Source organism: Phocaeicola sp., assembly GCF_057861905.1.
The window spans coordinates 57,672-104,586 of the sequence record NZ_DBMACV010000002.1 but is presented as its reverse complement, the minus strand read 5'-3'; the positions used below and the strand labels follow the sequence as shown (position 1 = coordinate 104,586).

Genomic DNA, 46,915 nt, shown 5'->3' with positions numbered 1-46,915 from the left:
TTGTTAATTTGTAATTAATTGTTTGTCAGACTTAAATATACAAAATAATTCGGTGATTACCAACTTTTAAAGATACTTTCTTATCCCGAACTCACGTAATACGAAAGTACCGTTCACGTCGTCGAAGAAGTTCAGACAGCAAAGAGTTACTTCTTTCGAAACCTTCTGCGTATCTTCTCCTGTGGCAGTAATCGTCAGTTTTACCTTCGAAGTAGCGCTGGCCGCTGCTTTTACGTTGATACATGATCCGCTTTCGTCTATTTCGGCAGTCCATCCTTCCGGCAGCGTGTTCGTTGCAACCGACTTGATGTTTTTCGCATTATATTCGATTATGAAATTTTTGTCGGGCGAGATAAAAACAGGATTCGTTGCATCTATTTCAGTTACCAGTTCAAATTCCGGAGCCGGTGCAACGGTTTCTTTATTATCATTGCTACAGCTGCCTGCAAACAGACTGATAGTGAGCAGAAGTAGCCCCCAGAGGAAGTGTGCCTTCATAAATTCGGTCTTTTTCATTTCTTAAAAGTTTTTAGTAGGTTGATTATTTGTTTTTGATGTTTTTGCTTTCTATGGTAACATTGGTCAGATGCAAGTCGACCACTCCCATGACTTCTGTAGAGCATTCGCCCAGCCATCCGTTTTCCTGATTTACTCCTGTATGAATACGGACGAAATCTATTCCGGGCAGATTGGCTGCCTTACCTTGGGAGTCGACAGCCCAGTCAATATCGACAGCCGATGCATCCTTATCGTTCAGTTCATTGTCTGCATAGCCGTAGGCAAAGCGGTAAAGAGCGAAATACGTACCCTTTCCACTCTGGTCTATTCCGTTCTGAGGAAGGCGTGTCCCCGTAAATGTTATTTTATCCTCTTTCACCCATTGTGGAAAATAAGATTGCAAGTGAGTAGCATTCATCGCCTTGTAGCCGCTTCCTCCCTGATTGTCTTCCCAGCGGATATACTGTTCGGTAGGCGCTCCCGGTTCCTTTGAGGGACGGTAATAGGTTATTTCATAGTTCAGTACGGTTTTCGTATCGTTGCCAGCCTGAGCCGACAGGTCAAGCCACGCTTCCTTTCCGTCGGGATAAGAGCTTCCGGCTATTTCGTACCATCCGTCGTCAGGCAGCCCGTTGCGGTTTTCGTCGTAGCATACCTGAATGACACCGGGTTCACAGCTTCCGTATTCCGATGCCCCGTTGGCATAAAACGCATTACCCAGTACACGGAAGTCACACAGTCCGGCCTTGTTTTCGATGGTATGGTCGAAGCACACCACGATGTATCCGCCGAAACCTCCCAGCGAAACCATTCCCATTTTATTATTTCCGATAGCTTCCAGTGCCTTACGGTTCATATCTTCCTGCGTATCTCCTTCCTTATATTCGGGGAGCTGATTGGTAAACTGCCCTACAGCCGGACGGTAGTCGAGGACACGCGTCACGTAAGGCGTTTTTTCGCCTGTGGTAACAGGCATTTCCGGTTCGTTTTTGTCACTGCTGCACGATGTGAAGCCACCGGCAGCCAGTGCGACAAGCAAGGCGCCCGTCAGTTGAACCTGATGTAATGTGAACTTTTTCATTTTTTGAAACGGTTTAAGTATTGGTTAATAAAATCTTTCTGTCGAAAAGGCAATATGCGCGGGAATATCGCCGGTACGGACTTTCCACTGGAGCTTGCCTGCCGGTGAAAAACAGTATAAATACCCCGGAGTGACATAGTTTGTGGCGTCGCATACATATATTTCCTTGGTTTCCGGATTAACGGCAATTCCGTAAGGTAATGTGATTTCCTTTTCCGTTCCGTCGGTTATGAAGTTGTGTGAAATAATTTCCTGCTTCTCCGTATCGTAAACGGCGTACGAAACCTGATTCTTTCCCGTATTGTAGTTCCATTCGGTACTGATGGTATACAGCAGATTCTCGTCCATGCACATTTCACTGGCGGCAATACCCAGTCTGCCGGTTACTTTTTCCGTGTGGGAGTCGACGACATAAATGTCGGAGCCGATACCGTAATAGTCTCCGCGCGAACTGACATAAATGCGTCCCTGCTTATCCATTTCCATACGGTGCAGGTTGATGGCCACATCAATCGTATTGACTACCTGAAACGACTGGAGGTCGACTACCGAAACGGTACGGTCGTAATTGGGAAAACGATACCCGCCGGAATTGGCCACATACAGTCGTCCGTTGTTGATAACCATTTCCTCCGGTTGATAACCTACTACCACCTCCCGCGTGATCTGGAGCGTTTCAAGATCGATTTCCACTACCTTTCCCGGACGCGCGTTCGGGTCAATCTGTACCGGACCGGCGTACGAACTGACATACGCCTTGTCGCTGTTGAAAACAATGTAGCGGCAGTTGGGAATACTCACGCTGCCGATATGCTCTGCCGTGTGCACATTCATCACCTCCACAAAGTTGGAACAGTTTACTACCACATACAACCGGTTGCCGTAAATGCCGATGTCGTTGCCCACATCTCCAAGCTCCTTCACTACATTGGGGTTCCGTTCCGGATAAATGTTGCGGAAATAGCTTCCTGTACGTGCGTCAAAATGATCGATCGTACACTTGTTGCTTCCCATATTCCCCTCATTGACGAGAAAGAATCCCTCGACAGACTGCGGGTCCGAAGGCAGGGTGACATATTCCACTTCCGAACGAATCATCGGAAGTTCCTGACGGCATCCGCTCAGGAAGCACAAAATCAGGCAGGCTGTCAGGTAAAAATAATATCTGTTCATGGTCCGAATGATTAAAAGTTATATTGGGCAATCAGCTTGAAGTTGGTACCGGGCATCGGATAGCAGGCTACCACCTCGTACTGCTGGTTCAATAAATTGTTTACTTCCAGCGTCAGCTTCAGGTCCCCCTTCCACACTTTTAGTCCTTTGGAAACCGAAAAGTCGCTGGTATACCACGGCAACTGGTAATTATAAGGGATATTGGCCTGCGAAGAATAACGTTCTCCGGTATAGATAAAGCTGTAATTAGCCTCCCATGAGCGCCATTGCAGGTTCACCACGGCCGAACCGCTGTGCCAGGGGATGTACGGAATCTGTCCTCCGTAAAACTCACTTTTGGGGTCGGTAAAGTCCTGTGCCCGCTGGTACGTATAATTGATTCGGTTGATTACCGTCAGGTCACGTCCGATCTTCCAGCCGGTCTGAAGCGCCACGTCCACCCCTCTGATTTCCACATTTCCCAGATTGACCATCGTCCAGCGGAAGAAATTCGACGTAGGAGTGGCCACGATTTTATTCTCCACCTCGTTGTAGTACACATCCGTTTGTACTTCCAGCGAGCGCAGCCACGTATTGTTGAAGGTACGGTTGTACGTAAATCCTAAGTCGTACTGCGTAGTGAACTCAGGTTCCAGGTTGATATTCCCTACAAACGTATAATACAGGTCGTTCAGCGTAGGCATCCGGAAGATCCGTTTATAGAAACCTCTCAGGTTAAGGCCACTTTGCGGAAAAGGCCTCCACGACACGAAAAACGAAGGAGTAAGCTTCTGCTTGTCGGGAGCAGGCGTGCCCGAGCTCGTATCGTGTACAAACGTTTCGAGCAGACTTGCCTGAAGTTCCACCTGCTTGAAGCGCATGGCCGTAGCGATGGATGCCAGCAGCGTATGCCGGCGCGGATAAACAAAGTCGCGCAAGTCGGCATTCAGCAGGTTAAACTGATAATCTGCCGAAAAGCTTGCCTCCCACCACGAAAACAGATTAAATCGGTTGGCTACCGATGTGTATACTTCCTGCTGGTAATAATGGTTGTTGACATACATCAGCGACTCGTCTTTGTTAGGATCGGCCAGGTAATGCAGGTAGTCGTATGCATATTTCGCATTGGCAAGCAGGCTGTACCACTGTGTAAAGTCCTTCTTGAATGTACCCTGAGTAAAGAAGTTCGTATCCCACTGGCGATCCTCGTGCGAGAACTTGTTGCGGACGATTGCCCCCGGATATCCACGTTCCGAGTTGTACAGGTAAGCCTTCGCCTTCCAGTATCCCTGCTTGAGCTGTCCGAACAGCCCTCCTTCCACACGCAAGGCATTCAGGTCGCCGTTCTGCCGCACCGCCGTCGTATCATATCCCTCCTGCATGCGGTAAGTAAACTTGTATTTTCCCGACGAGTGAAGATACTCGGCACTGAACGAACTGCTGATTCGTTGTCCGAGCTTTTGCTCCCACAAAACGGAAGGATTTGCCACACCAAACGAACCCGTCTTGAACGAAGCCCTTACGTTATACTTCTTTCCTTCCTCGAACTGAGGCGTCCGTGTCTGCAAATAGATGGAGCCCGACGAGCCGAAATCCTTTGCCGGCTGGAAAATGGCACTCTTCTGTCCGTTGTACAGCGTGACAGACTCTATGTTGTCGAGCGAGAATCTTCCCAGATCGACCGTACCGTTTTGTGCGTTTCCCAGCTCGATGCCGTCGTAGAACACACCTACATGGTTGGTTCCCATACTCCGGATATTCACCGTTTTCAGTCCCCCTACTCCTCCGTAGTCCTTGATCTGTATGCCGGAAAAATAGCGCAAGGCATCGGCCACGTTGTGCGAGCTGAGCTGATGGAGCTGCTTGCCCGATAATTCCTGTACCGGAAAAATCTCTTTCTGTACGGCACGCGCCGTCACAACAACCTCGTTCAGATGTTGAAGGCTGTCCAACTTGTTTTGTGCATGTACCGGTACACAAATGTTTATACCCCACACCAGCAGGGTAAACATTACCGCATAGTGAAGTCTATTAAGCATTATGTAAAACGTTCAACCGTCCTATCCCACGAGTTCGGTTAATTAATAAAAACGATGGCAGGTCTTCTGACTGACTCACACGCTTTGACACCTTCCCGGTTTTATCCAGTGGCAATGAGTAATTGTCAACGTGCTTGATGAGCTTCACAGCAGCGGGACTGTTCGGGACTTTCACCCGATTCCCTTTTAATCCGTCGGGTCGAACCAACCTTCCGGAACCAATCGGTGGTAAAGATAGTTTATTTTTTCTGAATTTTAATACAGTTTTGCTATTTAAGAAATGGTTTTTGTATACTCCTTTCGTTCAGGAGTTTCATGAAATATCAAAAAAAAGAAACAGGGAAAAGAGGAAGTTCGGGCAGGAAGATGCAGAGAGCCTGTCTGATTCGTGCTGACGTTTTTTTATTTTTTGTACAAAAAATATAAACGTTTGTACAAATTTTCAGTGACTTCTGAAAGCGTTTTTCTCAGGGTACCGATAATTTTAGTAGTTTTGCCTTGATGAACCATTAAATATATGCATGTATGAAAGAAATAAATGTATCGGAACTGAAAGATAACATGTTCGACGCTATCAGTAAGGAATGGATGCTGGTAACGGCCGGAACACAGGAAAAGTTTAACATGATGACGGCAAGCTGGGGCGGAACCGGTGTTTTGTGGGCAAAGCCCGTAGCCTTTATTTTCATCCGTCCCGAGCGTTATACCTACCAGTTTATTGAAGAGGGAGAAACGCTTACCCTGTCTTTCCTGGGCGAAGAGCATAAAGATATACATAAAATCTGTGGTTCCAAATCTGGGCGCGACATTGATAAGGTAGCGGCTACCGGACTGAAACCTTTTGCCACTCCCGAAGGAAACATTGCCTACGAGCAGGCACGTATGATCCTGGAATGCAGAAAACTGTATGCCGATATGATAAAGCCCGAGCAGTTTATCGATGCCTCACTGGTAAGCCGCTGGTACGGTGAAGGACATGGCGGATTCCATAAAATGTATGTCGTAGAGATAGAACATGTATGGGTGAAAGAGTGAGCATAATGCTTGTCAGAATTCCATGATAAACTCATCCAGGGAATCGTTTTCGTCCATACCCATCTTGTCGTGTTTGAGGCGGTTTTTCCGTTTCTTCAAGGCGACCTTGCTGGTGTCGAGCAGGTAAAGCATGTTGCTGTTTGAGATACCGATTTTGATAAGGCAGCAAAGCGAGATGTCCGCCTTTGTCAGTGTCGGGAACTTTTTCCAAAGCCGGTCGGTAAAGTTGTTGTAGCAGATGTTTATAACTTCCGCCAGATTGTCCTGTTCCTCGTCGGAGAGCACTACCGACCGGCTTTGTATTTTATCCTGCTGGCTCATTTTATTGAGCTGTTCCATTTTTCTGATGATTTCGCTGTGGCGCAGGATTTCCTTTCTCATGGCAGCCTCCTTTGAAGAGTATTCGCTTCTCATCTTTTCCCTTTGTGAAAGTTCTTTGTCCAGAGCTGTTTCCTTTTCGATGATTTTTTCCTGTGCAGCATGCAGGTCGATGGTCTTTTCTTGCAGTTGCAGCCTCATTTCCTTCATCAGGTCGTCTTTTGATCGCATCTGTTCTGCCAGTTTGCGTTTCTCTTCCCTGCGTTTATAGAAGAATATGACAGCTACGGTCAATACCGCCATGCAGATGGCTGTCAGTGATATATACAGTCTTTGCCGTTTGATTTTCAGCAGCTTGTTTTCACTCTGGATCAAGGAATAGTCGTATTTGTGTTGGAGTTCTATTATTTTAGAGGATAGTTCTTTTTGATAAATGGTATCCAGCAGTTCGGCATACCGCTTGCTGTATTCCAGCGCTTTGGGAAGGTTATTCATTTTTTCTTCGTACTGATACCATATTTTTTGTTTTCCTGCTTTTTGATAAAGTGTAGAATTTCTAATGTCTTTTTGTAAATAGGTACGTACTGAATCATATTGGTTCATGCTTAAAAAGATATTCGCTTTATTTGCCCATAAAGGATACAATTCAGTAGAATCTTTCTCAAGTGAAATGCTACGGTTTATTAAGTTTAGAGCAAGAAAATATTCCTTTTTTAAATAGGCAGTAGTGGCTAATTGAGCTAACAGATTTTTTTCTAAAAATTTTATTTCTGTTTTCATAGAGAGTGACATAGCTTCTTTAAAAAGGCTATCAGCTTGGTTATATTTCCCATTTAATAGATAGCACCATCCCCATCTTTCGAATAAATCAATTTGTTTTAAAGTATCTTTCAGTAAAATAGCATATTTATTTGCCGTTTGATATTTTTCGATTCCTTTATTCTCAGCATCTTCATCGCTTAGTAAATTAGCCCAGTGCAAATTGAGCAGGAACTTGAATTGATTGTTTTCTATATTCCGGCTTGCTATATTCGCCTGCTGAAAATACGAGAGTGCTTTTTCCTTTTCATCCGAATCCCTGTAATACTGTGCCAGATAGAAAAGTGTCCATGCCTTGTGCAGGGAGTCGCTGCTTGTCCGGTAGTATGCTTCCGCTATCTGGAGCAGTGAATCGCTTTTCACCGGAATGTAGTTTTTATATTGTGCCTGTGTGAATAGCAGTGCATGGAGTGCCTGTTCCTCTTTACGTACCTGCGAAATGGGTGGCATGTGTTGTAGTATCTTCCAGGCACTGTCGGGTCTTTCATGCATCAGTTGCTCAATCTGCAGCAGTGAAGCATTTATTTGGTGTGTCCTTTTCTGGTAAATGCCGAGTGAAAGGGCGGCTGCGGTTGCTGTTATGATGACAATGATGATGAGTGTTTTATTTTTCATACTGAATGTTTGTAAGACTATTACAAATATAAATAATTTGATTGTTTTATCAGTGAATTGCTTGAAAACTGCTTAAAATATACCTTAAAAAGCGGCATGTTCACTCGTTCTTTTCATTGTGTCTACCTTTTTCTTTGAAAAATTATTTTATTGTTTTGATTATCAATACATTGATTCTTTATTAATGTCTACCTCTTGTCACCCTCTTTTCCTTGTATGATGCTTGATTTTGTTCTACATTTGTAATACAAAAATCGAAGATTTGATGTATATTCAGTTAACCATTAAAAATTTAGAGAGTATTATGCGAACCCAAACAATTCATTTTTTAAGCAGTCTGTTATGTATGTTCCTGTTGTTCACCTTGTCGTCATGTAACGATGAAACTGATGCAGTTCCTACTTGGGAGGTATTCGACGGACATATTGAACAAACATACTGGGAAGGGACATTGACAGAAATGTCTGACGGAGAAGTAGAAAGATCGTCCGGAATTAAGATAGTCTTTTATGATAAAGGAGATGGCACATATACCATAAATGGTCATATCTCTGCTTTTCAGTACAGTTATGAGTCAAAAATTATGAGCATTTACGATGAAGAGCGTGCTCCTGGTAGTGACTACTCTTTAACTAAAAACTGGTGGATATTGTATTTTTCTCAGGACCAATTACAGATAAGAACTGACATTTCGGATGATAAAAACTTCAAGCAGCTTGACTTGAAGCGTGTTTACTAAGGGGGGCTTAGTTTTGTTGGATTGTCACATCTGATAATTTGGGGAAATGTCTTTATTAGTGTGATTATTGTTCTGGTGTGTTGAATAAATCATTATGTATATGAAAAACGTTTATCTAGTAGTTCTGTTTACTTTTCTTGCATGCTCCTTGCATGCCCAAGTTGAATCATCCCACGCTGAAAAGGTAGAAGTTTCCGCAGGAATAGGTTATGGCTGGTTGCTCAATTCGAATCTATCTCCGTACGGATTGCATTATCGGGGTAATTATGATGGAGGCATTCAGGGCAGTGTGGATGCCTTTTACAAGTTTTCCAAAAGGTTTGGTATAGGAGCCTTGTACACCAACTTCTCTACTTCTGGCAATTATTCGGTAGGTCCTGCACTGGTATCCGAAGATATTCAGGTTAACTACGTGGGTCCCCAGATGAAATTTAGTTGTGATATATCCGACCGCTGTATCTTGTCTGTCAGTTACGGAGGCGGTTATCTGTGGTATACCAATAAAGGTTGGCAGGACGAAACGGAATATAAGGTGACGGCACACTCTTGGGGAGTAAATATAAATTGCGGTGTTTCTTACCGTGTGTTGTCTCATTTGGATGTGTTTGCCAATATCGGTTGCTTTGGAACGACTGATATCAAGAAGAGCAAGGTGGAATCGCAAGGTGCAACCACCGAAGAGGAGATGCACGATCCGTATAAGCTGAGTTTCAAGAGCATCGGACTGATGGCGGGCATACGAGTTCCGTTTTAAGTTCAAGTGTAGCAAATAAGCATTCCCTGTGTTGTCGGAGTATCGTTTTCCGGCAGCACAGGGTTGTCCGGCTGAAAAAACTCAGCTGCATTCTGCCTGGCTGTACGGTGTTGAGTTCTCCTTTATGGTATGAAGACATGCTTTCCCAATGATGGATGGAGAGAATTGTTATTTTTATACCATTTCCCGTTTTGCCATCGTATAATAAGCGGATTCTTCTTATATTTGTAGGGAAGAATAAACATCGCTTAGTATTATGAAGTCAAGTCGGGTTATCATCATAATTGTTCTTTTGCTGCTGGTTTTTGGCGGCTTCTCCGGCTGGCAGTACGCGCATCGGCGTATTTACCGTGAGCTTCAGGCTGTAGAACGTGTGATGGGCGCACATCCCGACAGCGCATTGTCGTTGTTGCGTAAAATTTCTTCTCCCGACCGTCTTCATGGCAGGAACCGTGCATACTATGCCCTTCTTCTTACTCAGGCTTACTATAAGAATTACCTTCCTGTTACAGATGATTCACTAATCCGCATAGCAGCCGATTATTATGCTTCCGGCAGCGATTCCTTACGTAAGTCTCAGAGCTATTTTTATCTGGCACAGGTTTACCGTGACCTGGGTGACCGCCGCCGTTCCCTCGACTGTTTTCATCGGGCCGATCTGTCTGCCGAGGGATGCCGTGACTACAAGTATCTCAGCCTGCTTTATTATCACTGGGGCTGTCTACTTCAGGAGGAAAAGCCTTATAGTGAGGGACTCAGTAAATTATATAGGGCTAATTTTTACGAAAAACTTCTTGGCGATACTGCAAGGTGGGTATATTCTTTAATGGAGATGGGATGGAGCTACATTCTTCTGGAGAAATATGATTCGGCATACCACTGTCTATCGGAAGGCTTGGAACTGGAGAACCGGTATGATCGGAATCTATATAAACTATCAGCACTACATCACCGGTTGGCGATATGTTATTATTTGAACGGGAAGTATCGGGAGGCCTTGTATCACTTAAACAAGGAAACGTGGGAGGAAGGAAGTGCTCCACGCAGAAGGGCGGACCTGATGAAGGGCCGTTCTTTCGCTGGTCTTCAGCAACTGGATTCTGCCCGTTATTATATTGAACGTATCCGGCAAGAGGATGACCTGGATGCGATGCTGGAATACAACCTGATGAGTTCACGGCTGTGCCGTCAGGAAGGCGACTTCCGTCAGGCTCTGGCATATCATGAGCAGTACTCCTTGTATGTCGATTCGCTGACTCACCGCCGGGAAAACGAGAGGGCGATGCAGTGGCAGAAGAAATACGACTATTCGCTGGTACGGAATGAGAACATGCGGCTGAAAACAGAGTCGCAGCAGAAGGATATCGTGACGCTTGTGTGTATCATCATCCTGCTTCTTCTTGTTCCTTTCCTCTATGCTGTCTATCTTCGTTTCAAGCGAAGAAAAGAATCGTTTCTCCGTCGTCAGCACCAGTTGATGGAGGCCAATATTCAGAGTTTGCAGGCAAAGGATTCTGAATTGTTACGGACCCGTCAGGAATTAGCGAGTAAGGAACGTAAGTGGAGGGAAAGTGTATTTCTTTCTGACCCGTTGGTAAAGCATATCGATACCTTTGTCCAGCTTTCTCTGCTGGATAAGGACCGTTTGTCTTCCTCGTATAAACTCTCAGGGGCCGATTTGGATCATCTGATATCATTGCTTAACTCCTGTCATAACAACTATGTGAGTCGTCTGCAAAGTGAATTTCCCGGTTTAAAGGAAATAGAGATTTCTATATGCTGCCTGCTCCGAATGCATATAAAAAACAGAGATATCTGCTATTTGCTCGGTATCAGCGACGATGCGCTAAAGAAACGTAAATACCGAATCAAGACGGACAAGCTTCACCTTCGGGATGCGGAAATAAGTCTGGAAGATTTCCTGTGTTCGTATTGATTCCTGCCTTTTTGTGTATTGTTTTCTTCTTCTGGCACGTGATGTCCCCTTAAAAAAGTAAGGTGTAATATGCATAATGTTGTATATTAGATTGTTATACGTTTTTTACTCCAGAAAAATGTCCCCCTTTTGTCCGATAGAAAATGTTTTTGAAAGGTTAATTTTGTTATAACCTTAAAATTTCCCTTTTCTTCAAGGTGATATTTTGGGTGTCTTTGATTGATTTTATATTGTTACGATATGTTGAATAAATTAAATCATTACGCATATGAAAAACGTTTATCTAGTAGTTCTGTTTACTTTTCTTGCATGTTCCTTGCATGCCCAAGTTAAATCATCCCATGCTGAAAAGGTAGAAGTTTCCGCAGGAATAGGTTATGGCTGGTTGCTCAATTCGAATCTATCTCCGTACGGATTGCATTATCGGGGCAATTATGATGGAGGCATTCAGGGCAGTGTGGATGCCTTTTACAAGTTTTCCAAAAGATTTGGTATAGGAGCCTTGTGCACCAGCTTCTCTACTTCTGGCAATTATTCGGTAGGTCCTGCACTGGTATCCGAAGATATTCAGGTTAATTACGTGGGTCCCCAGATGAAATTTAGTTGTGATATATCCGACCGCTGCATCTTGTCTGTCAGTTACGGAGGCGGTTATCTGTGGTATACCAATAAAGGTTGGCAGGACGAAACGGAATATAAGGTGACTGCACACTCCTGGGGAGTAAATATAAATTGCGGTGTTTCTTACCGTGTGTTGTCTCATTTGGATGTGTTTGCCAATATCGGTTGCTTTGGAACTACTAATATCAAGAAGAGCAAGGTGGAATCGCAAGGTGCAACCACCGAAGAGGAGATGCACGATCCGTATAAATTGAGTTTCAGGACCATCGGACTGATGGCGGGCATACGGGTTCCGTTTTAAGCAATAAGCATTCCCAGTGTTGCCGAAGTATCATTTTCCGGCAGCACAAGGTTGTTCGGCTGAAAAGATCCAGTTGATTCTTTAGGATGTTTTGAAAGGAACTGCATATAAGGTTATTATTAATAAATTCTACCCCAATTCTAAATTACCTTCCGATGAAAAAGTTTCTGATTTTTGTTTTATGCGGTATTATTCTTTATGTAGTTGTATCTATAGGCCTGTCTTTTTTGAATTTAAGTAGAGATTGGAATGTAATAATATCGGCAGTTTCAATCGGACTGGTACAAGGTTATATTGGATTTTTGATCTATGGAAAGGGTAAGTCCAATTGATAATTAACAAATAAGATACATTTATGTGGTTTATAGCTTTACTTCTTTTGCATATGAAAATTAGATTTATTATAAATAGATTAGTAGTGGCCTTATTGTTTCTAAGCTTACTCTTTTCTTGTAGTAAAGAAAATTCGATAAAGATTGAGGTTTTAAATGTAGAAGCCTATAAGGAGTTATTTTATCCGCTTCCTTTTGGAGGGGCACAAGACTACGGATATGTTGTGACAGATTCTAAAGGGAATCGCTTTCATATCTCTAATATAGAAGGTTTCGATGAACAATACGAGGAAGGTTTTGAATATATGATTAAGGTTTTTGTTAGACATATTTCTCCTGACTGTAAGAATTGTCCTGATGCTTTGGGTTATGATGAATATACTTTGGTGGAAATAATCAGTAAGAAATGTAAATGCGAATCTTAACATGAATCCTAAGAGCTCACCAAGTATATTCTTCTGGTTATATGTTAATAATTTATGTTTTATACATTTATGTGGTCTATAGTTTTACTTCTTTTGCTGTTGGTGGATGTAGTTTATGTCACTTCTTTCATTGGCGACTACTATCCTGAATTTGAATTCTTTTATTGGGTTGTCGAACTGGTATTGCTGATACATCTTATTTTTCTCATAAAGAGAAAGACGTACACATGGGAGAAACTGTTTTTCATCGATTCGATTGAACGTTATTTTCCGGCGTTGTGCGGTATGAATCGCGGTTTAAGACAGATGCTTCGATTTTGTATGGTAGTGTATTGGATATTATTGCCGCTTGTTCCGACTTTGGCTGTAGCGCTGTCAATGCAACTTGGGTATAGTTTAGGGTGGATGTCTGCTGTTTTGTGTGTGCAGTGCGTATTGACTTTATTGCTGTTTGTTGTATTCCAGATAAAGAAATGGAAATTGCAGGGAGAAAGAAACAGGCAATGAGCCGGATTTACTTTTTAAGTTAAGGTGTGACAAATAAGTATTCCTTGTGTTGCCGGAGTATCATTTTCCGGCAGCACAGGGAATCATAATATGCAGGTAGAGGGTATTATTTCCCCCTTACTATCTTCTTTATTTCGTTCAGCTTGTTCAGCGCCTCCAGCGGAGTCAGGTTATTCACGTCCAGATTCAGTATTTCGTCACGTATCTGGCACAGCACAGGGTCGTCGAGCTGGAAGAAACTCAGCTGTACTCCGTCCTGATGCACGGTCTTAGGCTCTACCTTATGGTGTGAAGAGATGCCTTCCTGACGGTTTTCCTTTTCCAACTGATGCAGAATCTCGTCGGCACGCTTTACGATGGTCTTGGGCATACCTGCCATCTTTGCCACGTGAATACCGAACGAGTGTTCACTTCCTCCCCGTTCCAGCTTGCGCAGGAAGATGACCTTGTTGTCGACTTCCTTCACCGAAACGTTGTAATTCTTGATACGCGGGAAGCTTTCTTCCATATCGTTCAGTTCGTGATAGTGTGTGGCGAAGAGCGTACGGGCACGGGCTCGCTTGTGCTCGTGTATATGTTCCACGATGGCCCAGGCGATGGAAATACCATCGTAAGTAGAGGTACCACGTCCCAGCTCGTCGAACAATACCAGGCTGCGGGGCGAAAGGTTGTTCAGAATATCTGCCGCCTCGTTCATTTCCACCATGAAGGTTGATTCGCCCACCGAGATATTGTCGCTGGCTCCCACACGGGTAAAAATCTTATCCACCAGTCCGATGTGCGCACTTTCGGCAGGTACGAAACAGCCTATCTGCGCCATGAGGGTGATCAGTGCTGTCTGTCGGAGCAAGGCAGACTTACCTGCCATGTTCGGTCCGGTGATGATAATGATCTGCTGCGTTTCCGTGTCGAGGTACACATCGTTGGCAATGTATTTTTCTCCTGCCGGAAGCTGTTTCTCGATGACCGGGTGACGTCCTTGCTTGATGTCGAGAATATCGTCGTCGGCAACCACCGGACGGATATATTTGTTGGCCCGGGCTGCGTTGGCAAACGACAGCAGGCAGTCCAGACGGGCTATTTGTGTCGCATTGATCTGGATGGCAGGGATAAACTCGGCAAGTTCTGCTACCAGTTCGTTGTACAGTTGGGTTTCCAGAATCAGAATCTTGTCTTCCGCTCCCAGAATCTTCTCTTCGTACTCCTTCAGTTCCTGCGTGATGTATCGTTCCGCGTTGACCAGTGTCTGCTTGCGTATCCAGTCGGCTGGAACCTTGTCTTTATGTGTATTTCTTACCTCGATGTAATAGCCGAACACGTTGTTGTAGGCTATTTTCAGGCTGGGGATGCCCGTCAGCTCACTTTCGCGCTGCTGTACTTGCAGCAGGTAATCCTTGCCCGAGTAAGCAATGTGGCGCAGTTCGTCCAGCTCCTGATTGACTCCGTCGGCAATCACTCCTCCCTTGTTGACCAGCAGCGGGGGATCGTTGTTTATTTCCTTGGCAATCTTGTCGCGGATGGAAGCACAGAGATTCAACTGCTCTCCTATCTTCCGCAGGCTTTCGTTGTCGGCATTCAGACAAGCATTCTTGATAGGCTCTATTGCTTGAAGGGCTACTTTCAACTGAACGACTTCACGCGGAGAGATACGTCCTACGGCAGCTTTCGAAACAATACGTTCCAAATCGCCTATCAGATGCAATTTCTCTTCGATAAAATCCTTGAAATCCGGTTCGCGGAAGAAATATTCCACTACGTCCAGTCGTTCGTTGATGGGCTTCACGTCTTTCAGCGGGAAGACAATCCACCGCTTCAGCAGACGGGCTCCCATCGGGCTGATGGTATGGTCGATGACATCGAGCAGGCTGGTTCCGCCTTCATTCATGCTGCCTATCAGTTCCAGGCTGCGTATCGTGAACTTGTCGAGGCGTACATATTTATCCTCTTCGATGCGTGCCAGCGAAGTGATGTGCCCGATCTGGTAATGCTGCGTCATATCCAGATATTGCAGAATGGCTCCGGAAGCAATGATACCATTCTTCAGATGTTCCACTCCGAAACCTTTCAGGTTCTTGGTTTCGAAATGTTTCAGCAGCTTTTCGCGGGCAGACGCTTCGGTAAACACCCAGTCGTCCAGCTCGAAGGTAAAGAACTTGTTGCCGAAATTACCTTCGAACATCGGTTTCTTTCCCCGTTCGAATAAGACTTCTTTCGGGGCAAAATTATTCAGTAACTTGTCGATATAGTCGAAAGGCCCTTCGGCGGTAAGAAATTCTCCCGTCGAAATATCCAGGAAAGCGACGCCGCAAGCTGTCTTGCCGAAATGTACGGCAGCCAGGAAGTTGTTCTCCTTATAAGATAATACATTATCGCTGATGGCAACACCCGGCGTAACCAGTTCGGTGATGCCTCTTTTTACCAGCTTCTTTGTGGTTTTCGGGTCTTCCAGTTGGTCGCAGATAGCCACACGTCGTCCTGCCCGAATCAGTTTCGGCAGGTACGTATCGAGTGCGTGGTGCGGAAATCCCGCCATCTCCACCGTCTTACCCTGTCCGTTGGCACGTTTGGTCAGCGTGATTCCCAGAATTTCGGAAGCTGTTACGGCATCTTCCGAATACGTTTCATAAAAGTCGCCACACCTGAAGAGCATGATTGCATCGGGATGTTTCGCCTTTAAGTCGAAATACTGCTTCATCATGGGGGTTAATACCACGTCATTGTCCTTAGCCACGGTTATTCCTTTCTTTTTAAGATTATGTTTAGGGACAGCAAAGATACTTCAAAAGCGTGAATACTTGGTATAAGAAAATGGAAAAATCTTTTTTCGAGGGTTCAAGGATGAAATAGATGCAATATCTTTTTAATAAAGTTTACAGCTTTTGAAATGTTTTTAGAACCATAACGTCATGGTTCTGTCGTTTGCTTGTAATTAGGGTCGGATACTTTTGCACCAGTTTTTAATGGGATTTGTTTATGAGGTATTTAGCTTTAACAGGAATCATGTGCTTATTGCCTTTTTCGGCATCTGCAAATTTATTAAAAGGAAAAGTAATAGACCAAAGTACGAAGGAGGCTTTGATTGGAGTGTCTGTAGCATTAAAAGGTAATCCCAGTATTGGGACTATTACAGACGTAGATGGTAATTTTTCTCTGGATGTTGATGCAACGAAAGCAACATTGGAGCTGACTTATGTAGGGTATGTGACAAAGGGAATCAGTTTATCGGAAGATAAGCAAGGGGTGGTTGTTGAAATGAATGAAGACAATTTCAAATTGGATGAAGTGGTGGTGACCGGACAAGGTGCTGAAATCAAAAAGAGACGTTTGTCATCGAATGTTTCGACGGTAAGTGAAAAAGATTTGGTGAAAATGCCACAAGGGCGTATTGATCAGATGCTACAAAATGCACTTCCGAATGTGCAGATAAACTTGTCAAATGGACAGCCGGGTACGACGTCTTTGATTAAGGCTCGTGGTCTTTCTTCTGCTTTTTCAAATTCTACTCCTGTTATTTATGTTGATGGAGTACGTGTGGATAACATGAATACGGGAGCAACATTGAATAACTCTTTGAGTGGAAATGCTGCTGCTACAGGTTCTATTGGGGATATTCCGATGGAAAATATAGAACGTATAGAATATGTGACCGGAGGTGCTGCTACTACATTATACGGTTCGGATGCTGCAAATGGAGTGATTCAGATATTCACTAAAAAAGGAGGTGAAGGACGTTTTAATGCTTCTGTAGAGGCTGAGTTGGGAGCAGATGTCGCATCTTCTCAGTTTTATCATTTTAAGCGTACGAAAGAATTGTTGCATCAGACTGGTTTCTCACAGAAATATCGTGTAGCTTTCGATGGCGGAAATGAAAAATATGGTTATAGTTTAGGAGCGAGTATGAGTAATAGTACCGGAACTTTGATACATAACGGGAATGAAGATAAGAAGTACGATTTGCGTTTCGGTTCTCGTCTGAAAATTAATAAAGCATTAGAATATCAGAACTCATTTGGTATGGTAGTGGAAGACTTCCGCCGTAGCCGTAATGGTAATCAGGGAGGATATACGGGATTGTGGTTTACGGAAGGTTCTGCTGCTGCTAATTTTGATTATGTAGATGAAAATGGGAATTCCGTTGGCTACAATCCGGATATTGATGCTGCAAGTGATTATGAATTTGCCCAGATGAAGGCTTTCGTCGATAAAGCTGAAGCTTTGCAGAATAATAAAGAATCTGTACGTCGTTTTCAGACATCTCAGTCACTTTCATTTAAACCTCTTCAGAATCTTACTTTTAAAGGGACTTTTGGATTGGACTATCGTTTGAATACGAATAAGAATATTACGACAAACGAGTATTTGATTCATACTCAGCAAAAGCCGGAAGGAACTTCGGATGCGGGTAGTATCAATAACTTCGACCGTAACTATTTAGGGCTTACCATTGAATTGAACGGACAATATAATTATCATTTCCGTGATATTCTGAGTCTGGTTACAACTGCTGGTTTTCAGTATTTCAGCACTTATGACCATCAGTCTGTGTATAATGGAACGAATGTCAGAGATGGTGCGCTGATTATGACTGGAGCTGGTACACAGAGTGCCGATGAATGGTTGAGCTATCTATATAATTATGGTGTATTTGTACAAGAGAACATTGGTATAAAAGATAAATATTATTTGGACTTAGGTTTGCGTGCAGACTATAACACTGCATTTGGTGATAATGTGGGTTGGCAATATTATCCTAAAATTGGATTGTCTTATCAGTTGTCGGACGAAGCGTTTATGAAATCCATTGTAAACAGTGGTATGCTGAATTCCTTCAGACTATTTGCCAATTATGGTATTGCAGGTAGTTATCCACCTGCTTTCGAGTATCAGAAAACAATCGCTGTGAATTCGTTCTTAGGTCAGCAGGCTGCTTCGTTCGGTAAGTATGGTAATCCGGATTTGGGACCGGAAAAGAAACATTCGTATGAAGTCGGCTTTAATACTGTATTGTTTAACCATTTTTTGAATGTCGGGTTAACTTATTATTATGCTCGTACCAAAGATGCGCTCTTTAGTGTTCCTTCGCTGCCTTCTTCCGGACAGTCTGCAAGTTATCTGGCAAATGTGGGTGAAATTGAAAATAAAGGTATTGAGCTGACGGTAGGTATGCAACTGGTCAATACGAAAGATTGGAATGTGCGTCTGAATGCGTCGGCTAATACAAATCACAATGTTGTTTTGAGTACGGGTGGAACAGTTCCTTTTGCAATCGGTGGATTCTCTTCACGTACGGTACAGACCGTAGTGGAAGAAGGAAAGCCTGTCGGTTTTATTCGTGGTTCGAAGGCGGTTTTGAATGAAGACGGTTCACTGAAAGAAGTTCTGGAGTTGCAAGATTTAGGAACAACGATACCTACTCTGTATGGAAACTTCTCATTGAATGTCGATTATAAAAATCTTTCATTCTTTGTAAGCGGTGATTATCAGGCTGGGTCGTACGTACATTCTTTCGACCGTCAGTTCCGTTTTGCAAAAGGTTTAAAGGATCCCAGCATACCGGATAAAGCACTTGAAGGAACAACACAAGGTGCGGCTTGGTTGAATTTTACAAACTTCTTCGTTGAAAAAGCTGATTATTTAAAGATTAGAAACATCGGGGCTTATTATACGGTTAAGCCGAAGAGGTATCTGAAGGAAATCTGTTTCGGTTTCAATGTATATAATCCATTCTCTTTTACGGCTGCTTCTGTCGATCCTGAAGCATTGTTGTCGGGCGCTCATTCTCAAGGAGCTGTAGCTACCGGAGGATTGAACTATTCTTCCTATTCTACTCCTCGTCAATATATAGGATCAGTTAAAGTTAATTTCTAAATAATAAAAGGTATATGAAAGCAATCAATTATATATTTCTGTCAGTTGCAACGTGTTTTACACTTAATTCTTGTGAGTTATTGCAGCCTGATGATATTATCAATCCGAATGTCGATGAAAATACGTTTTTAAATTCGGCAAATGCGATGCAGGCTTGGGTAAATGGAACGAATAGTTCTTTTGCTGAATCGATAGGTTCTTATTGTGAGCTGATGGAGATTATGTCGGACAATTATTTTAATAATTATTCTCAAAGTAGTAAGGTGTTCGATATACCGAAAATTCTGTATACAGACCTTGATGTTACCAATCTTCAGCGATATATAGGTACCATGCGTGAGTCTGCCGATTATGGAATCAATGTAGTGGCTCCTGTTGATGCAAAGACAAAGAAAAGCGATTTGTTTAATCTGTATTATATTAAAGCTTATTCGTATATACTTGCTGGAGAATATTTTCGCGCCTTGCCTGATGAGGATGGAGGTGATGTCAAAACTTGGGATGTACAACTTAAAACGGCTGTTGAGGTTTTAGACAAGGCTTTGGAATATGTAGAAACAGATGAGGATAGAGCTTTTATCCATACACTGAAAGCACGTGTTTATTATCGCTTGGGCGATGAACCGAATGCTGTGAATGAATCTCAGACAGCCTTGTCCTTTTCTGGCGATTTTGTAAAACAAGTACAGTTTGATGGAGTAAACAATATTCTGAATTCCATTCAGACTGCTACATGGGGAACCTGGTTCCAGCCGTTACCGAGATTGGATTTTCTGGATCCTAAGTATTTTAAGCTAACCAGTACGGAAGAACGTCCTATAAATATAGGAAAGGCAGAAGAAGATTATCTCATTCTGGCAGAAGCGGCCTTGGCCGATAATGATATTGACGGGGCTAAAGACTATATGAAGCAATTGCTTACTTTGGTTAAATCTCGTCCTGTTCAAACAGATTTGAATGATCAGTTGGAAGGAAGATTTAATGGAGGATACAAACATTATCCTAACAGTTCGGAATATGTAGTGGCGGCTTCTGAAGGTGAAGAATATCGTAGCGGATTGGTTTTAGACCGTCAAGCTCCTCATTTAATCAGTGTTCCGTATATTTCTGGAACATCTGTTTCTGAAGCTATGATAAATGAAACCAGTGGAGTAGATGAAACCTTAGAGTTATTATATTTAATGCGTCAGGAAATCTTCTTTGCTGAGGGAAGAAGAGTGGCCGATTTAGGTATTAAATTACCTGTTTGTGAGGTTGAGGCTGCTAATACGCCGTCGGCTCAGCCGTATATGGAGGCTCTTATTCCTTCGTTTATTCCATTGAACCAGGGTATGGATGATTTTACAATGGATGAAACAACTAAAAAGGTAACAATCCGTTATAATATGAATAAGATAATTGTTGAAAATAAATCATCTGAATATGTTGTGCCGTTCTTTAATTAATAGTTTGAACTATAGATTGTTTACTGTCATTCTGTTCTGTTTGGGATGGCTGTCGGATGCAGTTGCCGATAATTCGAAATATGTCATACTGATAACGATTGACGGAATGCATGCAGGGATGGTAACTGATCCGGAAATGCCTTCACCTTATTTAAAGATGATGAAACGAGAAGGTCTTTTTGTGGATAAAGTAAAAGGTGTACCTCCTACAGCTACTTATCCGTCACATACCAGTATTGTGACGGGAGCTCTTCCTGTTCATCATCGTATCTTTTATAACGCTCCGTTTGTTTTCAACAAAGATTCTGTGGTGAGTTATTGGTATGCAGATAGTATAAAGGTTCCAACTATCTGGCAGGCTGCTAAAGAATCTGGTTTTACTACAGCTTCCTTGTTTTGGCCAGTATCGACTAAATCGCGTTGGATTGATTATAACATTCCGGAATATTGGTCTGTAAAGCGTGTAGCCAATCAGTTGGATTTTATTAAGCCCGTTTGTACTCCGTCGGGTATATTGGATGAGCTTGAAGAAAATGCTGTTGGTCGGTTAGATCATTTGACTTTTGGGGCTGGTTCCATTACCCGCGATGCCCGTACAGCACATATGGCTAATTATATAATGAATAAATATCATCCTAATCTGATGACGATTCATTTGATAACGACAGACTATGCCCAGCATGCTACAGGTATGCAGTCGGAACGTACTCGAATGGCTGTTGCGAGTGCGGACCATGCAATTGGTTTAATTGTGGAGAACTTAAAGCAAACGCATCGTATGGATAGTACAACGATTATCGTATGTGGCGATCATGGCTTTTCTGATATAAATCGGGTAATTGCTCCAAATGTCTGGCTTACTCATGCGGGATTATTGAGTGAAAAGCCTGGAGGCGACTGGAAAGCTTGTTTTCATGGAAATGGTTCGGTGATGTTTTTATACCTTCGTGATTCTAATGATAAAAAGACTCTTGAAAAGGTTGAGAATATCATACAGAATCTTCCTGTTGAAACGCGCAGCTTGTTCAAGGTCGTATCTCAAAAAGAATTGACTGCAATGGGGGGAGATCCTAAAGTGGCTTTAGCATTAGAGCCGATTGCTGGAATCAGTGTCTCTACAAACCGTACGGGCGCCGATGTTCTTGTAAAGGAAGGTGGTTCTCACGGTTATTTCTCAGGGATTGACCCCACTTGTTTCATGGTATATGGATGTAGTGTATCAGATAAAGGAAAAGAGATACAAACCATGCGCCAGATAGATATTGCTCCTTATGTTATGCATTTGTTGGGTGTGGAATATAAGTTCGCGGATGGGAAACTTCCTCAGGAATTATTTTGATTAAGTATAGGCTCGTTTGAAAATATATTTTTAGAGATTTAGTTGTAAAAGCATTTTGGAAAAGGGTATATATTCCGATTGGAATGTGTACCCTTTGAGTTTTTATATAGAAAAAGCCCCGAAAGAATTATCTTTCAGGGCTTTTCTGTAGAGTTTCCGTTGGACTACCAAGATTCGAACTTGGACAAACAGAACCAAAACCTGTTGTGCTGCCATTACACCATAGTCCAAACTTTATTTGTTTTCCTCAGAAAACGTTGCAAAGATAAATGTTTTCGTCAATATAATCCAAATTATTTTTCACTTTTTTTTCTCTTCATGCTTTAATCGCTATCTTTGCGGAAACCAAAAATATTAATTCATGAAGAAATTGTTAGTAACTCTTGCTTTGGGAGCGAGTTCTTTTTCTGCCTTTGCGGTGACTCCGCTTTGGTTGCGTGATGTAACAATCTCTCCCGATGGTAAGGAAATAGCCTTTTGCTATAAAGGGGATATTTATAAAGTGAAAACTTCGGGGGGAGAAGCTGTGCGCTTGACCAGTCAGGAATCGTATGAATCGAATCCGGTATGGTCGCCCGACGGTAAACAGATTGCTTTTGCCAGCGATCGCTTTGGTAATTTCGATTTGTTTGTAATGCCTGCCGACGGAGGTGCGGCAAAGCGTCTGACTACTCACTCTGCTTCGGAAATTCCTTCAGCCTTTACTCCCGATGGAAAATATGTTGTTTTTTCCGCTTCCATTCAGGATCCGGCTTCGAGCGCGCTTTTTCCTAAGTCGGCTATGACCGAGGTTTATAAGGTACCGGTAGACGGCGGACGTACGCAACAGATATTAGGGACACCGGCCGAGATGATCAGTTACGCTCCGTCGGGTGATTTCTTCTTGTATCAGGATCAGAAGGGAGTGGAGAGCGAATGGCGTAAGCATCATACCTCGTCCATTACCCGCGATGTATGGAGATACGATGTAAAAACAGGTAAACATACCAATTTGACGGCCAGACCGGGCGAAGACCGTAATCCGGTGTTGAGTCCTGACGGCAAGCAGGTTTACTTCTTGAGCGAACGTAACGGTGGCTCATTCAATGTATATTCTTTCCCGATCGATGATCCGAAGAATATACAGCCGGTTACTTCGTTCAAAACCAATCCGGTGAGATTCCTTTCAATGGGAGCCGACGGTACGCTCTGTTATACCTACGATGGCGAGATTTATACGCAGTCGGTCGGTGGTAAGCCGGAGAAAGTAGCTATCTCGCTGGTACGCGATGATGAGGAATTACCAGTTTCCTATACCTTTACTCGGGGAGCTTCCGAAGCGGTTGTTTCCCCTGATGGAAAACAGGTGGCCTTTATTGTACGTGGAGAAGTTTTCGTGACTTCTGTGGAATATGGAACAACCAAGCAGATTACACATACTCCTGAAGCAGAACGGGGCGTTTCATTTGGTGCTGACAACCGTTCTCTGGTTTATTCCAGCGAGAGAGGGGGAAAGCGTGATTTGTATATTGCCAAGATCAGCCGGAAGGAAGATCTGAACTTCCCGAATGCTACTCTGATAGAAGAGGAACCATTAGTACCCTCTAAAACGTTGGAACGCGATTATCCGCAGTTCTCACCCGATGGAAAGGAAGTGGCTTTCATCGAAGACCGCAACCGTCTGATGGTGGTTAATCTGGATACTAAAAAGATTCGTCAGGTAACGGACGGTTCTACCTGGTATACTCGTTCGGGAGGATTCGATTATTCCTGGTCGCCCGACGGCAAATGGTTTACGCTTGAGTTTATCGGCAACAAGCATGATCCGTATTCGGATATAGGTTTGGTCAGTGCCGACGGAAAGGGACAGATTATTAACCTGACGAACAGTGGTTATATCAGTGGCTCTCCACGCTGGGTGATGGGTGGAAATGCCATCTTGTTCATTACCGAGCGTTACGGTATGCGTAATCATGCTTCATGGGGTTCGCTGAACGATGTGATGATTGCTTTCCTCAATCAGGATGCATACGATAAGTTCCGCCTGAGCAAGGAGGATTACGAATTGCAGAAGGAACTGGAAAAGGAGCAGGAAAAAGCTGCCCAAAAGGATGATAAGGCTTCCAAGAAAGACAAAAAATCGGACGATAAGGATGCCAAGGACGAAAAGAAGGTGAAGGATATTGTGGTAGAAACGGAAGGTATTGAAGACCGTATCATCCGTCTGACTCCGAATTCTTCTGACTTAGCTTCGGCCATTATCTCGAAAGACGGTGAGAAACTGTATTACCTGTCGGCTTTCGAAGATGGATACGATTTGTGGAAGATGGATCTCCGCAAACACGACACCAAGCTGTTGCATAAGATGGATGCAAAATGGGCGAATATGGAAATGGATAAAGAGGGTAAGAACTTCTTTATTCTGGGCGGAGGTACCATGCAGAAAATGGATGCTTCGTCGGAAAGCCTGAAGCCGATCACTTATACTGCCAGCATGAAACTGTTGCCTTCTGAAGAACGTGAATACATGTTCGATAATATGTACCGTGAGGAAAAGGCTCGTTTCTATAATGTGAACATGCACGGAGTGGACTGGGATGCTATGACTGATACTTACCGTAAGTTCTTGCCGCACATCAACAATAACTACGATTATGCTGAAATGCTGAGTGAGCTGCTGGGTGAACTGAATGTATCTCATACTGGTGGACGCTTTTATCCGGACTTGAAAACGGAATCGACTGCCGATTTAGGAGTATTGTATGACTGGGACTATACGGGCGACGGCTTGCGCATTGCCGAAGTTGTTGAGAAAGGTCCGTTCGACCGTAAGACTACCCGTGTCAAAGTCGGAACTATTATTGAAAAGATCGACGGCGAAGCTATCAAGGCCGATGAAGATTATGCTGCGCTGCTGAACGGCAAGACAGGCAAGAAAGTACTGGTATCGCTGTATGATCCGCAGACCAAGGAACGCTGGGATGAAGTGGTACGTCCGATTAGCCAGGGAACATTTAGTTATTTGTTGTACCAGCGTTGGGTAAAACAGCGTGCTGCCGATGTGGCAAAATGGTCGAATGGCCGTCTGGGATATGTACACATCGAATCGATGGACGACGAAAGTTTCCGTACCATCTATTCCGATATCTTGGGTAAATACAATAACTGCGAAGGTATCGTCATCGATACCCGTTTCAACGGAGGTGGCCGTTTGCACGAAGATATAGAAGTATTGTTCAGCGGAAAGAAATACTTTACACAGGTGATTCGCGGGCGTGAAGCATGCGATATGCCAAGCCGTCGCTGGAACAAGCCTTCCATCATGTTGCAGTGTGAAGCGAACTACTCGAATGCACACGGTACACCGTGGGTATACAAGCATTGTAACCTGGGCAAGCTGGTAGGTGCTCCTGTACCGGGAACCATGACCAGCGTGAACTGGGTAAGAATGCAAGATCCGACACTGGTATTCGGTATTCCTGTAGTAGGTTATCGCCTGCCCGATGGCAGCTACCTGGAGAATACACAGCTCGATCCAGATGTTTATGTATTGAATGCTCCCGAAACCATTGTGAAGGGTGAAGATACGCAGTTGAAAGCAGCGGTGGACGAACTGCTGAAAGAGATTGACAACAAATAATTTAATTTTTCTGCAATAAAAAAGTGGCGCCGGATTCAATTTCGGTGCCACTTTTTTATTTGTAACCGCCCTTTGCTGGGATCAGTTATTTTTATTTTGGATATAAAGCTCATCAATGATTCCGTCGGACAAACCGATTACCGGTACATGAATGTAAGTAGCCCCGATAATCTCTGCGATGGTGAGAAAAATGTCACCGGCTGGAACAATTACGTCGGCACGGTCAGGCTTTAACCCGAACTGTTCCATGCGTTCTTCCACTGAAAGTGCTTTCAGTCGGGCATGCAATTCCTGTAGCACAGAAACTTGCATTGTCATTTTTTTCTTGTTCTTCTTTTCAACAAGGCGGTATAGCTTGTTTATATTACCTCCAGAACCGATAATATTTGTTCCCGGATACGATTTGGCCAGTTCGGCTAAATCTGTTTTCAGGCGTTCCCATTCACTGTCTTGTACAGCATTGTTCAGAATACGTACTGTACCAATGTTATACGAACGGCTGCACACCAGCTGTCCTTGTGATAGCAGGTTGATTTCCGTACTGCCACCTCCCACGTCGACGTACATGTAGTTTCCCTCTTGATCTTCCATGTGTTCTACGTGATTATTGTAGATTATTTTTGCTTCTTCCTGTCCGTCGATTATATCGATATGTACATCTGTCTTTTTTTCAATCTGCTTGATGATTTCCAGTCCATTCTTTGCATCTCGCATAGCCGATGTAGCGCATGCACGGCAATGCTTTACATCATAGATTTTCATCAGGTAACGGAAAGACTTCATCAGGCGAATCATGTTCTTTTCTTTCTTTTCCGAGATCTTTCCAATCTTGAACACATCGAATCCCAGCCGGAGCGGGACACGTAGCATCAGTACCTTAGAGAAATGAGTTTCGCCTTGCTTTTCCTCAATTTCCTTTATCAGTAGACGTACTGCATTCGATCCTATATCGATAGCAGCATAGTTCGTTTTTCGAGTTTCGCTTTCGTTCATATTTTATATGTTTTCTGCTAAGTAGTGATTGTATAATGCTTCTTGAGAACGGAATGGTTCTTCTCCTTCCGTTTCTCTGAACAAGTTTTTACCACTTCCGTCAACAATACGTCCCTGCAAGGTATCTTTGAATCCGTATTCTACGATGAGTTTCATTTCCTCCTTGATGGCAGGATCGTATACCGGGGTGATTACTTCTATACGGTTATTCAAGTTACGTGGCATCCAGTCGGCCGATCCGATGAATACTTTTTCTTCTCCTCCCGAAGCAAATATGAAGATTCGTGAATGTTCCAGGTACCGGTCGATGATACCATTTATATGAATATTATCGCTTATGCCTTCTATGCCAGTTATAAGGGAGCAGTTACCTCTTACCACCAGTTGGATGTCTACTCCAGCCTGAGATGCCTCATACAACTTGTTTACCATCAATGGATCGGTTATATGGTTAATCTTGATTTTGATATAGGCTTCTTTTCCTGCTTTCTTATTCTTGATTTCGTTGTTAATCAGGCTTACAAACTTGTTTCTCATTTCGTTGGGCGAAACAAGCAGTTCCTTGAACTTCACCGGACTATAAGGGCGTTCGATAAAGTCGAATACCTGATGAACATCTTTCACGATACGTGGAGCCGCTGTCATCAGCATACAGTCTGTATACATACGTGCATTGCCTTCGTGGAAATTGCCGGTACTGATACAGGCGATGTCGGGTCCCTTTTTCATTTTGATGTGAGTAATCTTGGAATGTACCTTCAGTCCCTCTACACCGAATATTACGTTTACACCGGCATCCTGCATCTTTTTGGACCAGTTGATGTTGGAAGCCTCATCAAATCGGGCAAGCAATTCAATCACCACAGTTACCTTTTTCCCGTTGCGTGCTGCGGCCATTAGGGCTTTAACAACCTTCGATTCCTTGGCCAGTCGGTAAAGTGTGATCTTGATGCTTTGCACCTGCTTGTTTACAGCAGCTTCTTGAAGTACTCTGATAAACGAATCAAAATTGTGGAAAGGTACGTGTATAAATCGGTCTTTCTTCTGAATTTTTTCCAGCAGACTGTCTTCGCCGTCCAGTTCTTTCTTCAGGATTGACGGCCATTGCGGATACTTCAGGTTGCTTCGTCCACAGTCGGGAAATTTCATAAAATCCTTGTGATTCTGGTAGCGTCCGCTGGCTATTACCGTATCCAGAGCATCCAGATCCATTTTCTTCAATACCCGTCTTAACATATCCTTGGGCATGCATGAGTCGTAAATTACACGCAACGGTTCTCCGCGGCGACGGCTCTTTACTCCTTTCGATATTTTCTGCAATGTACCTGTCCGCAGGTCATTGTCTATTTCCATTTCAGCGTCGCGGGTAAACTTGAAGGCATATGCTTGAAAGTCGGTAAATCCTAATCCTTCGAAAACCAAAGGCAGACAACAGCGGATGACGTCATCCAGGTAAATCAGGTAACTCTTTTCTTCGTTGTCCGGCAGGCGGATGAAGCGTCCGCAAATATTGACTGGCAATTCAAGGAATGCGTAATCGGCAATTTGTTTGTTACCCTGCTGCCGGCTGACTTTTACAGCCAGATAGATATTCTCATCGTTTTCGAAGTCGAAATACCGGATGGCAGAAAACCAGATAGGGATAATGGAACCACTCAGTTTCTCTTTGTAGTATGAGCGGATAAATTCCAACTGTTCGGGAGAAACTTCCTTGTCCGATATCAAAAATATATTTTCTTTTTTCAAATCCTCGGTAGTTTGATGGATAGCTTGTTCAAACACCTTGGTATATTCCGTATTTTGTTTGCTGATTTGCTTGATCAGCTTTTTAGCATGTTCACTCTCTTTTACTGTTGATTTGTCCGAACATTCGGCAATACGGTTCTGCGTAGCCATACGGACTCTGAAAAATTCATCCAGATTGTTTGAGTAAATTCCCAGGAATGTCATACGTTCCAGTAAGGGAACATGTGGGCGCGCCGCTTCCTGTAAAATGCGGCGGTTAAAGTACATCCAACTGATATCTCTTTCCAAATAAGGAAGTTCTTTTTTCTTCTGTGCCATAGGAAACATATTTTTTGTAAAGAAAAAAAATAAATGTTACAAGCGTATGACAAAAGAAGAGATTTTTGATATTCTATATAAATTCTTCTACCATATACATTTGTTCTTCGAAATGTGTAGGGACCAGACTTTCCAGTTCATTCAGAATAATACTTTCGGCCGATTGTACCCAGTAGGTAAATTTAACGTTCGGCTGATAGGTCTTTGTGAATTCCAGCAAACGCTCCAGATTGAAATTGTTATCTATTATTCCTGCCCCGTTTTGCATGGCATCGTATGCGTTGCATTCCTGTTCGATATGTGCCGGTACCATCAAGATTGGTTTTCTGAAATACATTGCTTCACAAATAGATTCAAATCCGGCTGTACTGGCATACGCCTTACATCCAGCCATTTGCCGTAAGAAGAGTGTGTCGTCCAGTTGATAAAACGATAATGTATCGTCTATTCTCTTTACGGGCTCTTCTTCCCATCTGTCCCAGAAAAAGCGGAGTTGTACTTCCGGACATTTCTTGTGCCATTCATATACATTTTCTGCAAATCCGGCGTTGACCATATAGCCATGAATGTAATTATGTTGAGAAACTTCCTGATAGAAAATATCCTGTCTTAACAAAGGAGGGACTGCAAAGATATTCCGTTTTTTATCCGGATTCATGGAACGGAACGACAGGGCAAGACGTTTCGATGCACCTAACGACGTCAGTCGGCTGAACATATTCAGGAGAAACAGTTCCGTTTTGTTGATGGAAGCCGGCAACTGGAAATCTTTGTGGAGAAACAGATATTGATGTCCGATACATACCAGCGGTGCAGACGGGCGGAACAGAAAATATGTAAATCCGGTCAGCAGCTCGTAGAAGTTGATTACAATATCTGCCTGACTTTCTTTGATACGTTGATGAATGAAGCGCATGCTTTCAGCGTATTCAGGTAATTTCAGTAAGTTATATAACAGGCTGTAAGGTATATTGGCACGTTTATTCGAGCGTGTAGGTAGAAAATTAGGGCTGGAGAATTGTTTAATCGGTGCCTGTATGTTGCGTGTAAAGAAACCTGGCAGTCGCTTCGACAAGTTTTTTCCAACCAGTACTTCCGTTACATGATAACCATGATTTGTAAGCAGTCTTTCCATTGCGATGGCTTGAGTCAGATGGCCTCTGCCCTCTCCTTGAACAATAAATAAAACTTTCATGATGCAGCAGGGATAAGTGTTAATACCATATTGTTGTCTTCCATATCTTCATTTTCATTTGCCATATCAGGAGTATAATACAGAATATTCCAGTTGCCGTTCTCATCTTCCGTCAGTGCCGACATGGTTTCTACCCAGTCTCCTGAATTCAGGTAATGTATTCCTCCTATCATTTTGTTTTCCGGGTGATGGATATGCCCACATATCACCCCGTCACATTGCCGTTTACGGGCAAATTCAGCCAATACTTTTTCGAAGTCGGAAATGTATGAAACGGCCGATTTAACTTTCTGTTTAATCTCCTGCGAAAGCGAATAGTAGGGTTTTCCCTGCTTGATACGCCAGCGGTTGTACTGACTGTTCAGCCAAAGTAACAGTGTATATCCGATATCTCCCAGCTTAGCGAGCCATTTCATTTGCGTAGTGACCTTATCGAACACATCTCCGTGAGTTACAAAATAATGCTTGCCGTTACTTTCCAGCATATACTCCTTCACGATACTCAGTGTGGCAAACTTCAGCGGAGCCAGATTATCAATAAAATCATCGTGGTTCCCTCTTATATAAATGACTTCCGTACCACAATTTTCCATCATCTTCATGATGATTTTGAAAAAGCGTGTATGCTGAGGCTTCCATTTCCCAGAGCCGAATTTCTGCAAACTCCATCCGTCAATAATATCCCCGTTCAGTATCAGTCGGTCGCAGTCGGTTGTACTCAGCAGGTTGCATACCTGTTCCACCTTTGAGTGAGAAGTACCTAAATGAATATCAGAAAGTACGATAGTGCGAAAATAACGTCGTGATTCCATAATGCGTCAGTTTAATGTCCGTATTGATAAAGTTTGTATCCTAAATAAAAAAGATACAGTGAAGAAATAAAAATCATGACCAGAAAGACAAAATACGCTTTTATCCGGTCGTCCGATAATAAGTTTTTCATGATAAAAGATTTTATGCCATAGCTTCTTGATACAATTCGTTTATCTCTTCCAGAAACTCTTCTTCCATTACTTCCAGGTTTTCCAGAGCCTCTTCTTCGCTTTCTCCATAAGCACAGCACTGTTCGTGCGTCAGCAGGTAAGCGTAATAATTGCCTTCCGGTGTATACGAAATAGCATATTTCCCAGCGATAATATCCATAATGCATCCCTTTTTAAAAACTACCTAAAAGTAGATGCTTGCTGTTACGTAGTGATGTATAAGAAGTTACTTTTCTGTTAAGACTTTTCTTTTTTATCCGTACGGACAAAAAAATCCCTCACCCGATAGGGGCGAGGGATTACGTAATATTCTTTTGTCTGTTTATTTATATCATTATTTTGCTATCAGCAAATAATAATTCTTTTTGCCACGCTGAACCAACAGATACTTTTCATCCAGTAAGTCGGCAGCGGTGATTACCTGGTCGAAGGCAGTCAGTTTTTCCTTATTAAGTGAAACACCTCCACCCTGAACCAGTTTACGCATTTCTCCTTTTGAAGCAAATACAGCAGCCTTTTCTGTAAACAGGTCTACAGCCTTGATACCAGCTTCAATTTCAGTTTTTGCGACCTCAAACTGTGGTACACCTTCGAATACCGATAACAATGTATCTTCGTCCAGTTTTTTCAGAGCATCCGAAGTAGCGTTACCAAACAAGATTCCCGAAGCTTCTACCGCAGCTTCATAGTCTGCTTCCGAGTGAACCATGATAGTAACTTCTTTAGCCAGACGTTTCTGCAATACACGCAGGTGCGGAGCCTGTTCATGTTCAGCAGTCAGTGCTTCGATTTCTTCTTTAGGCAAAGAAGTGAAAATCTTGATATAACGTTTGGCATCATCATCGCTAACGTTCAGCCAGAACTGATAGAACTTATAAGGAGATGTATATCGCGGGTCGAGCCAGATGTTTCCTGATTCTGTTTTACCGAACTTACCTCCGTCGGCTTTTGTAATCAGCGGACATGTCAGAGCAAATACTTCACCTCCGTTGGTACGGCGAATCAGTTCAGCTCCCGTTGTAATGTTTCCCCACTGGTCGGAACCACCTAACTGAAGTTTACAGTTCTTTGTTTCATACAGATGCAGGAAGTCATATCCTTGCAACAACTGATAAGTAAATTCTGTAAATGAAAGACCGTCGCGTGCTTCTCCGTTCAAGCGTTTCTGAACCGATTCCTTCGCCATCATATAGTTTACGGTAATATGTTTACCTACCGTACGGGCAAAGTCAAGGAAAGAGAAGTCTTTCATCCAGTCGTAGTTGTTTACCAGTTCTGCACGGTTCGGGGCATCCGATTCGAAGTCGAGGAATTTGCCCAACTGCTTCTTGATACATTCCTGATTATGGCGCAATGTTTCTTCGTCCAGCAGGTTACGTTCCTGTGATTTACCTGAAGGGTCGCCGATCATACCTGTTGCACCTCCTACCAGGGCAAGCGGCTTGTGTCCGCAGCGCTGGAAATGTCGCAACATCATTACACCACACAGATGTCCGATATGTAACGAGTCAGCTGTCGGGTCAATACCCAGATAGGCTGTAACCATTTCCTTTTCCAGCAATTCTTCTGTGCCCGGCATCATGGTGTGCACCATTCCGCGCCATCTTAATTCTTCTACAAAATTCATCGAATGAAATTCTTAGTTTAACATAATAAATTGATTGATAAGCAAAAGTACGACTCTTTCTCTGAATAACCAATTTTATTTCTTAAAAAAGAGATAGTTAATTGTTTCCTGTACCTTTGCAGTGAATGCTTCCAGACCGGCTGTACGTTCTTGTGCGGCCCTTCTGTACAAGTTTTCTATCAGTTCAGTACTTTCGTCGGTTTCCAGCAGCAGCCTGTCTTCCGGTATTGTCCGTAGTGCTTCCGGTTGGTATTTTTCACCGAATGACAAATAAAATCCTTGCCTGATGAAACTTTCTGCCAACTCTTTTTTACCCCGGAATCCATGAATGATCCAGGCATTGTGCGGGCACAATTGTTTCTTGAGAGTAAATAGTTCTTCGGTAGCTTTTACCGCATGTATCAGCAAAGGAAGCTGGCGTTCTTCAGCAAGTAAGGCAACATTTCGAAAAGCTTCTACCTGCAAGTCAAAAGGTGTTGTACAGCGTTTGTCCAGTCCGGCTTCTCCCAATGCAATCACCCGCTTGTCATTTACCATTTCATGTACCCATTCCACTTGTTGGTGGTAATCCTCCCTTGTGATATACCACGGATGTATCCCCACAGACAAAAACTTCGCTCTTGGAGGAACAGGAACATCCCTTAACGAACAGCTCAATAATGCCGTAGCTGTGTCTTGGGGTAATCGATGTGTATGGACGTCGAGCAACATTCCGACAAAAAATTAGGTCTTACGGTACCGGATCATATCCGGAACCTCCCCACGGATGACATCGCAGCAGTCGCCGTATGGCAAGATACAGCCCCTTGAACGGTCCATGCTTTTTGAGTGCCTCTATGGCATACTGTGAGCATGTCGGAGTAAATCGGCAGGAAGGTGGTGTAAAAGGAGAAATACAATTCCGGTAAAAATAAATGGGAATCAATAATATATATGTCAGTAGCTTTTTCATAGCATACGCTCCACTGTAATCTGAAGCAGTTTTTTCACTTTTTCTTCTACCTCGGCCGACTCATGCAGTTCATTGTCCAGCCAGATAAAAGCTATAGCCGCCTTACGGTTGGCCGCCTTCAGCGGTTCTGTAAGCAGTGCCCTATATTTACGGTAAGCCTCCCGTATCTGACGTTTTACCCGGTTGCGTTTCACAGCCCGTTTGAACCGTTTCTTAGGAACACTGATCAAGACCGATAGTACAGGAAGCTCATCTCCCTCTACAGGCATATATACGATACGCAGAGGAAAAGCCGGAAGCGATTTACTTCCGCCCGCAAACAACTTTTCAATGAGAATTACACTGTTCAGTCGTTCTGTTTTATGAAATGTATGCTTTTCTTGTTCTGCCATAATAAAATAATTTAGGCACGGAATACTTCCGATACGCGAAAAGAATATCCGTGCATTCGTGTAATCCGTGCCTGAATATGATAGATTTATGCGTTATGCTTACGGATAAACATATCCAGTGCAGCTGTCATTGAAGGAGCTGCTGCTGTCGGTGCTTCCAAATCCAGACGCAAACCAGCATCTTTTACAGCCTGAGCTGTAGTCGGTCCGAAACTTCCGATAGCGATATCTTTCTGCTCAAAGTTCGGGAAGTTCTTTATCAGCGACTGAATACCCGCCGGGCTGAAGAAAATCAGCATATCATAGTCGAACTTCTCTTCCGGAGTGAAGTCATTACTTACTGTACGATACATAATTGCTTCTGTATGCTGTATCTTGTTTTTATCGAGTAAGTTTTTGATTTCATCGTTGTGTACATCCGACATCGGGATAAAGTATTTTTCAGTGTTATGTTTTACAATCAGCGGCAGCAAATCTGCAAATTTACCGGTTGCTCCGAAGAATACTTTACGCTTGCGGTATTGCACATACTTCTGAATATAGAGGGCTATCGTTTCCGACGTACAGAAATATTTCATAGTTTCCGGTATTGTGATTCGCATCTCTGCGCAAAGACTAAAGAAGTGGTCAATTGCATGGCGCGAAGTAAATACAACGGCTGTATGATCCAAAATAGAAACTTTCTGTTGTCTAAATTCCTTTGCCGATAAACTCTCAACTTTTATAAACGGGCGAAAATCTATTTTCACGCCGTACTTCTCAGCAATGTCGAAATAAGGCGACTTCTCTGATGTAGGTTTAGGCTGAGAAACGAGAACTTTTTTAATCTTCAATGTCTTAAATTTTTAAAACCAAAATATTGTTTATATAGGTTATCCCTTTCCAAAACAGTATTAAGGGGATGATTTCGAGTGCACAAAAGTACAGAATAAAATGCATAAAACCATAAACATGTTTGAAAAAGTTTCTAATGGACTTATAAAATAACAATATTTTAGCAAAAAGCAGTAGAAACGCGATTAATATCTTACTCGTTTGAAGGCTTAAATTGAAATAGATGATAAGTAAAACGACCGGAAATAATAGGAAACTGACTCCGCTGATAAGGTCAAAATACGTCTGAATCCAATATTTATTTCTTTCTTTGTCAAAAAAAATCCAATTGACAAACTCGTATGCTGCCCACTTGACAGTGATATAAAGCAAAGCCGCTCCGATGTAAATTCCCAGCAATAGTTCGTTCGTGACCAGCCGCATCAGCATCAGATTTGTTTCGGAGGTATACTCATAAATATATAGTCCTGCAAGGGTAGTTGTAATAAGCGTCAGTGTAAAGGCATACCGGTTGCTCGAAGCAGATGCTTCGTCGAACAAGCTGAACCGTTCTTTATATTGGAAAAGCGCCTTTATCCGTTGCAGTACATACTTCTTTCCGTTTTTCAGCGAATACGAAAACAGGATAAAACAAATCAGAATAATTCCCGTTACGGAAGCATCCGAACGCAACTGATAGGGTAATGGCTGTCCCTGCATACCGGCCTTCTGTTCAGTCTGTATGCTTGCGATCAAGGCCTGGTCGAGCTGCTGATGCTGCTCGTCCGTTTTTTCAGCCATATACTTTATCCCTATTTGGCAGACGTTGCTCATATCGCGGCAAATTTACGAATTTCTTTGCTCCATATCGGTGTATTATATAATAAATTTACAGCCTCTTCGGGGGTATTTGCCACATGCCAGATTGCTCCATGTTCACGGCGCATGAAATTCTGTTCGATAGCCTGTTCCAGCATCTCTAACAATGGGTTGTAAAAGTTGTTGATATTTAAGATAACAATAGGCTTCAGATACAGTCCCAACTGCTTCCAGGTGATAATTTCCAGCAGTTCCTCCAGAGTGCCGCATCCTCCCGGCAGTGCAATGATTCCATCCGACATATCTGCCATGATACGTTTTCTTTCATGCATGGTTTCCGTTTCAATCAGTCGGGTCAAGCCCTTGTGATGCCATCCCTGCTCTACCATGAAATGTGGAATAACTCCAGTAACCGTTCCCCCGGCCTCTAAAGCCGCATCACTGATAGCCCGCATCAGCCCCAGGCATCCTGCTCCGTTAATCAGATTAATATGCTGTGAGGCGAGTATTTCTCCCAGTCTATGAGCCGCATCAAAATACGACTGGTCTATTTTAGTGCTCGAGGCACTATATACACATACATTTTTAATATTGTTCATCAGTATATATTCAAGAATAAAAGACAAAAAAATGAGGAATACACCTGCCGGAATATTCCTCATCCATTTATGTTTCTGCTTAACAATCTGTTATTTTATTCCGAAAGCAGCTTTAACCTTATCTACATAATCCAGCTTCTCCCAAGTGAAGAGTTCTACCTCTACATCCTTATTACCTTCGTATGCCGATTCAAAATGTTTTGTAACCACTTTCGGTTCACGTCCCATGTGTCCGTAAGCCGCAGTTTCACTATAAATCGGGTTACGCAGTTTCAGGCGTTCTTCGATAGCACGTGGGCGCATGTCGAAAATCTCGTCCACCTTCTTTGCGATTTCTCCGTCGCTCATTGCTACTTTGCTGCGTCCGTATGTATTAACATAAATGTTAATTGGTCGTGCAACACCGATTGCGTATGAAACCTGAACCAGTACCTCATCGGCAACACCGGCAGCTACCAGGTTCTTGGCAATGTGACGAGCCGCATAAGCAGCACTACGGTCTACCTTGCTGGGGTCTTTGCCAGAGAACGCACCACCACCATGAGCACCTGCACCACCGTATGTATCCACGATAATCTTACGTCCGGTCAATCCCGTATCACCGTGCGGACCACCGATAACGAATTTGCCGGTCGGATTTACATGATACTTGATCTGGTCGTTGAACAGTTTCAGGACTTCCGGATTATGAATTTCCGAGATAACGCGTGGCATCAAGATTTCGATAACATCCTTGCGGATTTTTGCCAACATTTCCTCGTCTGCTTTCAACTGAGCCTCTTTCGAGTCGTCAGTCGGTTTGATAAATTCATCATGCTGCGTAGACACCACAATCGTATCGATACGTACCGGGCGGCGGTTGTCATCATATTCTATGGTTACCTGGCTTTTAGAGTCCGGACGTAAGTAAGTCATGACCTTACCTTCACGGCGGATTTCAGCCAGTACCATCAGTAACTTATGTGCCAGATCGAGTGACAACGGCATATAGTTTTCAGTTTCATTGGTAGCATAGCCGAACATCATACCCTGGTCGCCGGCCCCCTGGTTCATCGGGTCTTCGCGTTCCACTCCACGATTGATATCAGGACTCTGTTCGTGGATAGCCGAGAATACGCCACACGAATTACCTTCGAACATATATTCGCTTTTGGTATAGCCAATCTTGTTGATAACCTCACGTGCCACACGTTGCAGGTCGATGTATGCTTTCGTTTTCACTTCTCCTGCCAGTACCACCTGTCCGGTAGTTACCAGCGTTTCGCAAGCTACTTTTGAACTGGGGTCATAAGCCAACAGTTTGTCAAGCACAGCGTCGGAAATCTGATCCGCCACTTTATCGGGGTGTCCTTCCGACACCGATTCGGATGTGAATAAATATCCCATGTCTTTACTATTAAAAGGATTAGTTAAATATTATCCGTGTACGGACAGAGTAGAAATTGTATCAGGGAAGGGTTTACTATGTGTTTTAGCATTTTTTTCCGTGGTTGCAAGCTACTCAAATCTTTCCACTTTTATTTTCGGGTGCAAAAATACAGATATAAATTGGAATAATTACAAATTATTCTTCTTTTAACATAGCTTTATACAAAGTATATAGTTCCCCGATGGTTTGTTTTAATACCGGATGTACTACGTTTCCAGCAATTTCAGCCAGTGGTTCCAGAACAAATTCCCGTTCAGTCATCAGTGGATGCGGTAAAGTCAGTTCCGGTGACTGCAAGGTGACCTCTCCGTACATCAGCAAGTCGATATCAATGATACGATCACAGTATACACCATTTTTCGATTTGAGCGTTCTGCCCAGTTCCTTTTCAATCGTCTGAGTCAAATGCAGTACCTCCTCAGGCGTCCGTTGTGTTTCCACACAAGCAGCTGCATTCAGAAAACTATTTTCCGAAACAAATCCCCATGGAGCCGTTTCATAAAAAGAAGATAGGGAAGTCACCTTCCCTATCCTTTCATTTATCAATTGAACAGCAATACGTAAATTTGCTTCTTTATTGCCCATATTCGTACCCAGACCTAAGTAAACCTTAGCCATAATTGTACGTTTATTTATCCAAAATCAGCATTGCGTCGCCATATGTACCGAAGCGATATCCCTCTTTCAATGCGATGTTGTATGCATCCATAATCAGCTCGTAGCCACCATACGAGCAAACCAGCATCAGCATGGTAGACAATGGCATATGGAAGTTGCTGACCATTGCGTCTGCCAGCGAGAATTCATATGGCGGGAAAATAAACTTATTGGTCCATCCCTCAAACTCTTTCAGTCGTCCGTCGGTACCTACAGCTGTTTCAATGGCACGCATTACACTTGTGCCTACAGCGCATACCTTGTTGCCACGGTCCTTTGCATCGTTTACGATACGGCAAGCCTCAGACTCTACAAACATCTGTTCCGAATCCATTTTATGTTTAGTCAGATCTTCCACGTCAATATCGCGGAAGCCTCCCAATCCACAATGCATTGTAATGAAAGAGAATTCAATGCCTTTGATTTCCATACGCTTCATCAGCTCACGGCTAAAGTGCAATCCAGCAGCTGGAACGGTTACTGCTCCTTCATTCTTGGCAAATATTGTCTGGAAGCGTTCTTCATCTTCCGGTTCTGCCGGACGGTGAATAAATGGAGGCAACGGTGGTTCACCGAGTGCATACAGAGCCTTTTTGAATTCGTCATGCGGTCCGTCGTACAAGAAACGCAGTGTACGTCCGCGTGAAGTTGTATTATCGATAACTTCCGCTACCATCGAATCATCATCTCCGAAGTACAATTTGTTTCCGATACGTATTTTACGAGCCGGATCTACCAGAACATCCCACAGGCGCAGTTCCTCATTCAGCTCACGCAACAAGAACACTTCAATACGTGCTCCGGTTTTTTCTTTATTACCATATAAACGTGCAGGAAATACCTTTGTATCATTAAAGATAAATACGTCCTTGTCATCAAAATAATTCAAGATATCCTTGAATATCACATGTTCTATCTGTCCGGTAGCCTTGTGAACCACCATCAGTCGCGACTCATCTCTGTACTTTGCAGGATGTAATGCAATTTTCTCTTCCGGCAATTTAAATTTAAATTGTGACAGTTTCATCTTAATTATCCTTTCCTTAATCGTTTGTAATTTCTATATCTTGTTGGTCGAGCCATGTTTCAAAGTTCTCTACCTGCATACAGTCTTCCAGTTTAACCTCTCCTACCCGGGTTCGTATCAGACCGATCAGATGTGCTCCGCTTCCCAGTGCTTCACCGATGTCGCGTGCCAGAGCACGGATATATGTTCCCTTGCTGCATACCACCCGTATTTTTATTACCGGCAAGTCACATTCCAGCAGCTCAATTTCGTCGATCACTAATGTTTTAGGCTTAAGTTCCACCTCATTCCCTTTTCGGGCAAGGTCGTAAGCTCTTTTTCCGTCCACCTTACAAGCCGAGAAAGCTGGTGGTATCTGTTCGATTGTCCCTACGAAATTTTTCAGCGTGTCTTCCACCAACTGTCGAGTGATATGCTCCGTAGGATAAGTTGCGTCAATCTCTTTTTCCAGGTCGTACGACGGTGTTGTCGCCCCTAACTTCAGTGTTGCAATATACTCCTTCGTATGATACTGGAACTCCTCGATTCGTTTGGTGGCCTTTCCCGTACAGACAATCATTACTCCGGTTGCCAAAGGGTCAAGGGTTCCCGCATGTCCCACCTTAATCTTTTTTACTCCCAGTTTACGGCTGATATGGTATCTCACCTTATTCACAAGCGCGAACGATGTCCATCGTAGCGGCTTGTCAAAGTATAACACTTCTCCTTCTTTAAAGTTCATCCGTTTGTTTTTATCGTTACAAGCTGGCAATGATGGTTATAATACCCACGATGGCACAATATACGCCAAACCAGATCAGCTTACCTTTCTTCACAATATTAATCATCCATTTACAAGCGACGCATCCAGAAATGAAAGCCGCCAGAAAGCCCACAACCAGCGAGGTTGTACTGATGCTGGCAGTAGCGACCGAAGCATCCTTCATAATCTTCATTCCATCCAGCAACGCTTCTCCCAAAATAGGTGGTATCACCATTAAAAACGAGAATTGTGCCAGCGTTTCTTTCTTATTTCCTAAAATCAGTCCTGTAGCAATCGTACTACCCGAGCGCGACAATCCGGGCATTACAGCACAAGCCTGAGCCAGTCCGATGATAAACGCATCCTTCATACTGATGCGTTCCTTCTGTCTTGGTTTTGCGTAATACGAGAAAGCCAGCAGTACAGCTGTCAGCAAGAGCATGCAGCCTACAATCAGCAGTCCTGAGCCGAAAATATCCTCTACATAATCCTTAAAGAACACCCCAACAATACCTATAGGAATCATTGAAATAATGATGTTCAGTACATATTTCGTTTCCTCATTCAACTGCCATTTAAACAATCCGCGGAATATCCAGTCGATTTCTTTCCATAAAATAACCAACGTACTCAACACCGTAGCCACATGCACTACGATTGTAAATGTCAGATTTTCCTCTCCTTCAATACCGAACAGTGCCGATCCGATAGCCAGATGTCCACTACTACTCACAGGTAAGTATTCCGTCAGTCCCTGCAGAATTCCCAAAATTAATGCTTCTATCCAGCTCATTCCGCTACATTATTATCATTATCCTGCGTACTCTTTGGTTTTCGCAGTATACCATAAATCATAAAAATAAATCCCAGGAAGCAAACCACCGGAGCCACTTTGATACGTCGTACACTGAAAATATCAGGCTCAAATGTTGTTTCTGTCGAGCCAGGGCCCGACATCAGCAGGAAACCGATGATAATCACCACCATACCTGCTGCCAGCAGGATGAAGTTCGTCTTATCAAAGGCAAAATTCTTTTTGTCCATGTTACTATGAAATATTGATTAGTTAGTATCTATTTCTTTTTATATATAGTATAACTCGCTCACCTTCATTCGGAGATACTTGTTGATTGAGATAAGTGCACATGCAGAAGTAATTATCACTCCGAAAACGAACACCGATCCCATAACCGTAATCATCACCTCAGGAGTAACAACAGCGAGTAAATCCGGTTCATATTTTACCAGCATGTAAGCCAGTCCTATCAGAATTGCATCCGCCATTGTTGCAGCCAGTATTCCGATCCATACATTCCGAATTAAGAACGGCCGTCGGATAAACGACCAGCTTGCCCCCACCAGTTTCATGGTATGAATGATAAACCGTTTGGAGTAAACTGCCAGTCGAATTGTATTATTAATCAATGCAAACGAGATCAAAGTCAGCAGTGCAGCCAGTCCCAACAGTACGATACTGATTTTCCGGATATTGCTGTTTACAGCATCCAGCAAGTCTTGCGGGTAATTGATTTCTATAACCTGCTTATTCGATTGAATCTCATCCTTTATCCATGCGATACTGTCCGAATTAGCATAATCAGCATTCAATTTGATTTCGATAGAAGCCGTAAACGGATTATGTCCTAAGAACTCCGCGGGATCCGTCCCCATAGCCTCCGTCTGCTCTTTCAAAGCCTGAGCTTTCGAAATATAAGTAGTCTGTTTCACATAAGGTTCCTTGTTCAGTTGCTTTTGGAAATGCAAGATATCCGGCTCCTTCATATCGTCACTCACCAATACCGAGAACGCAATATTTTCGCGGACATATACAGAAAGATTGTTGGCAGCCATTACAAAGAAGACCACTATCCCCAGCAGGAGCAGCACCAGCATCGTACTGATGCTCGACGTTATAAACTGCATATCAAAGAAAGACCCTGATTTTCTGCTCATAACCTTATTTTTTTCTGAATACATAAATCATGGAACTGCTTCGTTCCTTTTTTACCAGCGAAGCAAACCACGCTTCTGTTCCCGTAACCATCCCTTTCAAGAAAGACATACGGCTTCCCCGATATTTTTCCGAAAGCATTGAAACATAAAACGCATCAAATGGCATCGGATGCCGTTCGGTTAAGATAAATCCGAACTTTGCCCCGAATTGTTGCATAGCCGATGGTGTAAAATGCCACAAATGACGTGGTACATCATATGCTGCCCATACCTCTTTGTAATGTTGGGCATCGAACGAACAAGGATTAGGCACTGCAACTACCAGTACTCCCTTTTCCTTCAGTATTTCAGAGAGTCGTTGCCATGTACCGTTAATATCTTGCAGGTGTTCCATGACGTGCCACAACGTGACCACATCGAAAGCACCCTTTCCATAAGTAGCCAATACCTCAGGAGCACCTACTTCCAGTCCGAAGTGTTCCCGTGCAAATGCCCGTGCCTGCGGACTTTTCTCGATAGCCGAAACTTTCCAGCCTCGTTTTTGCATATATCGGCTGAAATATCCAGTACCCGTACCGATGTCGAGTAGTTCACCGTTTCGAGTTCCACAAATCCGTTCTATCAGTGCCGCTTTTCTTCCCAGCATATATCCGCGTACATAATGGTACAGGCGGTTTGCCAGTCCCTTACGCGTATCCGTATGTGAAATGTAATCCGGCGACTCGTAATACCGGCCTATTACACTTTCATCGGGTACATGCTGTGTAAACAGAAAGCCACACGCCGTACAGCGGTAAATAGTAAATTTTTCACCGGTCGCATAATGATCTGTGCAAGTCAGCACCTCTTCGAAATGCTTTTTTCCGCAGAGGGGACATGTATCTATATTGAGTATATTCACTTTATTCCCTAATTTGCTGCAAAATAACAAATAAATCGGGTATAAAGACTCTTTTGTTAAGGTTCTTTAAGAGTATATAAAGTAAGCATCTGATTTACTTTATCTGTAACTTTTTATTTGTGGAATTATAAGTTGGAAATTAAAAAAGCTCCCGGATACTTTTATTTATTAGTTTCCGGAAGCTTTTCCAATTTGTATTCTATCGAAGAATATTATTTCTTGTAGTTCTTCAGACCAGTCTGGAGGAAGTCTACGTACTTGGCGATGTCTTCATCGTACGAATATGACTTGTTCAGAGGCATACCTTCGTTGTCGAGCAATACGTAGAACGGCTGTGCATTGGCTCCAAATTTAGAGCGTTGTAGATAGCTCCATTTGTCGCCTATCGTGCGCAAGGTGCGTTCTGTTCCATTTTCTGTAACCTTTATCGGTTCCGGAAGTTTGGCCTTTTCGTCGACGTACAATGTAATAAGTACATAATCGTCGTTCAGCAATTGACTTACTTTCGGATCGGTCCATACGGCAAGTTCCATCTTACGGCAATTTACGCAACCATATCCGGTAAAGTCGATCATGACTGGTTTATTGTTCTGACGAGCATATTCCATACCCGCATCAAAGTCGGTGAATTTAGCATGTACTTCGTTCTTATATAAATTGAAGTCCTGAGTCTGCATGGGAGGTGCGAAAGCACTGACAGCTTTCAAAGGTGCTCCCCAAAGTCCTGGAATCATATATACGGCAAAAGCCAGTGAGATCAGTGCCAGGAAGAAACGTCCCACCCCTACTTTATTGTTATCATCATCGTGCGGGAACTTGATTTTGCCCAGCAGATACATACCTAATAAAGCAAAGATTACAATCCAGAGTGCCAGGAACGTTTCACGGTCGAGCAATCTCCAACCGTATGCCAGGTCGGCAACCGACAAGAATTTCAATGCGAATGCCAGTTCCAGGAATCCCAGTACTACTTTGATGACGTTCATCCAGCCTCCAGATTTAGGCATAGACTTCAGCCATGACGGGAACATTGCAAAGAGGGTGAACGGTAAAGCCAGTGCGATAGCGAAGCCCAACATACCGATAGCCGGAGCAACTACGCTACCTGTAGTAGAAACTTCTACCAACAAGAAGCCGATGATAGGACCAGTACAAGAGAAAGATACCAACGACAAGGTAAATGCCATAAGGAAGATGCTAAGCAAACCTGTTGTTGCTTCTGCCTTGCTGTCGACGGCATTGCTCCACTTAGACGGTAAGGTAATTTCGAATGCGCCGAAGAAAGAAGCAGCGAAAACAACCAGCATCAGGAAGAACAAGATGTTGAAGATGGCATTGGTAGACAATGCATTAAGTGCGCTCGCTCCAAAAATCAATGTAATGGCAAGTCCCAGTGCTACGTAGATAACTACGATAGAGGCACCATAAGTCCATGCATCGCGAATACCTTTTTTCTTATCCTTTGTACGTTTCAGGAAGAAGCTGACAGTCATCGGGATAATAGGCCATACACAAGGAGTAAACAAGGCGAGAAGACCTCCTACCAGTCCGGTAAAGAAAATGTAAATCCAGGAATGTGATTCCTGCTCTTCATTACTTCCATAGCTGGAAAGTTCTTTGATAACCGGTTTCCAGTAATCTGTAGCGTCCTGCAAAGTTTGCGGAGCAGCTACTGTGGCAGAATCGGCTGTCTCGACTGGCTGGTCGGTTGCAGTCTCTTCCGCTGCTTTTGCATCGGCAGATGTTGTCGAAGCGGCTCCGGCAGCAGTTCCTTTATATGAAAAATCTACGCTGGTAGGCGGCAAGCAGTTTTGGTCGTTGCATGCGCCATATTCCAGATAACCAGTCACCAGATAATTACCTCCAGTCAGTTTGACCTTCTGCGAGAACTTAGCTGTACCTTCGAAGAATTTCACTTCCATATCGAAGATAGGGTCCATTTGTTTGATTTCTTTTCCTACCGGAGTAAGTTTACCAACTAATTCAGCACCTTCTATCTTGTCGATGTTGAAAGTTGCGGAAGTAGGACCGCCTTCTTGCAGGTCGGTAGAATAAACATGCCAGCCCTGGTCCATTGTACCAGTAAAAATAATTTCTGCTTCATTGGCCGAAAGATTTTTCCATTCGGTCTTGAATCGTACCGGATCTTGCATCTGGGCGAACATGGGCAAACAGATTAACGCCATGAGCAGCCAACTGAGCGTGATTCTTCTTTTCATCGTTTCTTTTCGATTTTTTTGATTGTAAAATATGAAATTTGTTTTTGTTATTCAGTAACTTCGATACCTTTCAGTGTCGCAGAACTCGATTCGGTGATACGTACGCGTACAAAATCGCCGATGCGGTGTGTACCCCGGTCGAATACCACTACCTTATTTTGTTCAGTTCGTCCGAACAGTTGTTCTTTCGAGCGCTTGGACACCCCTTCTACCAGTACTTCGAAGGTTTTGCCTACATCGCGGGCATTGCTTTCGGCCGACAACTGATTCTGTAGCTCTATCATTTCATTCAGACGGCGTATCTTGACTTCTTCGGGTACGTCGTCGGGCAAATGTTTGGAGGCATAAGTTCCCGGACGCTCAGAGTACTTAAACATAAAAGCAGAGTCGTATGCACATTCACGCATCAGTGAGAGGCTCATCTGATGATCTTCTTCCGTTTCAGAATGAAAACCGGAGAAAATATCCGTACTCAGTCCACAGTCGGGTATGATACGGCGGATTGCCTCTACCCTTTCCAGATACCATTCGCGCGTATATTTACGGTTCATCAGTTTCAGAATACGTGAACTTCCGCTCTGTACCGGCAAATGTATGTGCTTGCATACGTTAGGTACATCGGCTATGACGTGCAGTGTTTCGTCGCTCATGTCTTTGGGATGTGAAGTAGTAAAGCGTACACGCATTTCGGGTACAGCCTCGGCAACGATACGTAGCAGCATCGGGAATGTTACCACCTCTCCTTCCCGTTCGAAACGGTACGAGTTTACATTCTGACCCAACAGAGTCACTTCCTTATAACCCTTGCATTGCAAATCGTGCACTTCGTTTAAGATACTTTCCACATCACGGCTTCGTTCACGTCCGCGAGTGTAAGGCACGATACAGTAATGGCAGAAATTGTTACATCCGCGCATGATAGATACAAAGCCGAAAATGTGATTTCCACAGATTCGTGACGGGATGACATCGCGATAAGTCTCTGTTGTTGACAGTTCTACGTTGATAGCCTTCTCTCCTGCTTCGACGGCACCAATCAAGTCGGGCAAGGTCAGGTAAGCATCCGGTCCCGCTACCAGATCGACATGATGGTTTTCGATCAGGTCGTTTTTTACGCGTTCAGCCATACACCCCAATACACCTACGATAAGATGCTTGCGTTTTTTCTTCAGCGAGTGGAAAAATTCCAGACGGTTCAGGATTTTCTGTTCTGCGTTGTCACGGATAGAACAAGTGTTCATAAATACAGCATCAGCTTCGTCCAGGCTCTCGCATGGCGCATATCCTGCCATCTGCATGATAGATGCGATGACTTCGCTGTCTGCCACATTCATCTGACAACCGTAAGTTTCAATAAACAGTTTTTTGGTTTCCAGTTCGGTTGCGGATTTAAAGTCCGCTCCCGTAGCTTCTTTTGTCATAATGGTATGTTATTATTTAATAAATTCATTTGCAAAGATATGAGTTTCTTCCCTAAAATCCATGAATGTGTTATATTTATTAGTATCTTTGAGCAAATCCTTAACATTTTGGTAGACTATGGACGATGTGGTAAGCATACTTGTTGTAGTAGCGGCTATTGCCTTGGCCGCCTGTCAGAATTATGCCAAGAAGAAAAAGACGAAAAATACTGTTTCCCGCAGGAAAACGGCAAAGCCGATTCCAGTTGTCGGGAAGAAGGAAGAAATAGTACCGGATAAAGGTAGTGACTCCGTAGCCCAATATGTTGATAACAAGAAAAATAGAAAGGTTAAAGGAGAAAGTAAAAAGAGGCGGGAAGTAGCTGTCGAACCGCAGAAAAAGCCATCGCCTCGTATTGCCCAGCCGGCAGTGTCGGAAAAAAATATCCGTTTGAGTACACCGGAAGAAGCACGGCGTGCATTCATTTATTCTGAAATCTTTAACCGTAAATATTAACCGGAAACAATGTAAGTTTAATACTAACAATTATAAAAACACCTAATACCATGAATTATAACTTTATGACCGCAGCCGAAGCTGCCAGCCTGATAAAAGATGGAGAGATTATCGCCCTGAGCGGGTTTACACCAGCAGGAAGTCCGAAAGCCGTAACGGCAGAGCTTGCCAGGCAGGCAGAAGAGAAACA

41 protein-coding genes, 1 tRNA gene and 1 riboswitch (1 of these 43 running past the window's edge) are annotated in these 46,915 nt (G+C 43.4%); of the genes, 13 read left to right on the top strand and 29 right to left on the bottom strand.

Features of this window, described 5'->3' with window-relative positions; all coding sequences use genetic code 11:
• Nucleotides 1-66 precede the first annotated feature (66 nt).
• From ACZM60_RS00960 to ACZM60_RS00945, 4 genes are read right to left on the bottom strand one after another with little or no spacing between them, the layout of a single operon-like run.
• Nucleotides 67-516, bottom strand: coding sequence for a hypothetical protein (locus tag ACZM60_RS00960; RefSeq protein ID WP_489520564.1), 450 nt, complete (start codon nt 514-516; stop codon nt 67-69).
• A 25-nt stretch (nt 517-541) separates the two neighbouring features.
• Complete coding sequence (locus ACZM60_RS00955) at nt 542-1,579, bottom strand: PKD domain-containing protein (RefSeq protein WP_489520563.1); 1,038 nt, start codon at nt 1,577-1,579, stop codon at nt 542-544.
• Nucleotides 1,580-1,603: 24 nt separating this feature from the next.
• Nucleotides 1,604-2,752, bottom strand: a complete 1,149-nt coding sequence (locus ACZM60_RS00950) for a YncE family protein (RefSeq protein ID WP_489520562.1) — start codon at nt 2,750-2,752, stop codon at nt 1,604-1,606.
• Between the two features lie 11 nt (nt 2,753-2,763).
• Nucleotides 2,764-4,743: a TonB-dependent receptor gene (locus ACZM60_RS00945; RefSeq protein ID WP_489520568.1), complete on the bottom strand. Its 1,980-nt coding sequence runs from the start codon at nt 4,741-4,743 to the stop codon at nt 2,764-2,766.
• 66 nt (nt 4,744-4,809) lie between these two features.
• Nucleotides 4,810-5,009: riboswitch (cobalamin riboswitch) on the bottom strand.
• Between the two features lie 286 nt (nt 5,010-5,295).
• Between ACZM60_RS00945 and ACZM60_RS00940 the strand changes: the two genes are divergently transcribed.
• Nucleotides 5,296-5,805: a flavin reductase family protein gene (locus ACZM60_RS00940; RefSeq protein WP_489520561.1), complete on the top strand. Its 510-nt coding sequence runs from the start codon at nt 5,296-5,298 to the stop codon at nt 5,803-5,805.
• Between the two features lie 12 nt (nt 5,806-5,817).
• Here ACZM60_RS00940 and ACZM60_RS00935 read toward each other — a convergent pair whose 3' ends face one another.
• Nucleotides 5,818-7,557: a hypothetical protein gene (locus ACZM60_RS00935; RefSeq protein ID WP_489520560.1), complete on the bottom strand. Its 1,740-nt coding sequence runs from the start codon at nt 7,555-7,557 to the stop codon at nt 5,818-5,820.
• A 304-nt stretch (nt 7,558-7,861) separates the two neighbouring features.
• Between ACZM60_RS00935 and ACZM60_RS00930 the strand changes: the two genes are divergently transcribed.
• The 6 genes from ACZM60_RS00930 to ACZM60_RS00905 all read left to right on the top strand — a co-directional run bounded on the left by ACZM60_RS00930 (nt 7,862) and on the right by ACZM60_RS00905 (nt 13,172).
• Nucleotides 7,862-8,296 carry a hypothetical protein gene (locus ACZM60_RS00930; RefSeq protein ID WP_455759162.1) on the top strand — a complete coding sequence of 145 codons (435 nt, stop codon included), beginning with the start codon at nt 7,862-7,864 and terminating at the stop codon, nt 8,294-8,296.
• 100 nt (nt 8,297-8,396) lie between these two features.
• Nucleotides 8,397-9,050 carry a porin family protein gene (locus ACZM60_RS00925; protein WP_204482394.1) on the top strand — a complete coding sequence of 218 codons (654 nt, stop codon included), beginning with the start codon at nt 8,397-8,399 and terminating at the stop codon, nt 9,048-9,050.
• 256 nt (nt 9,051-9,306) lie between these two features.
• On the top strand, nt 9,307-10,986 hold the full coding sequence (locus ACZM60_RS00920; protein WP_489520559.1) for a tetratricopeptide repeat protein: 1,680 nt from the start codon (nt 9,307-9,309) through the stop codon (nt 10,984-10,986).
• A gap of 268 nt (nt 10,987-11,254) precedes the next feature.
• Complete coding sequence (locus ACZM60_RS00915) at nt 11,255-11,908, top strand: outer membrane beta-barrel protein (protein ID WP_489520558.1); 654 nt, start codon at nt 11,255-11,257, stop codon at nt 11,906-11,908.
• A 355-nt stretch (nt 11,909-12,263) separates the two neighbouring features.
• Complete coding sequence (locus ACZM60_RS00910) at nt 12,264-12,665, top strand: DUF4377 domain-containing protein (RefSeq protein WP_489520557.1); 402 nt, start codon at nt 12,264-12,266, stop codon at nt 12,663-12,665.
• 69 nt (nt 12,666-12,734) lie between these two features.
• Nucleotides 12,735-13,172, top strand: coding sequence for a hypothetical protein (locus tag ACZM60_RS00905; protein ID WP_489520556.1), 438 nt, complete (start codon nt 12,735-12,737; stop codon nt 13,170-13,172).
• Nucleotides 13,173-13,278: 106 nt separating this feature from the next.
• Here the strand turns inward: ACZM60_RS00905 and mutS are convergent, their stop codons facing one another.
• Nucleotides 13,279-15,870, bottom strand: coding sequence for a DNA mismatch repair protein MutS (gene mutS, locus ACZM60_RS00900; protein ID WP_340319834.1), 2,592 nt, complete (start codon nt 15,868-15,870; stop codon nt 13,279-13,281).
• A gap of 302 nt (nt 15,871-16,172) precedes the next feature.
• Here mutS and ACZM60_RS00895 point away from each other — a divergent pair, with 302 nt between their 5' ends.
• Genes ACZM60_RS00895 through ACZM60_RS00885 form a run of 3 tightly spaced genes read left to right on the top strand, consistent with a single transcriptional unit; the run spans nt 16,173 to nt 21,824 of the window.
• Entirely contained in the window at nt 16,173-19,040 is a 2,868-nt protein-coding gene (locus tag ACZM60_RS00895) for a TonB-dependent receptor domain-containing protein (RefSeq protein WP_489520567.1), read from the top strand.
• Between the two features lie 14 nt (nt 19,041-19,054).
• Nucleotides 19,055-20,485, top strand: a complete 1,431-nt coding sequence (locus ACZM60_RS00890; RefSeq protein ID WP_489520555.1) for a hypothetical protein — start codon at nt 19,055-19,057, stop codon at nt 20,483-20,485.
• 4 nt (nt 20,486-20,489) lie between these two features.
• On the top strand, nt 20,490-21,824 hold the full coding sequence (locus ACZM60_RS00885) for an alkaline phosphatase family protein (RefSeq protein WP_418586949.1): 1,335 nt from the start codon (nt 20,490-20,492) through the stop codon (nt 21,822-21,824).
• 159 nt (nt 21,825-21,983) lie between these two features.
• Here ACZM60_RS00885 and ACZM60_RS00880 read toward each other — a convergent pair.
• Nucleotides 21,984-22,054 (bottom strand) — tRNA-Gln (locus ACZM60_RS00880).
• A gap of 131 nt (nt 22,055-22,185) precedes the next feature.
• On the opposite strand from ACZM60_RS00880, the gene ACZM60_RS00875 reads away from it, so the two are divergent.
• Nucleotides 22,186-25,443, top strand: a complete 3,258-nt coding sequence (locus ACZM60_RS00875) for a S41 family peptidase (protein ID WP_489520554.1) — start codon at nt 22,186-22,188, stop codon at nt 25,441-25,443.
• 81 nt (nt 25,444-25,524) lie between these two features.
• Here the strand turns inward: ACZM60_RS00875 and ACZM60_RS00870 are convergent, their stop codons facing one another.
• The 22 genes from ACZM60_RS00870 to miaB all read right to left on the bottom strand — a co-directional run bounded on the left by ACZM60_RS00870 (nt 25,525) and on the right by miaB (nt 46,229).
• Complete coding sequence (locus ACZM60_RS00870) at nt 25,525-26,436, bottom strand: Ppx/GppA phosphatase family protein (RefSeq protein ID WP_021970871.1); 912 nt, start codon at nt 26,434-26,436, stop codon at nt 25,525-25,527.
• A gap of 3 nt (nt 26,437-26,439) precedes the next feature.
• Nucleotides 26,440-28,500 (bottom strand): RNA degradosome polyphosphate kinase, encoded by a 2,061-nt coding sequence (locus ACZM60_RS00865; protein WP_021970872.1) that lies wholly within the window; start codon nt 28,498-28,500, stop codon nt 26,440-26,442.
• 73 nt (nt 28,501-28,573) lie between these two features.
• Nucleotides 28,574-29,695, bottom strand: coding sequence for a glycosyltransferase family protein (locus tag ACZM60_RS00860; RefSeq protein WP_021970873.1), 1,122 nt, complete (start codon nt 29,693-29,695; stop codon nt 28,574-28,576).
• Entirely contained in the window at nt 29,692-30,507 is an 816-nt protein-coding gene (locus tag ACZM60_RS00855) for a UDP-2,3-diacylglucosamine diphosphatase (protein WP_340319821.1), read from the bottom strand. The genes ACZM60_RS00860 and ACZM60_RS00855 overlap by 4 nt, the downstream gene beginning before the upstream one ends.
• 142 nt (nt 30,508-30,649) lie before the next feature.
• Complete coding sequence (locus tag ACZM60_RS00850) at nt 30,650-30,838, bottom strand: hypothetical protein (protein WP_021970876.1); 189 nt, start codon at nt 30,836-30,838, stop codon at nt 30,650-30,652.
• A gap of 174 nt (nt 30,839-31,012) precedes the next feature.
• The gene (gene tyrS / locus ACZM60_RS00845) at nt 31,013-32,305 is read right to left on the bottom strand and encodes a tyrosine--tRNA ligase (RefSeq protein ID WP_340319822.1); all 1,293 of its coding nucleotides are present in this window, start codon (nt 32,303-32,305) and stop codon (nt 31,013-31,015) included.
• Between the two features lie 75 nt (nt 32,306-32,380).
• Nucleotides 32,381-32,908, bottom strand: a complete 528-nt coding sequence (locus ACZM60_RS00840; RefSeq protein WP_489520566.1) for a TatD family hydrolase — start codon at nt 32,906-32,908, stop codon at nt 32,381-32,383.
• A gap of 127 nt (nt 32,909-33,035) precedes the next feature.
• A complete protein-coding gene (gene yidD / locus ACZM60_RS00835; protein WP_021970639.1) occupies nt 33,036-33,257 on the bottom strand; it encodes a membrane protein insertion efficiency factor YidD in 222 nt (73 codons plus the stop codon).
• Nucleotides 33,254-33,649 (bottom strand): ribonuclease P protein component, encoded by a 396-nt coding sequence (gene rnpA, locus ACZM60_RS00830; RefSeq protein ID WP_489520553.1) that lies wholly within the window; start codon nt 33,647-33,649, stop codon nt 33,254-33,256. Before rnpA ends, yidD begins: the two co-directional genes overlap by 4 nt.
• A gap of 86 nt (nt 33,650-33,735) precedes the next feature.
• Complete coding sequence (locus ACZM60_RS00825; RefSeq protein ID WP_021970641.1) at nt 33,736-34,482, bottom strand: uroporphyrinogen-III synthase; 747 nt, start codon at nt 34,480-34,482, stop codon at nt 33,736-33,738.
• A 4-nt stretch (nt 34,483-34,486) separates the two neighbouring features.
• Entirely contained in the window at nt 34,487-35,263 is a 777-nt protein-coding gene (locus tag ACZM60_RS00820) for a DUF4271 domain-containing protein (RefSeq protein WP_340319824.1), read from the bottom strand.
• 29 nt (nt 35,264-35,292) lie between these two features.
• On the bottom strand, nt 35,293-35,880 hold the full coding sequence (locus ACZM60_RS00815; protein ID WP_489520552.1) for an LOG family protein: 588 nt from the start codon (nt 35,878-35,880) through the stop codon (nt 35,293-35,295).
• Nucleotides 35,881-35,970: 90 nt separating this feature from the next.
• Nucleotides 35,971-37,266 (bottom strand): methionine adenosyltransferase, encoded by a 1,296-nt coding sequence (gene metK / locus ACZM60_RS00810; RefSeq protein WP_021970644.1) that lies wholly within the window; start codon nt 37,264-37,266, stop codon nt 35,971-35,973.
• Nucleotides 37,267-37,444: 178 nt separating this feature from the next.
• The gene (gene folK, locus ACZM60_RS00805; protein ID WP_021970645.1) at nt 37,445-37,927 is read right to left on the bottom strand and encodes a 2-amino-4-hydroxy-6-hydroxymethyldihydropteridine diphosphokinase; all 483 of its coding nucleotides are present in this window, start codon (nt 37,925-37,927) and stop codon (nt 37,445-37,447) included.
• A gap of 10 nt (nt 37,928-37,937) precedes the next feature.
• Nucleotides 37,938-38,993, bottom strand: coding sequence for a tRNA preQ1(34) S-adenosylmethionine ribosyltransferase-isomerase QueA (gene queA / locus ACZM60_RS00800; RefSeq protein WP_340319827.1), 1,056 nt, complete (start codon nt 38,991-38,993; stop codon nt 37,938-37,940).
• A 16-nt stretch (nt 38,994-39,009) separates the two neighbouring features.
• Entirely contained in the window at nt 39,010-39,714 is a 705-nt protein-coding gene (gene truB, locus ACZM60_RS00795; protein ID WP_021970277.1) for a tRNA pseudouridine(55) synthase TruB, read from the bottom strand.
• Nucleotides 39,715-39,730: 16 nt separating this feature from the next.
• Entirely contained in the window at nt 39,731-40,528 is a 798-nt protein-coding gene (locus ACZM60_RS00790) for an undecaprenyl-diphosphate phosphatase (RefSeq protein WP_340319829.1), read from the bottom strand.
• The gene (locus tag ACZM60_RS00785) at nt 40,525-40,779 is read right to left on the bottom strand and encodes a DUF3098 domain-containing protein (protein WP_021970275.1); all 255 of its coding nucleotides are present in this window, start codon (nt 40,777-40,779) and stop codon (nt 40,525-40,527) included. The genes ACZM60_RS00790 and ACZM60_RS00785 overlap by 4 nt, the downstream gene beginning before the upstream one ends.
• A gap of 39 nt (nt 40,780-40,818) precedes the next feature.
• Entirely contained in the window at nt 40,819-41,688 is an 870-nt protein-coding gene (locus tag ACZM60_RS00780; protein ID WP_340319830.1) for a cell division protein FtsX, read from the bottom strand.
• Nucleotides 41,689-41,692: 4 nt separating this feature from the next.
• Nucleotides 41,693-42,589 carry a class I SAM-dependent methyltransferase gene (locus ACZM60_RS00775; RefSeq protein WP_489520551.1) on the bottom strand — a complete coding sequence of 299 codons (897 nt, stop codon included), beginning with the start codon at nt 42,587-42,589 and terminating at the stop codon, nt 41,693-41,695.
• 212 nt (nt 42,590-42,801) lie between these two features.
• Nucleotides 42,802-44,808, bottom strand: coding sequence for a protein-disulfide reductase DsbD family protein (locus tag ACZM60_RS00770; protein WP_489520550.1), 2,007 nt, complete (start codon nt 44,806-44,808; stop codon nt 42,802-42,804).
• 47 nt (nt 44,809-44,855) lie between these two features.
• Entirely contained in the window at nt 44,856-46,229 is a 1,374-nt protein-coding gene (gene miaB / locus ACZM60_RS00765; protein ID WP_489520549.1) for a tRNA (N6-isopentenyl adenosine(37)-C2)-methylthiotransferase MiaB, read from the bottom strand.
• A gap of 118 nt (nt 46,230-46,347) precedes the next feature.
• On the opposite strand from miaB, the gene ACZM60_RS00760 reads away from it, so the two are divergent.
• Both ACZM60_RS00760 and ACZM60_RS00755 read left to right on the top strand, forming a co-directional pair.
• Nucleotides 46,348-46,725, top strand: a complete 378-nt coding sequence (locus ACZM60_RS00760; protein WP_489520548.1) for a hypothetical protein — start codon at nt 46,348-46,350, stop codon at nt 46,723-46,725.
• Nucleotides 46,726-46,775: 50 nt separating this feature from the next.
• Nucleotides 46,776-46,915 carry the beginning of a butyryl-CoA:acetate CoA transferase gene (locus tag ACZM60_RS00755; RefSeq protein ID WP_021970269.1) on the top strand. Its footprint extends 1,357 nt past the window's final position, so the window shows 140 of its 1,497 coding nt (coding positions 1-140); it begins with the start codon at nt 46,776-46,778; its stop codon lies beyond the right edge, outside the window.

Excerpts from the sequence above, each read along its gene's own strand:
- ACZM60_RS00920 (WP_489520559.1), top strand. The coding sequence starts at position 9,307 with ATGAAGTCAAGTCGGGTTATCATCATAATTGTTCTTTTGCTGCTGGTT.
- ACZM60_RS00910 (WP_489520557.1), top strand. The coding sequence starts at position 12,264 with ATGTGGTTTATAGCTTTACTTCTTTTGCATATGAAAATTAGATTTATT.
- ACZM60_RS00875 (WP_489520554.1), top strand. The coding sequence starts at position 22,186 with ATGAAGAAATTGTTAGTAACTCTTGCTTTGGGAGCGAGTTCTTTTTCT.
- ACZM60_RS00815 (WP_489520552.1), bottom strand. The coding sequence starts at position 35,880 with ATGAACAATATTAAAAATGTATGTGTATATAGTGCCTCGAGCACTAAA.
- mutS (WP_340319834.1), bottom strand. The coding sequence starts at position 15,870 with ATGATGAAGCAGTATTTCGACTTAAAGGCGAAACATCCCGATGCAATC.
- truB (WP_021970277.1), bottom strand. The coding sequence starts at position 39,714 with ATGAACTTTAAAGAAGGAGAAGTGTTATACTTTGACAAGCCGCTACGA.
- ACZM60_RS00945 (WP_489520568.1), bottom strand. The coding sequence starts at position 4,743 with ATGTTTACCCTGCTGGTGTGGGGTATAAACATTTGTGTACCGGTACAT.
- ACZM60_RS00915 (WP_489520558.1), top strand. The coding sequence starts at position 11,255 with ATGAAAAACGTTTATCTAGTAGTTCTGTTTACTTTTCTTGCATGTTCC.
- tyrS (WP_340319822.1), bottom strand. The coding sequence starts at position 32,305 with ATGAATTTTGTAGAAGAATTAAGATGGCGCGGAATGGTGCACACCATG.
- ACZM60_RS00850 (WP_021970876.1), bottom strand. The coding sequence starts at position 30,838 with ATGGATATTATCGCTGGGAAATATGCTATTTCGTATACACCGGAAGGC.
- ACZM60_RS00950 (WP_489520562.1), bottom strand. The coding sequence starts at position 2,752 with ATGAACAGATATTATTTTTACCTGACAGCCTGCCTGATTTTGTGCTTC.
- ACZM60_RS00820 (WP_340319824.1), bottom strand. The coding sequence starts at position 35,263 with ATGGCTGAAAAAACGGACGAGCAGCATCAGCAGCTCGACCAGGCCTTG.
- ACZM60_RS00935 (WP_489520560.1), bottom strand. The coding sequence starts at position 7,557 with ATGAAAAATAAAACACTCATCATCATTGTCATCATAACAGCAACCGCA.
- miaB (WP_489520549.1), bottom strand. The coding sequence starts at position 46,229 with ATGACAAAAGAAGCTACGGGAGCGGACTTTAAATCCGCAACCGAACTG.
- ACZM60_RS00860 (WP_021970873.1), bottom strand. The coding sequence starts at position 29,695 with ATGAAAGTTTTATTTATTGTTCAAGGAGAGGGCAGAGGCCATCTGACT.
- ACZM60_RS00770 (WP_489520550.1), bottom strand. The coding sequence starts at position 44,808 with ATGAAAAGAAGAATCACGCTCAGTTGGCTGCTCATGGCGTTAATCTGT.
- ACZM60_RS00930 (WP_455759162.1), top strand. The coding sequence starts at position 7,862 with ATGCGAACCCAAACAATTCATTTTTTAAGCAGTCTGTTATGTATGTTC.
- ACZM60_RS00855 (WP_340319821.1), bottom strand. The coding sequence starts at position 30,507 with ATGGAATCACGACGTTATTTTCGCACTATCGTACTTTCTGATATTCAT.
- ACZM60_RS00925 (WP_204482394.1), top strand. The coding sequence starts at position 8,397 with ATGAAAAACGTTTATCTAGTAGTTCTGTTTACTTTTCTTGCATGCTCC.
- ACZM60_RS00780 (WP_340319830.1), bottom strand. The coding sequence starts at position 41,688 with ATGAGCAGAAAATCAGGGTCTTTCTTTGATATGCAGTTTATAACGTCG.
- ACZM60_RS00865 (WP_021970872.1), bottom strand. The coding sequence starts at position 28,500 with ATGGCACAGAAGAAAAAAGAACTTCCTTATTTGGAAAGAGATATCAGT.
- ACZM60_RS00895 (WP_489520567.1), top strand. The coding sequence starts at position 16,173 with ATGTGCTTATTGCCTTTTTCGGCATCTGCAAATTTATTAAAAGGAAAA.
- queA (WP_340319827.1), bottom strand. The coding sequence starts at position 38,993 with ATGAAACTGTCACAATTTAAATTTAAATTGCCGGAAGAGAAAATTGCA.
- ACZM60_RS00870 (WP_021970871.1), bottom strand. The coding sequence starts at position 26,436 with ATGAACGAAAGCGAAACTCGAAAAACGAACTATGCTGCTATCGATATA.
- ACZM60_RS00890 (WP_489520555.1), top strand. The coding sequence starts at position 19,055 with ATGAAAGCAATCAATTATATATTTCTGTCAGTTGCAACGTGTTTTACA.
- rnpA (WP_489520553.1), bottom strand. The coding sequence starts at position 33,649 with ATGGCAGAACAAGAAAAGCATACATTTCATAAAACAGAACGACTGAAC.
- ACZM60_RS00960 (WP_489520564.1), bottom strand. The coding sequence starts at position 516 with ATGAAAAAGACCGAATTTATGAAGGCACACTTCCTCTGGGGGCTACTT.
- ACZM60_RS00760 (WP_489520548.1), top strand. The coding sequence starts at position 46,348 with ATGGACGATGTGGTAAGCATACTTGTTGTAGTAGCGGCTATTGCCTTG.
- metK (WP_021970644.1), bottom strand. The coding sequence starts at position 37,266 with ATGGGATATTTATTCACATCCGAATCGGTGTCGGAAGGACACCCCGAT.
- ACZM60_RS00905 (WP_489520556.1), top strand. The coding sequence starts at position 12,735 with ATGTGGTCTATAGTTTTACTTCTTTTGCTGTTGGTGGATGTAGTTTAT.
- ACZM60_RS00785 (WP_021970275.1), bottom strand. The coding sequence starts at position 40,779 with ATGGACAAAAAGAATTTTGCCTTTGATAAGACGAACTTCATCCTGCTG.
- ACZM60_RS00955 (WP_489520563.1), bottom strand. The coding sequence starts at position 1,579 with ATGAAAAAGTTCACATTACATCAGGTTCAACTGACGGGCGCCTTGCTT.
- ACZM60_RS00940 (WP_489520561.1), top strand. The coding sequence starts at position 5,296 with ATGAAAGAAATAAATGTATCGGAACTGAAAGATAACATGTTCGACGCT.
- yidD (WP_021970639.1), bottom strand. The coding sequence starts at position 33,257 with ATGAAAAAGCTACTGACATATATATTATTGATTCCCATTTATTTTTAC.
- folK (WP_021970645.1), bottom strand. The coding sequence starts at position 37,927 with ATGGCTAAGGTTTACTTAGGTCTGGGTACGAATATGGGCAATAAAGAA.
- ACZM60_RS00790 (WP_340319829.1), bottom strand. The coding sequence starts at position 40,528 with ATGAGCTGGATAGAAGCATTAATTTTGGGAATTCTGCAGGGACTGACG.